Raw genomic sequence first — 57,368 nt, 5'->3', positions numbered from 1 at the left:
CAAACCGGATATCATCACCACGGCCAAGGGCCTGACCAACGGCGTCATTCCGATGGGTGCTGTTTTCGTCACCTCGGAGATCCATGACGCTTTCATGCAGGGCCCCGAGCACATGATCGAGTTCTTCCACGGCTACACCTATTCGGGCAACCCGATCGCATCCGCCGCCGCGCTTGCCACGCTCGACACCTACAAGGAAGAAGGCCTGCTGACGCGCGCAGCCGAGCTCTCCGACTACTGGGCCGACGCGCTGCATTCGCTGAAGGACTGCCCGAACGTCATCGATATCAGAAATACCGGCCTGATCGGCGCGATCGAGCTCGACCCGATCGCCGGCGAGCCCACCAAGCGTGCCTTCACAGCCTTCCTCAAGGCCTATGAAAAGGGCCTGCTGATCCGCACCACCGGCGACATCATCGCGCTCTCGCCGCCGCTGATCATCGAAAAGCATCACATCGACGAGCTGTTCGGCAAGCTTCGCGAGATCTTGCAGAATAATATCTGAGGCATGGGTTCAGTCACTTCTGCGCCCCTCACGCCCCTTTTTGCACAAGCAGAATGGTTGGGTATGAGGGGCGATCCATATGCGAGGAATGAACATGACCACCAAACTCGAACGCTATATCGACCAGGGTGTGGGCCGAGAGCCGGCGGATATCGTGCTGAAGGGCGGGCGGTTTTTCGATCTGGTGACGGGAGAGCTTGTTGCCTCTGATATCGCCATTTGCGGCGACCGCATCGTCGGCACCTGCGGCGATTATCAGGGGCGCGAAGAGATCGACATATCGGGCCGTATCGTCGTCCCTGGTTTCATCGATACGCATCTCCATATCGAATCCTCGCTGGTGACCCCGCATGAATTCGATCGCTGCGTCCTGCCTTATGGCGTGACGACGGTCATTTGCGATCCCCATGAAATCGCCAATGTGCTCGGCACCGAGGGCATCCAGTATTTCCTGGACAGTTCGCTTGAAACCATCATGGATATCCGCGTCCAGCTTTCCTCCTGTGTACCGGCGACGCATCTGGAAACCTCCGGCGCCGATCTGCCGATCGAAAAGCTGCTGCCCTTCCGCGACCACCCGAAGGTGATCGGCCTTGCCGAGTTCATGAATTTCCCCGGCGTGATCCACAAGGATCCCATCTGCATGGCGAAGCTTGAGGCCTTCCAGGGCGGCCATATCGACGGCCATGCGCCGTTGCTGCGCGGCAATGATCTCAACGGCTACCTCGCTGCCGGCATCCGCACGGAGCATGAATCGACCACTGCCGAGGAGGCGCTGGAGAAGATCCGCAAGGGCATGCAGGTGCTTGTGCGCGAAGGTTCGGTCTCCAAGGACCTGCATGCGCTGATGCCTATCATCACCGAGCGCCTGTCGCCCCATCTCGCGCTCTGCACCGACGATCGCAATCCCCTTGATATCGCCGAGCAAGGCCATCTGGATTACATGATCCGCACCGCGATCGCACATGGCGTCGAGCCGCTGGCCATCTATCGCGCCGCTTCGATTTCGGCGGCGCGTGCTTTCGGCCTGCGGGACCGCGGTCTGGTGGCGCCCGGCTGGCGCGCCGATCTCGTCGTTATCGACAGCCTTGAGAATTGCAAGGCTGAGACCGTCTTCTCCGCCGGCCGCCGCGTCGCGGCCGAGCTCTTCGCCGCCCGCAAGCTCATCGCTCCCGTCGGCCTCGACAGTGTCAAGGCCCGCCCGATCAACGCTGCCGACTTCGGTGTGCCGGTCAGCGAGGGCGAAAGCTCCGTCATCGGCGTCACCCCCGGCAAGATCATCACCGAACATCGCCGCTATCGCCTGCCCGCCAAGGGCAACCAGACCGATATCGACCTCGGCAATGATATCATCAAGGTCGCTGTCATCGAACGGCACGGCAAGAACGGCAATCATGCCAACGGCTTCGTTCAGGGCTTTGGGTTGAAGAAGGGCGCGATCGCCTCCACAGTCGGTCATGACAGCCACAATATCTGCGTCGTCGGCGTCGACGAGGATGACATGGCGCTCGCCGCCAATCGCCTCAGCGATATCAACGGCGGCTTCGTGGTCGTCGAGAACGGTGTCGTCACCGGGGAGATCGCCCTGCCCATCGCCGGCCTCATGAGCCTCGAACCCTATGAAAGCGTCCGCGACACGCTCCACCACTTGCGCCAAGCGGCCTACGCCCTCGGCGCGACGCTGGAAGAGCCCTTCCTGCAGCTCGCCTTCCTGCCCCTGCCCGTCATCCCGCACCTGAAGATATCGGATAAAGGTCTGGTCGATGTCGACAAGTTCATGCTGATCGGCTGATCAGGCGAGTTGGCCGCAATAGACGTCAAGCGCTGAGAGCGTCACCGTCGCCCCTGCGTCGGCGGTCTCGAAACCCGGCATGGCAATGGTCTTTGCCAGCTTGATGCCCTCCGGCACGGCGACCTTCACCGGCTTGCGGGACAGATTGAAGACGAAAAGCAGCGTCTCGCCATCCTTCGAGCGCGTGAAGGCGAGAACATCTTCCTCAGTGTCGAGGAAGGTCATATCGCCGTCGCGCAAGGCGGCATATTCCCTCCGGAAGGCCAGTGTCTGCCGATAGTGATGCAGCACGGAATCCTCGTCCGCCTCCTGCTTGTCCACGGCAAGGGACGCATGCTGGTAAGGCACCGGCAGCCAGGATTTCTCGGCGGTCGTAAACCCGGCATGGGCACGGCTCGCTTCCCAGGGCATCGGCGTGCGGCATCCGTCACGCCCCTTGAAGGCCGGCCAGAAGCGAATGCCATAGGGATCGCGCAGATCCTCGAAGGCAAGCTCCGCCTCCGGCAGACCCAACTCTTCCCCCTGATACAGGCAGATCGAGCCGCGCAGCGTCGAGAGCAGCGAAATCGCCAGCTTGGCGACGCGCGGCTGCTCTTCCTCCGTCAGCGCGAAGCGGCTGACATGGCGCTGCACATCGTGATTGGAAAAGGCCCAGCAGACCCAGCCGTCGACGACGTTATCCTGAAAATCGCCGACGCAACGGCGGAAATGCGCGGGGGTAAAATCCGGCCCCAGCAGGTCGAACGTATAGCACATGTGCAGCTTGTCGCCGCCGCTGGTATAGGCGGCCACCGTCTGCAGCGAACGGGCGCCATCGCCCACCTCGCCGACCGTCGCGCGATCCTCATATTGATCGAGCAGCGCACGGAACCGCTTCAGGAAGCCGATATTCTCCGGCCGGGTCTTGTCATAGAGATGGTTCTGCATGCCGTAGGGATTGCTCTCCGGCGCGTCCAGGCCACCCGTTGCAACGAGCGCCGGCGGATTGTCGCGCAGCTCCTTGTCGCAGAAATAGTAATTGACCGTATCCAGGCGGAAGCCGTCGACGCCGCGGTCGAGCCAGAATTTCACGGCCGCCAGCACCGCGTCCTGAACTTCGGGATTATGGAAGTTCAGGTCCGGTTGCGAGGTCAGGAAGTTGTGCTGGTAATATTGCCGGCGCACGCCGTCCCATTCCCAGCCTGGCCCACCGAAGATCGAAAGCCAGTTGTTCGGCGCCGTGCCATCCGGTTTCGGATCGGCCCACACATACCAATCCGCCTTGGGATTGTCGCGGCTTGCCCGGCTTTCCACGAACCAGGGATGCCGGTCCGACGTATGCGAGATGACCTGATCGATGATGACCTTGAGCCCCAGCGCATGCGCTGCCGCCATCATCTCGTCGAAATCGTCAAGCGTGCCGAAAATCGGATCGACGTCGCAATAGTCGGCGACATCGTAGCCCATATCCGCCATCGGCGAGGTGAAGAACGGTGCCAGCCAGATCGCATCGACCCCGAGTGCGGCAATATGAGGCAGGCGGCGGGTGATCCCCTTGATGTCGCCAAGCCCGTTGGCATCCGTATCCTGAAACGATCGCGGGTAGACCTGATAGATCACGGCGCCGCGCCACCAGTCGGCTCCCGCCGCCTTCCTTGTCGATTTCATCCAACCGCCTCGATATCGCACACGGTCTTTCAATTTGCATACTCGGCCGCAGGCGGCAAGCCGCAATCGGGCGGAGGCGCGAACCCGAGGCCGGAAGCATAAATTCGCAGCATCAATTTTAGCGAATTATCAACATGGATGCCCACACGCAAAGCCTGTGCGTCTTTTTGGGGCTTGAATGCGACGCCGCTTTGGATAACTTCCGACATTGACCTGCACGTACGGGTCACCTGCGGGATCAAAAATATCCTTGTAAAACAAGGACAATAACTCCAGAAAGGTGGGAAAACATATGTCTCATTTGGCCAGAAGATTTATCGCGACGGCGTTCGTCAGCACGATATTGAGCCTCTCCGCTCATGCCGCGACCCTCAATATCCACAACGGCGGCGACCCCACGTCGCTCGATCCGCAAAAAATTTCGGGCGACTGGGAAAACCGTATCGACGGCGATATTTTCGAAGGCTTGGTGACCGAAGATCCCAAGGACAACCCCATTCCCGGCCAGGCCGCGAGCTGGACCATTTCCGCCGACCAGAAGGTCTATACCTTCAAGTTACGCGACGGCATCAAGTGGTCCGACGGCACGCCTGTCACCGCTCAGGACTTCGTCTTTGCTTTCCAGCGTCTGATGGACCCGAAGACCGCCGCCCAATACGCCTACCTGCAATACACGATCAAGAACGCGGAAAAGATCAACAAGGGCGAGATCAAGGATCTGACCCAGCTCGGCGTCAAGGCGATCGACGACAAGACGCTGGAAATCACGCTCGAGAACCCGACCCCTTACTTCCTCAACGCCTTGATGCATTACACGGCCTATCCGCTGCCGAAGCATGTCGTCGAAGCGAAGGGCGATAGCTGGGTCAAGGTCGAAAACATTGTCACCAACGGCCCTTACAAACCGGTCGAATGGGTGCCCGGCTCGCATGTCAGCAACGTCAAGAACGACCAGTACTATGACGCCAAGGACGTGAAGATCGACAAGGTGAACTTCTATACGCTGGAAGATCAGTCTGCCGCACTCAAGCGCTATCGCGCCGGCGAATTCGATATTCTGACCTCGTTCCCCGCCGATCAGTATGAGTGGATCCAGAAGAACCTTCCGGGCCAGGCGCATGTGGTTCCGTTCCTCGGCACCTACTATTACGTCCTGAACGCCACCAAGCCGCCCTTCAACGACAAGCGCGTCCGCCAGGCCCTCTCGATGGCCGTCAACCGCGAGGTCATCGGCCCGAAGATTCTGGGCACCGGCGAACTGCCGATGTATTCCTGGGTACCGCCGGGCACGGCCAATTACGGCGAGCCGGCCTATGTCAGCTGGAAGGACGAGCCTTACAAGCAGAAGGTCGAAGAGGCCAAGAAGCTGTTGAAGGAAGCAGGCTTCGGTCCTGACCATCCGCTGAAGGCGCAGCTGCGCTACAACACCAACGACAACCACAAGCGCATCGCCGTGGCGATCGCCGCCATGTGGAAGCCGCTCGGCGTCGATATCGAGCTCTACAACACCGAAACCAAGGTGCATTACGATGAAATGCAGCGTGGCCAGGTGGAAATCGGCCGTGCCGGCTGGCTCGCCGACTACAACGATCCGATCAACTTCCTGAACCTGCTGTCGACCGGCGTCGAAATGAACTATGGCCGCTGGAGCAATCCGGACTACGACGCTCTGATCAAGCAGGGCAACGAAGAGATCGATCTGAAGAAGCGCGCCGAGATCTATAAGAAGGCCGAGCAGCTCGCCCTCGACGATAGCGCCGCGATCCCGATCTACTACTACGTTTCGCAGAACATCGTCGCCCCGAAGGTGCAGGGCTTCGTCGACAATATTCAGGACATTCACCGCACGCGCTGGCTGTCCGTCAAAGAATAGGTCCCAAAGAATAGATAGGAAAAGGCCCTGCCCGCTCTTGCCGGGCGGGGCCTCAACGCACCCATGTTTCGCTACGCTCTCCGTCGTCTGCTGTCGACAATCCCCGTACTGTGGATTGCCGTGACAGTGTGCTTTTTCATTCTGCGCCTCGCTCCCGGCGGCCCCTTCGATGGCGAACGGCCATTGCCGCCGGAAGTCAAAGCCAACCTCGCGGCCCACTACAATCTGGATAAGCCGCTGGTCGAGCAATACCTGATCTATGTCGGCGACGTGATGAAGGGCGACCTCGGCCCCTCCTTCGCCAATCAGGATTTCACCGTTACCCAGCAAATCATGTCGGGCTTTCCCTATACGCTGACGATCGGCGGCTCCGCCTTCGTGCTCGCCACCATCATCGGCGTTTTCATCGGCTGTCTTGGGGCGCTGTATCAGAACCGCAGCGCCGACTACTGGCTGGGCGGAGGCCTGCTTATCGGCTTGGTCATGCCGAGCTTCCTCATTGCCCCGATCCTCCAGCTTGTCTTCGGCAACGAACTCGGCTGGCTGCCCGTCGGCGGCTGGGGCGATGGTTCGGTCCGGTTCCTGGTCCTTCCCATCATCGTTCTGACCCTGCCGCACGCGGCGCGCATCTCCCGCCTGATGCGCGGCTCGATGATCGAGGTGATGAGCCAGAATTTCATCCGCACCGCCAAGGCCAAGGGTATCGGCCCCAGGCTCACCGTGATGCGCCATGCATTGAAACCGGCGATGATGCCCGTCGTCTCCTATCTCGGGCCGGCGGCAAGTTATCTCCTCACCGGTTCGTTGGTCGTGGAAAGCATCTTCGGCCTTCCCGGTGTCGGCCGCTACTTCGTCGGCGCGGCGCTTAATCGTGATTACGGCATGGTCCTCGGCACGGTCATTTTCTACATGGTCCTGATCGTGGTCCTCAATCTGCTGGTCGACATCGCCTATGCCTGGCTCGATCCGAAAGTGAGAATGCGATGATCCTCAATTCAGCCAAGAGAGAACTGTTGGAAGCGGAACTGCTTTCGGCAGAAGGGCTCGCGCCCAAGGGGCGCTCCCTCAGCGGCGATGCGATGCGTCGCCTGCTGCGCAACAAGGCGGCGGCACTGTCGCTGATCGTGCTGGCGCTGCTGGTCCTCATCGCCATTTTCGGCCCGAGCTTCCTTCCCTTCAACTACGAGGATCCGGACTGGACCTCCTTCCGAGGTCCCCCGGATTTCGCCGCCGGCCACTATTTCGGCACGGATGGCAATGGCCGCGACCTGCTGGCGCGCACGCTCTACGGCACGCGCGTTTCGTTGACCGTCGCCCTCGTGGCAACCCTCGTCTCGGTGCTCATCGGCGTGCTTTACGGCGCCGTTTCCGGCTATTTCGGCGGTCGCGTCGATGCCATCATGATGCGATTCGTCGATATCATGTACGCGCTGCCCTATGTCCTCTTCGTCATCCTGCTGATGGTGATCTTCGGCCGCAACGTCTATCTGCTGTTCGCGGCAATCGGCGCGCTCGAATGGCTGACCATGGCCCGCATCGTGCGCGGCCAGACACTATCCATCAAGCAGCGGGAATTCATTGAAGCCGCCCGCGCCTCGGGCCAGCGGTCGTTCAAGATCATCCTCAAGCACATCGTCCCGAACCTCGTCGGTCCGGTCGTCATCTACGCGACGCTCACCATTCCGGAGATCATCGCCACGGAAAGCTTCCTGTCCTATCTCGGCTTCGGCGTGCAGGAACCGCTGACATCGCTCGGCACGCTGATCGCCGAGGGCTCGGCCGGCATGGAAACGACGCCCTGGATACTGTTTTTCCCCGCCGGCTTCCTGGTCGCGCTGCTGATGAGCCTGCTCTTCATCGGCGATGGTCTGCGCGACGCTTTCGATCCGAAAGATCGCTGATATGACAGACACGCTTCTTGAACTCAAAGATTACTCGATCACCTTCCGCACACCGGAAGGCGAGGTCGCCGCCGTCTCGAAACTGAACCTGAAGATCGGCCGCGGCGAACGCGTCGCTGTCGTCGGCGAATCCGGTTCCGGCAAGAGCCAGACCTTTCTCGGCCTGATAGGCCTGCTCGCCAAGAACGGCCGCACCAGCGGTCAGGCGCTGCTCGACGGCAAGGACATCCTGAAACTGAAGCCGCGTGAACTCGATCACGTGCGCGGCAAGGATGTGGCGATGGTCTTCCAGGACCCGATGACGGCCCTCAATCCGTCGTTGCGCATCTCCCGGCAGTTGACTGAGCAGTTGGAAGTCCACGGCGGCTTGTCGGCACGGGCGGCATCGACTACGGCGCTGGACATGCTGAAACGTGTCGGCATTCCCGACCCGACGCGCCGCTTCAACCTTTATCCACACGAGCTTTCGGGCGGCATGCGTCAGCGCATCGTCATCGCCATGGCGCTGCTCACCAAGCCGAAGCTTCTGATCGCCGACGAGCCGACAACCGCGCTCGACGTTACCATCCAGGCGCAGATTCTCGATCTTTTCAATGAGTTGACGGCCGAAATGCACACCGCGCTCGTCATGATTACCCATGACCTCGGCGTCGTGGCCGGCCTGGCCGACCGTGTTGCCGTCATGTATGCCGGCCGCATCGTCGAGGAAGCGCCGGTCGACGAACTGTTCGAAAACCCGGCCCATCCTTACACAGCGGCGCTTCACGCCTCGATCCCGCGGCCTGACCAGGACGTCGACGATCTCGCCGTCATCCCCGGCCGGCCGCCAAACCTGATGCACCTGCCGCGCGGCTGTGCCTTCTCGCCGCGTTGCGCCCATGTGGAGGACGACTGTATCGATGCGCCGCCGCCGCTCGATCAATTGGCGCCGCAGCGCTGTGCGGCCTGCTTCCATCCCCTTTCGGCTAATCAGGAACGGAGCTTCGTCCATGGCTGAGCAAACGCTTCTGAAGGTCGAGCATCTGACCACCGAATTCGAACTGCCGTCGAAATCCTTCTTCAAGCCACCGATGATCCTGACGGCGGTCAACGATGTCAGCTTCGAACTGAAGACTGGGCGCACGCTCGGCATCGTCGGCGAATCGGGCTGCGGCAAGTCGACGCTCGGCCGCTCCATCCTGCGGCTGATCCGGGCGCAGAAGGGCCGCATCATGTGGCAAGGCGGCAATCTTCTCGATCTCACTGACGAGGAGATGCGTGCCGCTCGTCGCGACATGCAGATCATCTTCCAGGACCCGATCGCTTCGCTCGATCCGCGCATGACGGTCGGCGATATCATCGCCGAGCCGCTCACCGTGTTCGAGCCGAAACTGACAAGAGCCCAAAGACAGGATCGCGTCCGCGAGATCATGGCGGCGGTCGGCCTGGTGCCCGAGATGATCAACCGCTATCCGCATGAGTTTTCGGGGGGCCAGGCTCAGCGCATCGGCATTGCCCGCGCCGTCATCACCCGTCCGAAGCTGATCATCTGCGACGAGCCGGTCTCGGCGCTGGACGTTTCGATCCAGGGGCAGGTCATCACGCTCTTGCGCCGTCTGCGCAAGGAGTTCGGCCTGACGCTGATCTTCATCAGCCACGATCTTTCCGTCGTGCGCCTGATCTCGGACGACGTGCTGGTGCTCTATCTCGGAAAGGTGGTGGAAGCCGGCGAAGCCGCTACAGTCTTCGACCATCCGGCCCATCCCTATACACAGGCGCTGTTCTCGGCGGCACCCATCCCGGATCCGAAGCTGGCGCGTCGCCGTGAGCGCATCCGCCTGCAGGGCGATCCGCCCTCGCCGCTCAATCCACCGCCGGGCTGCGTCTTCTCGCCACGCTGCTGGAAAGCGACGGACATATGCCGCACGAAGATGCCGCCGACCGAGCAGGTGCGCCCCGGCCAGACGGCCGCCTGCTATCACATGGACCGGCCGTAAGGCCTCAAAGGTGGACGGCGGCAGCCGCCGTCCACCTTGCCCAAGCGGCTGCTTGCGCGTATTCAGCAGCAAGGCAAAAATGCAGGAGGAAGTCTTGGGCGGGCGTTTTCTATCGATCGGCGAATGCATGGTGGAGTTGTCGCAGGCCGAGGACGGACACTTGCGCAAGGGTTTCGCTGGCGACACCTTCAACACCGCCTGGTATGCTCGCGTCTGCCTGCCTGCCGATTGGTCCGTCGATTATTTCACCACGCTCGGCGATGACGCCATGTCTGACGAAATGGTCGCCTTCATGCGCGGCGCCGGCATCGGCACCGCGGATATCCGCCGCCTGCGCGGCAAGACGCCGGGCCTCTACATGATCAACCTGAAGAATGGCGAACGCTCCTTCAGCTATTGGCGCGACAGTTCGGCAGCCCGCCTTCTCGCGGCAGACGGCGATGCGCTGCGCGCCGCGATAGAAGCGTCGGACGTGCTATATTTTTCGGGCATTACGCTGGCGATCCTGCCGCGCGAGGATGCCTATACGCTGCTGGCTGAGCTCCGCCGCGCCAAGGCCGCCGGCAAGCCGGTGGCCTTCGACCCCAACCTGCGCCCACGCCTGTGGTCCAGCCTGGATGCCATGCACACCATGATCACGGATGGCGCGCGCGCCTCCACCGTCGTGATGCCGAGCTTCGATGACGAAGCCGCGCATTTCGGCGACGACTCGATTGCGGGCACCATCCGTCGATACCGGCAGTACGGAGCCGACATGGTCGTCGTCAAGAACGGCCCCGAAGGCGCCACCGTCGGCACCGACGCCAATGAAACGCTCGTGCCTGCGGTCGAGGTCGACAAGGTCGTCGATACCACCAGCGCCGGCGACAGCTTCAACGGCGCGTTTCTCGCCCATTACCTGCAGCATGGCGATCCGCTCGCCGCTGCCGCCTTCGCCGCCGAAATCGCCGCGAAGGTCATTCAGGAATACGGCGCCCTCGTCTCGCCCAAGAAGCTGAAAACCGCCAGATAACCACTGTAATATTTCCATCATGGACACCCCCCACAATAAGGTGGGCGCGGGAATCATGTTTGAAGCACCGCAATCGGCTTGCACCGTCATCATGAGGATGCGGCGCGGATGGGCAGTTTTGGGCATGTTACAGCGATTGTCAGACATCGATCACACCATATGGGATCAGGCAGCGACGCCGGTCGCTGTGCCGGAGCGGCTGCTCATCGTCAGCGATGCCTGGCATCCGCAGGTAAACGGCGTCGTCCGCTCGATCGAGAATACCAATCGCGAACTGACGCGCATGGGTGTCGAAGTGTCGATGATCACGCCGGACGGCTTTCGCAACATCCCCTGCCCGACCTATCCGGAAATCCGGCTTTCGATTGCCAGCTATCGCAAGATCGCCAGCAGGATCGAAGCGCTCCGACCGACCTATGTGCATATCGCCACGGAAGGTCCGCTCGGGCTCACTGCACGGCGCTGGTGCCTCAGAAACGGCATGCCTTTTTCGACCAGCTATCACACCCGCTTTCCCGAATATGTCTCGGCGCGCCTGCCGATACCGCAAAGCTGGCTCTATGCCTTCGTCAAATGGTTTCACAATGCCGGTTTCGGCTGCATGGTGGCAACGCCGAGCCTCGCCAACGAGCTCAAGCAGCGCGGTATCCATAATCTGCTGCCCTGGAGCCGCGGCATCGATTCGACGCTCTTTCGGCCGCAACCGCTCGAAGACAATCCCTTCGGCCTGCCCCGCCCGATCTTCATGACCGTCGGTCGCGTCGCTCTCGAAAAGAACCTGCCGGCCTTCCTCGATCTTGATCTGCCGGGATCGAAAGTGGTCATCGGCGATGGACCCGCGCGCGCGGAACTGCAGAAGCTCTATCCGGACGTGCATTTTCTGGGCGCGAAGTTCGGCGAGGAGTTGGCGCATGCCTATTCTCAGGCCGACGTCTTCGTCTTCCCGTCGAAAACCGATACGTTCGGCAATGCCATTCTGGAAGCTTTGGCGAGCGGCGTTCCGGTCGCCGCCTACCCTGTCACTGGCCCGGCAGACATTCTCGGCGGCAACGAGCCGGCTGGCGTGGTGGATACAGATCTGGCGAAAGCCTGCCTTGCCGCGCTGTCCTGCTCACGCGAAGCAGCGCGTACCGTGGCGCTAAACTATTCCTGGGAGGCCGCCACCGCCCAATTCATCGGCAACGTCCGCATTGCCAACCATCGTGGCCGGATGAGGATGGGCAGGGATTGAGCCCGCGCCACGGCCAGGCTCGATATTGAATTCTTCAAGCCCATCTCCAGATAATTGGTGGCGGCGCGCATATGCGCGGCAGCGGGCATGAGCGTGTCGGGTCCGAATGGCGGCCGAAGTGCTCAAGAGTTTACCTCTCGCGGGTTGGTTTTCCGAAAAGCACAAGAAATCCATAGCCGTCGCGCGCTTTTAGATGTACGATTATTTATCGCACGATTTAGATGCTATTCCCCAGGGAGTATGAGAGATGGCGCACGACCCGTTGAAACTGGACACCTTCATCTGCTTCGCCCTCTATTCGGCGAACCATGCCATGAACCGGCTCTATAAACCCATGCTCGACGCGCTCAATCTCACCTACCCGCAATATCTCGTCATGGTGACGCTGTGGGAAGAGGATGGCCAGACGGTCGGCCGCATCGGCGAAAAGCTGTTCCTCGAATCGAGCACGCTGACGCCACTGTTGAAGCGCCTGGAAGCGGCGGGCTTCATTCAGCGCATCCGCAGTAAGGAAGACGAACGTCAGGTGCTGATCCATTTGACCAGCGAAGGCGTCGCCTTGGAGAAGAAGGCGGCGAGCATTCCCGCCTGCATTCTCGACGCCTCTGACAAGACGCTGGATGAACTGATGCGATTGAAGGCGGAGATCACCACATTGCGCGAGGCGCTGAACAAGAACGCAGCCTGACTAGGTGTTCAGTCCCTTCACTTGCGCGTAGGCCTCTGGGGGCGCTCTTTTTCCGCCCCCCAGAAAGCGAGTCGGGCGTCTGGCGCTTCCTTGAGAATAGCAATTTGCATATGAGCCCGAAGTTCACTGCGGAAACGTGAGGCGTTGCGTCCGCCCCATACGCCGACGAAGCATTCCCCAGACGCATCGTTCTTGAAGACCGCCGCCCCACCAAAGACAGAAGATAGGCCGCCTTCGCCAACAACACCTCCGTCACCGTAAACTGCGACAACACACTCCAGCGGCGCAACGCAAATCACCGTGTCGCCGGATGGGGCGAACCCTCCACTTCTGAAAAGGTAGACGGGACAAGGAGAAGTCATCATTCCTTGAGGATACCTCGGTCATCCGGGCGGCAGGCTCTTGATGTAACTTCGTCAATACCGCCTAGATGTGCCTCGACCATCACGCGGTCGGGCAAGGCGTGTCAGGACCGCTTCCTCTTACTTTCGTAAGGATTGTTCTTCTTGTTTTCGAAAGGATTTTCCGACGTGCGGAAATGGATGCGGATCGGCACGCCGGGCATGGCGAAATCCGCGCGCAGACCATTGATCAGATAACGCACATAGGATTCCGGCAGCGCATCCGAGCGCGTGCAGGAAATCATGAAGGCTGGCGGGCGCGCCTTCACCTGCGTCATGTACTTCAGCTTGATGCGCCGTCCGGAAACAGCCGGCGGCGGATGCTGAACCTGCTGTGTCTCCAGCCAGCGATTGAGCTTGGCGGTGGCTATGCGCTTGTTCCAGACCTTGTCTGTATCGACGATCGCCTGCATCAACCGATCCAGGCCGTCGCCCGTCTGACCGGCAATCGGTATGGCGCGGATGCCGCGCGCCTGCGGCAGCAGCCGGTCGGTCTTTTCACGCAGATCGGCAAGCACGGCCTGGCGATCCTCGATCATGTCCCATTTGTTGAAGGCGATGACTGCGGCTCGGCCTTCGCGAATGACGAGATCGACGATCTGTAGATCCTGCTTCTCGAAGGGGATGGTCGCATCGAAGACGATAACCACGGTCTCGGCAAAGCGAATGGCGCGCAGCGCGTCGGCAACCGAGAGCTTTTCAAGCTTCTCAGTGACCCTGGCTTTGCGACGCATGCCGGCGGTGTCGAACATCTTTACGGTGCGACCGCGCCAGCTCCAGTCGACGGAGATGGAATCGCGGGTAATGCCGGCTTCCGGACCGGTCAGCAGCCGGTCTTCGCCGAGGAAACGATTGATCAGCGTCGACTTGCCGGCATTCGGGCGACCGACGATCGCAATGCGCAGCGGCCGCGTCTCGTCATAGACGGGTTCCTCTTCGATCTCCTCGCCATCCTCGCCGACAGCCGGGCGGGGAATGCTGACATTCGTTTCCGCTTCGTCGTCCGTCTCCGGAAAGGCGCGCTCATGGCCGATCGCGTCGATGATCGCGTCGCGAAGATCCATCATGCCCTGGCCGTGTTCGGCCGAGATTGGGCAAGGCTCGCCAAGGCCGAGCGTGTAGGCATCGTAGAAGCCGCCGTCGGAACCGCGGGCTTCGGATTTGTTGGCGACGAGCACGACAGGCCGGCCGCGCTTGCGCAGCATTTCGGCCAGCGTCTTGTCGACATGCGTCAAGCCCATCTTGGCGTCGACGACGAACAGCGTCAGGTCGGCCTCATCGATCGCCTGCTCGGTCTGGGCGCGCATGCGGCCTTCGAGCGTCTCTTCGTCGGCTTCTTCGAGACCGGCGGTGTCGACGATGCGGAAGCGAAGATCGATTAGCTTGGCATCGCCGGGACGACGGTCACGCGTGACGCCCGGCGTATCGTCGACGAGCGCCAGCTTCTTGCCAACCAGACGGTTGAAAAGTGTGGACTTGCCGACATTCGGGCGACCGACGATCGCGACCGTGAAACTCATTTAGCGATCCGTCCTTCAGCCGTTGGCGACCGGAGCTTTGCCGGTTGCCGTGATGAGATCGAGCAACATTTGCGCGCGGTTGGCAACGTTGCGCGGGCTCTGCGGATCGTCGACGATCGCCTGGAACCACTGCCGGGCCTTGGCGAGATCGCCGGCCTTGTAGGCGGCAAGACCCAGAACGTCACGCGCCGAATGCCGGAAGGCATCGGCCGGCACGGCCAGCTCCTGCGCTTCGGCCGCAACCTGATCGTAGGTGCCGGTATCGACAAGCAGATAGGCCGCGCGCAGGCGCGCCGCATCGCGGACGACGACCGGAATGTCCGCTTCCTTGCCGATAGCCGAGAAAGCGGCGATTGCGCTTGCCGTGTCACCCTTCTGCGCCTGCAGCGTCGCCGCGCGCAGACGCGCCAGCAACGGATAGGAACCTGGGCCGTTCTTCTCGATGGCCGTCAGCGCGGCAAGGGCTTCGTCCGTCTTGTTCTGGTCGGCCAGGGTCAGCGCCGCTAGGAACTGATCGCCACCGCTGCCGGCCTGATTGCCCGCCCAATAGCGATAGCCGCTATAGGCCGCGGTACCGAGAACGATGAGCACGGCTCCCCCAATGATGAGCCGGCCAAAACGGCGCCATACGAACCGCAATTGGTCCGAACGCAGTTCCTCGTTCACCTCACGGATGAAGCTGTCGTCATTGAATGCCATTCTCGTCTCCGGCCCAGGCCAAATCATTCCAAAGAGCTTAGGGGTTAGAGCATGATGCCGAAAAGTGCGAGCGGTTTTCGGGCGACATCATGCTCTACTTCCATGATGCTGGAGCGGATTCGGATTTTAGGTCTATTCGACCTAAAAATCATCCGGCTCTAGTGGGGCCTTCTACTCCATTTTGCGGCTGATGTAAGGGGGAATGGCAGAAATCGTCACATAACCAGCGGCGAAACCCCGATAATCCACGCATGAAGCTTCCAAATGATCAATGCCCAGACGACGACGCCGATGATGATCGCATAGAGATCGTATTTCGCCGAGACGAACGGGCGCAGCGTGATTTCCCCAGCGCGCTGACGGCGTTTCAGCGAAATACGCAGGATCACGCCCCAGGCGAGAAAGGCGGCAAACAGCAGGATCGCCGCGCCGTCACCGTTGGAGAGCAGATGCGCCAGCGCCCAGATCTTCACCGAAAGCACCATCGGATGCTTTGTCCTGACCGCGATATGCCCCGCCGGCAGCAGCGAGGCGACCAGACAGATCATCGCAAACAGCATCAGTAGGATGGTGATATGGCTCATCCAGAACGGCGGCGACCAGATGGGCGTCATGTCGCGCGCCTGACCAAACCCATAGATGAGCAGGATCAGTGTCAGGATGCTCGCGACCGAATAGGCGATCTTCCAGCCGGATTCGCCGATGCTCGCGATCATTGACGTTCGCAAGCCCGGAGCAACGACGCGGATCAGATGGACGCCTAGAAAAAGAACAATGCCGAGAATAAGCAATGCCATGAATGAAGCCCCTTCGGTTCGGTAGGCACATCCTTATCGGCTGCTGCAAAAAAATGCCAGCGTCACCGCAGCTTCGCCGCATTTGCGCGAAAGGAAGGAACCGACCCCGGAGCATGCCGTCTAAAATCGCCAGATGATCTTTGGCAAGCCATGCTCGATCAAGCAATGTCGGTGCCCATGTTACGCTCAATTTCCTGCCTCTCTCTTGCGCTTTCCCTTGCCCTGCCCGCCGCTGCCCAGGCCGATGGAAAGCCCAAGCAACTCGTCATGATTTCCTTCGATGGCGCCCATGACGTTGCGCTCTGGACCAAGAGCCGCGAAATCGCTTCGCGCAACGGCGCGCATTTCACCTATTTCCTGTCCTGCACCTTTTTGATGAACAAGGCGCAGGCCAAGGCCTATCAGGGACCGATGCAGCGGCCCGGCAAGTCGAATGTCGGCTTTGCCAAGAGCGAGGACGATGTGCGCACGCGCATCGCCAACATCTGGGGAGCCCATCTGGAAGGCCACGATATTTCCAGCCATGCCTGCGGCCATTTCGACGGCAAGGGATGGAGCGCTGCCGACTGGAAGCAGGAGTTCATGAATGCCCGTGTCGCTCTTCGTGATGCCTGGAAGAATGTCGGCGTCGCCGACAAGGAGCCGCAGGGCTGGGAAGATTTCGCCACGCACGACGTCAAGGGATTTCGCGCGCCCTATCTCTCCACCAGCGACGGCCTGGTGCCGGCGGAAAAGGAAATGGGCTTTCAGTATGATGCCAGCCTCGTCACCAAGGGTCCGGCCCTGCCGCAGGTGGTCGACGGTCTCTATCGCTTCGGGCTGCCGCTGATCCCGGAAGGCCCCGAGCATCGCCTGGTCATCGGCATGGATTACAATCTCTACGTCCGCCATTCCAAGGGCGCCGAGGACAAGGCCAATGCGAAGACCTATGAAGACCGCACCTTCGATGCCTTCGAAGCGGCCTTCAACAAGCAATATGATGGCGAGCGCATTCCGCTGCAGCTCGGCTTCCATTTCGTCGAGATGAATGACGGCGCCTATTGGCGCGCGCTCGACCGTTTCGTCAGCGATGTCTGCCACAAGCAGGATGTCGCCTGCGTCAGCTATTCCGAAGCGATCCCGCTGATCGCGGCCCGAGGCAAGCCTCAGCAGGGGTGAGGAGCGGTTGCAGCAAAGCTGGAGCCAAAGCGAAGGGCCGGTGGCCCGCTACTTCCTTACCTATTCCGGTCATAGAAAAAGGCCCCGTTTCCGGGGCCTTGTTTCGTCAGCCGTCGGCGTGGATTACACCCGCTTCACGGTCGAGATAGGTCTGGTCGATCGATGGCAACGGCTCATCATAAATCGCCGCCTCAAAGGTTTTAAGACGCTTGTGGATCGACAAAAGCTCGATGATCGTCGTCCAGGAATTGACGAGATACTGGAATGAATTGCTAACCTGACCGAAGGCGGTCGAGATCTGCTGATATATACCGTAGGTGATCACACCAGCAACGATGGTTGGAACCAGCATGAACGTTACGAACAAGACGTCAGCCTGAAGGTAGAAATAGCGGGCAACGTTGAAATAAAGATAGTGGAAGTAGATGCGGAAATAATTCCGTCGCACGTTCGCAAAAAGCTCGTTGACGGTTGCCGGCTGCGCACGATCAGCATGATCTTCGCCGTAAACAAGCTCTTTACGGTAGGCAGCTTCGACACGCTGGTTCTTAAAGTTTAGACCCGGCAGCTTGATACCGGCAACCGCCAGCAACACCGTGCCGAAGATTGACCAAAAAAGCGCCAGCCAGAAGAGCGAATGGGGAATCTTGCCGATAATCGGCAATTCGGTGACATAGGTCGAAAGCGCCAGCAGAATTGGCAGGAATACGATCAGCGTCATCACCGAGTTGATCAGGCTGATACCCAGGCCCTCGAGCACCGTGGAAAAACGCATTGTGTCTTCTTGCACACGCTGGGACGCCCCCTCGATATGGCGCAGCTTCTCCCATTTCGACATGTAAAAATTGTTCATCGCCGTGCGCCACCGGAAAATATAGTGGCTGGTGAAGAAATCCGTCAGGATCGAGACAAACATGCTGAGAAAGACGATCTGCACGAAGGTCAGCATGAGGCCGTAGAAATCCCCTACTGTCACGTTCGCCTGCTTCGCCAAGGCGTTCTGCAGCGTATCCCCAAATGGCCGACGCCAATTGTTGATTACCACCGATATCTGCACACCGAAAAAGGTGACGAAAATGATGAAGGCGGAGCCCCAGATCGACCAGAGCTTCCACGGATTGTCCCAGGCACGGACATGCCACGTCCCGCAGAAGAGAGCGATGCAGAGAAGGAAGAAAGCATAGAACCAGAGATTTCCCCACAACAGGAAATAGCTGAGATCATAGGGCTGTTGCCCTTCCGGCGGCATGACAAAGCCCAGATGCGTTCCGAGATCAGAGACGACAGAATACCAGGCCGCTATACAGATCAGCGTCCAGACCACCATCGTAGTGAAGAACAATTTCGGCTGAGGGAAAAAGGAATGGAACACGTAAGCGAGCTTTCTTGATCGGGTTCGGAGCGAGACCGCAATGACGTCAATTTGAGGCGAACCTAGGACAGTTCGCCAAGAGCGGCAACCTGCAGGCCCACATTCTTACATAGATGTAATCGCTTATCCCATGATCGTGATGCGACTGTTCAGCTGAGATTTTCCCTCTAGCAGGCATACCGCCCTCTCCTTCTCCGCCGCCGGCTCAACGAAAAAATCATCGGGCATCTTGTATCGCATTATCTTACGATATATATCTTACGACATGACTAACGATACAAACCCTCACACTTCACAAGGAGAAACGATATGAGAGGTTTTAGAGACCGCATGTGCGGCGATGGCTTTGACATGGTCGAGGCATATATCCTACGACATGGTCGAGGCCGTGAATCACACGGCGAGCACAGGAGAGACTTCATGAGAGGCTTCAAGGGCGGCATGTTCGGCGGCGGGTTCCGCACCGGGCGGAAGTTCGATGCAGCCGATCTGCAGCTCATCATCCTTGCCATGCTGTCCGAACAGCCGCGCCACGGCTATGAATTGATCAAGACTTTCGAGGAACGCTCCGGCGGCTTCTATGTGCCGAGCCCGGGCGTCATCTACCCTGCCCTGACCTATCTCGAAGAAACCGGCCAGGCCGAAGTCGAAGCCAGCGGCACGAAGAAACTCTACCGTATCACCGAAAGCGGCCAGAAACGCGTCGATGATAACCGTGATCTGGTGGAAGCCACTTTCGCCAAGCTTTCAGCAATCGGCGAAAAAATGGCGCGTGTCCGGCAGGTTTTCGGCGGCGAAGACGACGAAGGGCGCGACAGCCCGTTCGATCGTGACAGTGCCGGCGACGTCCATCGCGCCCGCCATCTTCTGCGCTCTGCGCTGCGGTCGAAATTTCCGTGGAACAAGGCCGAGGGTGCGCGCATAGCGGCAATCCTCGAGCGGGCCGCCGCCGATATCATCCGCGGCGAAACGAAGTCCGATGACTAAAGCATGTCGCGCAAAACTGTGCGGCGGCTTGCGATAACGACCTGCGAAAAGCCAAGGGCCTAAAGCGCAGCGAGCTGATCTGAAAGATCACGACGCGCTTTGGGCGCGGGCGCTCAATTATCCGGCAATGTCAGGATGACTGGCCCGTTGCGGGTGGCGACGATCGTATGTTCGAACTGAACCGTGGGCGCCTGTGGATCGGCATAAAGCGTCCACGCATCGTCGCCGCCCTCCGCCCAGGTGGCGCCGAGCGACAGGAACGGCTCGACGGTGAAAACCAGGCCGTCCTCCATGATCCGCGTCTCGTCGGGGTCTGCCCAGGTCGAAACCTCGGCGGGCTCCTCGTGCAGCGAGCGCCCGATGCCGTGGCTGGCGAGATTGGCCACCAGCGTGTAGCGGTTCTTTTGCGCGAAGGCGCCGACGGCATGGCCGATCCTCGATAGCGGTGCGCCGCTGCGCACCTGGTTGAGGCCGACCCAAAGCGCCCGCTTGCCGTCCCGGCACAGGCGCTCGATCTTCGGCTTCACCGGCGGCACGGCGAAGGACGCGCCGGTATCGGAAAAGAACCCGTCCTTCTCGGCCGAAACATCGAGATTGACCAGATCACCCGCCCGGATCACACGCGGGCCGGGAATGCCGTGCGCGACCTCCTCATTGATGCTGATGCAGGTCGCACCGGGAAATTTGTAGACCAGTTCCGGTGCGGACTGCGCGCCGGCATCTTCGAGCACCTTGCGACCGATGGCGTCGAGCTCCAGCGTCGTGATGCCGGGTTCCAGCGCGGCCGCCATGGCCTGCAACGCGTTGGCGCAGATGCGGCCAATTTCTTTCAGCTTGGTCAGTTCGTCGTCGTTCGAAATGATCATCCACGGCTTCCGGCGATATCGCGCTTGCGGCAACGGCTTGGCGAGAGGTGCAAGTCGTCGCTTTCGCCTCTTCGCCCCGTTCAGTCAATGCCTTTCTCGCGCCGGCGCGATTTTCGCTCTCCAAGACTTAATGCCGCAAGCAAATTTGAATCCGGATTCAACGACATCCCCATATCATTTGAATCGTCTGCCGAAGCCCTTATCGTTCTGCTTAAAGACGCGGATCGTCGGCGAGCAATGCCCAGCGCTCGTGATCGCACCAGACCCCGCCGATCTTCAGATATTTGGGTGAGAAGCCTTCCTTTCGAAAGCCGAGCCTCTTCACAAGAGCGATCGAGGGATAGTTCGCAGGCTGGATATTGGCTTCCAGCCGATGCAGGCCGACAGTATCGAAGGCATACGCCACGGCCAGCCGCAATGCCTCCGTCATGAAGCCCTGGCCGGCGAAACCCACCATGCCGTGATAGCCGAGAAAGGCGCTGCGGAAGCCGCCCCAAACCATCTGGCTGATATTGATGACGCCAACGATGCCGCCCGAGCCGGCGTCGCGTGCGACCAGCCCTATGTTCGGCCCGGTGACCGTCTGGCCGAACCAGGCATCGAAACCGTCGCGATCCAGAAAGGGATAGGCCCAGGGCGCATGATGGGCGCGGCTGGCGATATTGGCTGCGATCAGCTCGTCTGCATCCGATTGCTTGACCGGTGCGATGATCACTTGCGGCATGGCTCGCTCCACCCTTGTTCGAGGGAGCGAGCCTTAGCAAATCGAATCCGAAATCAAAAGCTTCGGTGAAAGAACGGAATCATTTTCCGAACGGCTTCATTTCGCAGGTAAAGTCCGCCCCAGGCCATTACGCCGAGATAGACACCGAACAGCAGGTGCGAGAATAGCGGGCTGCCGACCCGCAGATGCGTCGCGATCGCCCCGCCGAGAAGGCCGGTGAGGAGAATCGCCCCCAGGACCGAGGTCCTTGGGATGGCATAAAGAATGGCGCAGCCAAGCGTGATGACACCAAGCAGCCGCGCAAGCGCCGGATCGGCGGAATAGCCGAGTCCAGCCATCGTCTCCGTGACCACAGGAAGCGGAATGAGCTTGATCACGCTATCGAACACAAGAAAGGCAACGATCAACCCGCTAAGGGTGACGCCAGCCGCGCGCTGGGCTCGCGTTACCGCGGGCGAAAGTGAATCTGCTGCATAAGACATCGTCATATCCCCCGGAATTGAATCAGAAATTCAGATCTTTACCGCCAGCGCCGCAAGCTGGTCTGCGCACTGGCCCCATCCCGCATGGAAGCCCATCTTCTCATGTGCGTCGCGATCCTCGGCCGACCAATGCAGGACCGTCGCCGTATAGCGGGTCTTGCCGCCGCCGAGATCGTCGAGCTGGATCGTCCCCACCATGAAGGGTTTTGCCGACGGCACCCAGGCGCTGGTGAAGGCATCGGTGAAAACGAGACGTTCGTTGGGAACGACCTCCAGATAGATGCCGCTATTCGGATAATCCTCCCCCTCTGGGCTGCGCATGGTGATGGAGTTCGAGCCGCCTGCACGAACATCGAGGGCAGCAGCAGATGTGGTCCAGGGCAGCGGCGCGAACCATTGCTTCAGAAGTTCGACCTCGGTCCAGCAACGGAAGATCTTCTCGCGCGGCGCGTCGATGATGCGGGTCAGCGAAAGCTCGTGGCGTTGGGTTTGCCCGGTCATGCTCCAGTTCCTTTCTCCAGCTTGAAACGGCCCGATCGGCCTATGCACCAAGGACGTTGACGGTGGCCTCTTGCCGACGCCGGAAAGCAAATTTTTCGATTATTTTGCGGCAGCCGAGGCGCCCGCGCCCAGGCAGTCGAGCTGATGGCGAATATGAGCCGCCTCGGCCGGCGAGCGGGCGAGCGCAATCGCCCTGTCGAAGGCGACCCGCGCCTCCTGTGGACGGGCGAGCTGCGCCAGCAGACCGCCTCTCAGCCCATGAAAATAGAAATAGCTGTCGAGCTGCCCTTCCAGCGGCATAATCAGCGCCAGCGCCTCCTCGGCTCCCTTCAGCTTGGAGACGGCAACCGCACGGTTGAGCGTCACCACCGGAGATGGCGTCAGCTTCTCCAGCACCTGGTAGAGCAGGTCGATCTCCGCCCAGTCCGTGTCTGCAGCGCGTTTCGCTCGGGAGTGCAGGGCGGCGATTGCCGCCTGTACCTGGTAAGGTCCGCGGCGGCGATGACGGATCGCCTTGTCGAGCAGAGCAAGCGCCTCATCGATCGATGTCCGGTCCCAGAGCGAACGGTCTTGCTCCTCCAGCAGAATGATCTGTCCGTCCGCATCGAAGCGCGCCGCCTTTCGCGATTGCTGCAGCAGCATCAGCGCCAACAGCGCCATGGTTTCCGGCTCGCCGGGAAAGATGCGAAGCAACAGCCGGCCGAGCCGGATCGCCTCGTCCGCGAAGGCGGCAGCCTCGCGATGCGTTCCGCCGGCGGAGTAACCTTCGTTGTAGATCAGATAGATCATGGCGCAGACGAGAGCCAGCCGTTCGCTCCGCTCGACGGCATCAGGCGTTTCGAACGGAACGCCGGCGGCCGCAACCCGCGCCTTGGCGCGGGTAATGCGCTGCTCCATCGCGCTTTCGCTGACTAGAAAGGCCCGGGCGATCTGCGGCACCGAAAGACCTGAGACGATGCGCAAGGCCAGGGCGATCTGCTGGGTCGCCGGCAGGTCCGGATGGCAGCAGATGAACAGCAGCCGGAGAATGTCGTCACGGTAACCCGAGCCATCGAGCCGTTCGGCAAGATCGCTCTCGGCGTCGCCAGTATCCGAAATCGTCTCCTCGTCCGGCAGGCTCTGCAGTCTCGCCTGCTTGCGCACCGTATCGATACCGCTGTTGCGGCCGACGAAAATCAACCAGGCGACGGGGTCGCGCGGCGGCCCCTTGTCGGGCCATGTCTTCAAGGCCCTGAGGCAGGCCTCCTGAAAGGCCTCCTCGGCAATATCGAGATTGCGGAAATAGCGCAGCAGTGCGCCCAGCGCCTGCGGCCGCGCATTAGTGAGCGCGATGTCGATCCAGCCAATATCCGTCATGTCGCAACCGTCCCCGGCCTGAACACGTAAAGCGGGCGGATCTCGTAGGAGCCTGCACCCGGATTAGCTTCGGCCAATTGTTTCGAGAATTCAATCGCTTCGTCGAGCGTTTCGAAGTCGATGACATAGAAGCCCAGCAATTGCTCTTTCGTCTCGGCGAAGGGGCCATCGATGACGATCGGCTCGTTCTTGCCCTTGCGCAGCGTCGTTGCCGCTGTCGTCGGCATCAAACGCGCTACGGGGCCAAGCTTGCCTGCCTCGGCGAGCGGCGTCTGCACGGCAATCAACCGCGCCATCGTCGCGTCCTCCTGCTCCTTGGACCAGGCGAATACAGTATCTTCGTCGTTGTAGCATAGGATTGCGTAGAGCATAGGGACCTTCCTCTCCATTAAAGACGAAGAAGTATCACCCGTGCCGACAGGTGACGTCAAAAAATTATCGCGGGAAGAAGCTAGGTATCGCTGCGCTTGATCGTCAAAGTACCCGCTTTTGCGTCAAGCTCCGCAACGGCACCGATCAATGCGCTCACCGGGCTATTCCCATGCCCGAGCGGCAGGCCACCGAGGACCGGCACACCAAGCATATCAAGATGTTCGCGCAGGATATCGATGATCGAGAAATTGCGGTCGAACTCGAAACCGGTGAACTGACCGATGGCGACCCCCGACAGGCCATTCAAATGGCCCGCCTTGCGCAGCATCGTCAACTGCCGGTCAACATGCCCGCGATACACGTTGACCGCTTCAAGAAGCAGGATGGCGCCGCGCAGATCCGGCAATGCCCAGCCGGCCGTCGTAGCGACCATATCGAGATTCCCGCCGATCAATCGCCCGCTAACCGTTCCACTCGTCGTAAGATGGGATGTCGGCTCTTCCAGGCGCGAGTTGATGACGATGTCCTGGGTTGTCATCAGCACCCGGCGCAACGAATGGTTCGTTTCCGCACTGACGGTGTCTTCGTTCGGTCCGGCAAAAAACGCTCCGTGAATGCCGATCTGATGACAATGCTTCAAGAAACTGAGGTGCAATGCGGTAATATCGCTGAAGCCGACAACAAACTTCGGATCGCGCCTGGCGGCCGCAAAATCCAATTGATCAGCGATCCGATAGGAACCCTTGCCACCGCGTGTGGTAAAGATCGCCCGAATATCGGGATCACGAAGCGCGGCATTGAAATCCGCCAGCCGCTCTTCATCGGTTCCGGCAAGATAGTCCCGCTTACAAAAGGCATGCTCGCCAAAATCGACGGTGAGACCCCAGTCTTTCAGCATTTCAGCATGTCTCAAAACCATGTCTCTATCGGGCGGGCTGGCGGGAGAGACAAAACGTATTCTATCGCCCGGCCTGAGTGGTGGCGGCATCAGCATCTGATTGAAATTTGCGTGATCCAATGATTCCATGCCACGATCTTGGCATGAAACGATGACATTCGTCAGCCTCCGACGAACGGCCAGCCCGTCAACCCAACAACGGGTTCAGGGTCGCTGCCTTTTTCGATGCCGGCCGCCTGGCCTTCACGTCAGCTTCGGACATCTTTGCAGCTTGCGCCCTGCCCTTCCATAGCGGCAGGCCGACGGATTGCGACACGGCCGGATCAGCCGTGAAGATTGGATAACCACGCTCCAGCAGCCGCTCGAGAATTTCACGATCCTTGCGGACATGCAGCCGAGCGAGATTTTCCTGATTGTAGACGTGTCCGCCGGAATCGGGATTGATCCCGGTGATGATCACTTCGGTCGCACCGTTATAGAGCGCGAAGAGCACGGCATTGATGCCATTCGAACATTTATCGTCGGCGCCCAGCTCGCTGCATTTCACGCCGCCGACCCGGTCCAGAAGCGCCATGCGCTTGTAGCGATCGACGATCTCAAGCCTGTCGTAACGGTAGTTGAACGCCTTCAGCCCCTCTTCCAACCGCTGGAGCTCCTTCCGCCACAGCAGGACGTAAAGCATTTTCGTGCGCTCCCCGTTCAGAACGCGGCGCACCTCGACGGCGTTGGTGTTCGTTCCCTCGATCTGGTTGAACTGGACGAGGGTGACGTCGGGGGTCTCGATCCCCCAGGCCTTCGTCACCACCTGCGAGCCATTGATGGTGATCACCCGGAAGGTCTCGTCGAAATCCGCAGGCTTATTTGACACCGGCGCGGATCCGACCACAAGAACAGGCCCCCGAAACGGTTCCGGCAGGACGGGCGGCTTTGGCCGGGACAGATGATACTTGATCTGTCTGTAGATATGCTTCTTCAGTTCCGTAAATTGAGCAGCCATTGCGCGCCTTGTCGTCTCCCAGAAGGCGTTGGTCCGATGAAGGATCTATTCCGCGAAGGGTGACTCGAAGCACCCACGGCGCAAGTATCGCTGCTCTCCCTTATATAAGCAAAATAAAGAAATCTTACACGGCATAACCTGCGGTGAGGCATAGCCGGCTAAGATGGCCCTATCGTGTGCTCAAGGTACGCGCCACCGCGTTTTTCCATCCTTTCAGTTTGGCATTTCGCGTCCTGTCGTCCATGTCAGGCTCGAATCTCCGGTCGCGCGCCCAAGCCTTGGCGAAGCCGGCACGGTCCGGCCACACGCCGGCGCGGCTGCCCGCGAGCCACGCAGCACCGAGGGCCGTGGTTTCCAGAATAGTGGGACGGTCGACTGGCGCGTTGAGCAGATCGGCGAGCCGCTGCATCGTCCAATCGGAAGCGACCATGCCACCGTCGACGCGCAGTACCGTGTCCTGGCCGCTGCCGTTGCGCCAATCCTTGTGCATGGCATCCAGCAGGTCGCGCGACTGGTAGCAGACAGCCTCCAGCGCCGCCCGGACGATTTCCTCAGGTCCGGTATTGCGCGTCAGCCCGAAAATGGCGCCGCGGGCATCCGGATCCCAATAGGGCGCGCCGAGGCCGGTGAAGGCCGGCACGAGATAGACCTCCTGCATCGGATCGGCCTTGGCCGCCAGCTCGCCGGAATCCGAAGCGCGCTGGATCGTCTTCAGCCCGTCGCGCAGCCACTGGACGGCAGCACCCGCAATGAAGATCGAGCCTTCCAGCGCATAGGTCGTTTCGCCGTTCAGCCGGTAAGCGATGGTCGTCAGCAGCCGGTTCCTGGAACGAACCATATCCGCGCCGGTGTTGAGCAGCGCGAAGCATCCGGTACCATAGGTGGATTTCATCATGCCGCGCTCGAAGCAGGCCTGTCCTATCGTCGCCGCCTGCTGGTCGCCGGCAACGCCGAGGATCGGGATCGCCGCGCCGAAAAGCGACGGATCGGTGATGCCGAAATCGGCGGCGCAATCCTTCACGTCAGGCAGCATCGCAACCGGGACGCGCAGGATGTCGAGCAATTGCCTATCCCATTCGTTGCTGCCGATATTGTACATCAGCGTCCGCGAGGCATTTGTCGCATCGGTGACGAAGCTCTTACCGCCCGTCAGCCGCCAGATCAGGAAGGTGTCGATCGTGCCGAAACACAGGTCGCCCTTGCTGGCGCACGCACGGGCGCCCTTCACATTGGTGAGCAGCCAAGACAGTTTGGTGCCGGAAAAATAGGGATCGAGCAGCAGGCCGGTGTGGCGGGTGAAGAGCTTTTCAAGATCATGGCGCTTCAGCTTCTCGCAATAGCTCGCGGTGCGGCGGTCCTGCCAGACGATCGCATTGTGGATCGGCTTGCCCGTCTCGCGATCCCAGACCACAACGGTCTCGCGCTGATTGGTGATACCGAGCGCGGCGATGTCCTTGGCCGTGATGCCGGCGGCCTCGATCGCCTTGCGGACGGTGAAGAGGACGGATGACCAGATCTCTTCGGGATCGTGCTCGACCCAGCCCGGCTTCGGATAATGCTGGGTGAATTCCTTCTGTCCGACGCCCGCAACCTTCATCTTGCCGTCGAAAACGATAGCCCGCGTCGACGTCGTTCCCTGGTCGATAGCCAAGATATAGCCGCTCATGCATTCCTCCCGCCTGTTGCGTCCCAAATCAACAGATACGCGAGCAAAACGAATGTGAAAAGAAAGCAAAACGAAATTTTTTATCGAAAAATACGCTCTTCCGTTCACGGCATCGTGGTCCTTGGGGACGCAAAAGAGTCTTGCGACGATGCGATTGCCATATCCGCAGGTTTGGGACTAGGCTCAAACCGCTTTTGCGTTGCAGCAAGAAGCTGCGCTGTCCAAGGAGAAGATCATGGCTAGAACAGTTGTCGTCACCGGTTCCACGAGCGGTATCGGCCTCGCCATCGCGACCGCCTTTGCCGCCAAGGGTGAGAATGTCGTCATCAACGGCTTTGGAAAGCCTGAGGAAATCGACGCGATCAAAAACAAGCTTGAGGCGTCCGGCGGCGGCAAAGTGATCTACCATCCGGCCGACATGACCAAGCCCGCAGAGATCGCCGACCTGATCGCCACAGCCAATTCGACCTTCGGCAGCGTCGATGTTCTCGTCAACAATGCCGGCATCCAGCATGTCGAGAAAATCGAGGATTTCCCGATCGAGAAGTGGGACCAGATCATCGCCATCAACCTGTCGAGTTCCTTCCATACGATCCGCACGGCGATCCCGTTGATGAAGGCCAGGAAATACGGCCGCATCATCAATATCGCGTCCGCCCACGCCCTCGTCGCCTCGCCCTTCAAATCGGCCTATGTCGCGGCAAAACATGGTATAATGGGTCTGACGAAGACGGCGGCGCTTGAGCTTGCCGAGTTTGGCGTGACCGTGAATGCCATCTGCCCCGGCTATGTCCTGACCCCGCTCGTCGAGGCGCAGATCCCAGACACAGCCAAGGCACGCGGGATGACCGAGGAGCAGGTCAAGAACGAGGTCATCCTCAAGGCGCAGCCGACGCATGAATTCGTCAAAGCCGAAGAGATTGCTGCCTTGTCGATCTATCTCGCCAGCGACGAGGCGCGCCAGGTCACTGGAACACACGTCTCGATTGACGGTGGCTGGACCGCGGAATAACGATAAACGGTTAGGGCCGGTTTGGCGCCTGCGCGTCCGGCCCCTGCCAACGAAAGATAATTCGGGAACGACATGAACGACAGCATCCGCTTTATCCTCAACGGCGAGGATATCTCGCTCTCAAATCTGCGCCCCACCGAGACGCTGCTTGATTTCCTGCGCCTCAAGCGGCGCCTGACGGGAACGAAGGAAGGATGCGCGGAAGGTGATTGCGGCGCTTGTACCGTGCTGGTCGGCCGCCTGATCGATGGCGGGCTTCACTACGAATCCGTCAATGCCTGCATCCGCTTCGTCGGCTCGCTGCATGCGACCCACGTCGTCACGGTCGAGCATCTGGCGGCCCAGAACGGCACCCTTCATCCGGTGCAGCAAGCCATGGTCGATTGCCACGGCTCCCAATGCGGCTTCTGCACGCCGGGCTTCGTCATGTCGCTCTACGGCCTCTGGCTGACGACGGAAAAACCGGGCCGGGCGCAGATTGAAAAGTCCCTGCAAGGCAATCTCTGTCGCTGCACCGGTTACGAACCGATCGTCAAGGCGGCCGAGCAGGTCAGCGAGAAGCGACCGAGCGCCCTCTTCGATCCCCTGGAAAAGACAAGGGCCGACATCATCGCCCGCCTTTGGGCCATGCAGAGCGCCGACACCATCACCATAGCCGAGGGCGAGGATCGCCTCATCGTGCCGGGTTCCGTTGCCGCCCTGGCACAGGTGCTTGCCGACGAACCGAAGGCGACCGTCGTCGCCGGATCGACCGATGTCGGCCTCTGGGTGACCAAGCAGATGCGCAGCCTCAACTCTGTCGTTTTCATCAATCATTTGAGCGACCTGCAGAAGATCACCGTTGAAGATACGGGCCTGACCATCGGCGCCGGCGTCACCTACAGCCGCGCCTTTACCGCCATTGCCGAAAAAATCCCCGCGCTTGCAGGCCTCATCAACCGCATCGGCGGCGAGCAGGTGCGCAACATGGGCACGATAGGCGGCAACATCGCCAACGGTTCGCCGATCGGCGATTCACCGCCGCCGCTGATCGCCCTTGGCGCCACCGTCAAGCTGCGCTCGGTGGCCGGCACCCGCAGCCTGCCGCTGGAGGATTTCTTCATCGACTACGGCAAGCAGGATCGCAACCCCGGCGAATTCGTCGAAAGCGTCTTCGTGCCGTACCCGGCTGCTTCAGCGCATTTTGCCGTCTACAAGATCACCAAGCGCCGTGACGAGGACATTACAGCCGTGCTCGGCGCCTTCCACCTGACGCTCGATGATGCCGGTAACGTCGCCGATATCCGCATCGCCTTCGGCGGCATGGCCGGCACGCCGAAGCGCGCCCGCACGGTCGAGGCCGAGTTGATCGGCAAGCCCTGGACGGAAGCGACCGTCACAGCCGTCCGAGCCGCCTTCGACGCCGATTACAAGCCGCTGACCGACTGGCGCGCCACCGCCGAATACCGACAATTGACCGCCAAGAACCTGCTCATCCGCTTCTATCTGGAAACATTAGGTGCATCGCAGGAGCTGAAGCGTTTCGAGGTGCTGGCATGATGAAATGTTTTGTATCCATTCAGCCGCATTTCACACGCTCCGCACCGATGACGCTATCGGATCGCAGCAGATACCTCTTCGCCTTCCTCCCCGCTGGGGAGAAGGGAAACGGCGGAGGCTTGAACCATGGATAAGTCCACTTTCGAAGAACGCAAGGTCGTCATCAACGGCTCGATGCATGACTCGCTGAAGCATGATTCAGCCCATAAGCATGTGACCGGAACCGCCGATTACATCGACGATATTCCCGAACCCGCGGGCCTGCTGCACGGCGCGCTCGGCCTCTCCGACCGCGCGCACGCCGAGATTGCCGCCATCGATCTTTCCGCCGTCAGAGCCTATCCGGGCGTCGTCTGGGTGTTCACCGGCGCCGATGTTCCCGGCGTCAACGACACCAGTTCCAACGGCATGCACGACGAGCCGCTGCTCGCCGAAACCAAGGTCGAGTTCCACGGCCAGCCGATCTTCGCCGTCATTGCGGAAACGCGCGATGCGGCCCGTCGCGCCGCTCGCCTCGCCAAGATCGACTACCGCGACCTGCCCCATTGGAGCGATATCGACGGGGCGCTCGCCAATGGCTCGCCGCTCGTTTACGAGCCGATGACGCTGAAGCGCGGCGAACCGGAAACCGAGATGGCCAATGCCAAGCATCGCATCAAGGCGCAGATGCGCATCGGCGGCCAGGAGCATTTCTATCTCGAAAGCCATATCGCCATGGCAATCCCCGGCGAGGACGATGAAGTCGCCGTCTGGTCGTCCACCCAGCATCCCAGCGAAATCCAGCACATCGTCGGCCATGTCCTGAACATCCCGTCCAATGCCGTCACGGTCAATGTGCGCCGCATGGGCGGCGGCTTCGGCGGCAAGGAAACCCAGGGCAACCAGTTTGCAGCGCTCGCCGCCCTCGCCGCCAAGAAGCTCGGCCGCGCCGTCAAGTTCCGTCCGGACCGGGACGAGGACATGGCTGCCACGGGCAAGCGACACGACTTCCTGCTGGACTACGAGATCGGCTTCGACGATGACGGTCGCATCCACGCCGTCGATGCCACCTATGCCGCCCGCTGCGGCTTTTCCTCCGACCTCTCCGGCCCGGTCACCGACCGCGCGCTGTTCCATGCGGATTCGAGCTATTTCTATCCGCATGTGCATCTGGTCTCGAAACCGCTGAAGACGCATACCGTTTCCAACACCGCCTTCCGCGGCTTCGGCGGCCCGCAGGGCATGGTCGGCGGCGAGCGCTTCATTGAAGAGATCGCCTATGCGCTTGGCAAGGATCCGCTGGAGATCCGCCGCGCGAACTTCTACGGCCAGCCGGGATCCGGCCGGACGCTCACGCCCTATCATCAGGAAGTCACCGACAACATCATCAACCGCATCGTCGACGAGCTGGAAGAGACGGCCGATTATCAGACGCGGCGCAACGCCATTATCGAGTTCAACCGCTCCAGCCGCTTCATCCGCAAGGGGATCGCGCTGACGCCGGTGAAATTCGGCATCTCCTTCACCATGACTGCCTTCAACCAGGCAGGCGCGCTGGTGCATATCTATCAGGATGGCTCCATCCACCTGAACCATGGCGGCACCGAGATGGGCCAGGGTCTCTATACCAAGGTGGCGCAGGTCTTGGCAGACAGCTTCCAGGTCGATATCGACAGGGTAAAGATCACCGCTACCACGACAGGCAAGGTCCCGAACACCTCCGCGACCGCCGCGTCCTCCGGCTCGGACCTGAACGGCATGGCCGCCTATGACGCCGCTCGTCAGATCAAGGAACGGCTCGTCGCCTTCGCCGTCGAAAAATGGGGCGTCGGTGCCGGGGAAGTGCAATTCCTGCCGAACCACGTGCGCGTCGGCGATGTGGAAATCCCCTTCCCGGATTTCGTCAAGCAGGCATACTTCGCCCGCGTGCAGCTTTCCGCCGCCGGCTTCTACAAGACGCCGAAAATCCATTGGGACCGCAAGGCCGGCCGCGGCACGCCATTCTATTATTTCTCCTATGGCGCTGCCTGCTCGGAAGTGTCGATCGATACGCTGACCGGCGAATACCTGATCGACCGAACCGACATCCTCCACGACGTCGGCCGCTCCCTCAATCCGGCGATCGATATCGGCCAGGTCGAAGGCGCCTTCGTGCAGGGCATGGGCTGGCTGACCACCGAAGAACTCTGGTGGGATGCCAAAGGCCGGCTGCGCACCCATGCGCCCTCCACCTACAAGATCCCGCTCGCCTCCGATCGGCCGAAGATCTTCAACGTCCGTCTTGCCGAATGGTCCGAGAATACCGAGGCTACCATCGGCCGCTCGAAAGCCGTCGGCGAACCGCCATTCATGCTCAGTATCTCGGTGCTCGAAGCACTATCCATGGCCGTCGCCAGCGTCGCCGACTATCGCGTCTGCCCGCGTCTCGATGCGCCGGCAACGCCAGAGCGGGTGCTGATGGCGGTAGAACGGCTGAAGGGGATGTGATGCTTTGGGCGGCCGCCTGTTCTCCCTTCTTCGCAGCAAACTCCATTCTATCCTTCGCTCGTGCTCCGGATGTTTGCCACTGAACTTCTGACGGCCTTTGCGGCCTATCGTAGCCGATTGTCCTCGTAACGCGGCTCGCGTCCGTCAAGGAAACCCAGATCGCGCTTCAGCCGGTCCGGTATCTCTTCGAGATCCAGGCGCGGCGACGGCTCGGCATGTCTGGCGAACATCTGCGCCAAAGATTCCAGAACGCGCGCCAAGCCCGTTGGTCTAGCTACCTCCATCTGTTCCACAGCATAGCAATCCATGACGACACCTCAATTCAATCAATGATGTGAATTGCACAGTGCCGCAAAAAATGCTGGAATTCCAATCGAACTATCATCTGCATACATAAAGAGAACTTATCCATGAAGCTGTCGAAACGCTTCCCGCTGAATGCACTCCGCGTCTTCGAAGCGGCAGCAAGGCTCGGCAGCTTCACCCGTGCCGGCGATGAACTCGGCATGACGCAGACGGCCGTCAGCTACCAGATCAAGCTATTGGAAGAGACCGTCGGCGAGCCGCTGTTCCTGCGCCGCCCGAGGCAGATCGTACTGACCGAGACCGGAGAGCAGCTGGCGCCGAAGGTAGCCGAGGCCTTTGCCATGCTGCAGGACGCCATGGCTTCGATCAGCGGCGACGCCGAAACCACGCTCCTCATCCATTCGACACCAACCTTCGCATCGCAATGGCTCGCTCGCCATCTCGGCTCCTTTCAGCTCAAACATCCCAAAATTGCCGTTCGACTGTCCACCTCAGGCTCGATCATCGATTTCGCCCGTGAGCCGTCCGATATCGCCGTCCGTGCCGGATTGGGCACATGGCCGGGCCTGCGTGCGCACCTGCTGATGAAGATGACCTTCACGCCAATGCTGAGTCCGGCACTGGCCGAGACGATCGGAGGCGTGCACGAGCCTGCCGATCTGCTGAAGCTACGCATCATCGATGCCGGCGATCCATGGTGGGTTCAATGGTTCCAGGAAGCCGGTGTTCCCGATCCCGGCCTTCAGGGCAGACCGCGAAGCAGGCTGGGTGCGCAATCCTTCGAGGCAAGCGCTGCCCTGGCCGGCCAGGGCGTCGCAATTCTGACCCCGGAATTCTACGCGGAGGAGCTTGCCTCCGGACGGCTGATACAGCCTTTCGATATCCTATCAACCGACGGCGCCGACTACTGGGTCGCCTACCCGGAAAACAGGCGACATACGCCGCGCATCCGTGCCTTTAGGGACTGGCTCCTCGCCGAATTCGGCCGGCCGCTCGAATAGAGCTCAATAAGCCATATCAGGCGCATAGAAACAGCGCGGCGTGTTTTCGTCCGGAAACAGGCAGAGATGATAGGCGCCGTCGGGTGAGCGCATCGTCTTGCGCTGCGGCAGCGTGAAGATATGTGCGTGCGTCACATAACGATGGTCGCCGGGGTTGAGCGTCACTCGATAGCCGCCCGGAATGACGGTGACGGTGCGCGAAGGGATCATCTCGCAATCACCGCTCTCGCCGTCGCCGTTGCAGCAATAGGGATCGTACCTCCAGCCGGAAGGCGCATCATGCGCCAGGGCGGCAGCTGCAAAAAGAAAAAATACGAACGCCAGAACACCACGCATGGGCAATTCTCCGTCGAAATGGACGGCTGCCGCGGACACGGCCCGCTCCAAGCAGCCGAGGGCGTTAAAAACCGCCATATTCTGATCTAATGCGAACCGGACGCTCGACAAGGCCATGGCTTTTGACCGACGCGTCAAACTCTCCCCTTCCATCCGCCCCCAACATTTTGCAAGGTATCGAGTCGAAAGAGAAAAAGGGGAACTGAATGTATGAATACGCCATAGCGTGGGAATGGCTGGCCTTTGCCGCCCGCTGGTTCCACGTCATAACCGCGATTGCCTGGATCGGCTCGTCCTTCTATTTCATCGCGCTCGATCTCGGGCTGGTGAAGCGCCCGCATCTTCCGCCCGGCGCCTATGGCGAGGAGTGGCAGGTGCATGGCGGCGGATTCTATCATATCCAGAAATATCTCGTGGCTCCCGCACAGATGCCGGAGCATCTGACCTGGTTCAAATACGAGAGTTATTTTACCTGGCTTTCCGGCTTCCTGATGATGTGCATCGTCTATTATGGCGGCGCCAATCTCTTTCTCATCGACCGACATGTGCTTGACGTCAGCGTCCCCGTTGCCATCCTGATCTCGCTCGCCTCGCTTGTCGGCGGCTGGATCGTCTACGACCTGCTCTGCAAATCGCCGCTCGGCAACAATACCTGGGGCCTTATGATCGTGCTCTATGCCGTCCTCGTCTTCATGGCCTGGGGCTATACGCACCTCTTCACCGGCCGCGCCGCCTTCCTGCATCTCGGCGCGTTTACCGCGACGATCATGTCCGCCAACGTCTTCATGATCATCATCCCCAATCAGAAGATCGTCGTCGCCGACTTGATCGCCGGCCGCACACCGGACCCGAAATACGGCCGTATCGCCAAGCAGCGCTCACTGCACAACAACTACCTGACGCTGCCCGTCATCTTCTTCATGCTGTCGAACCACTATCCGCTGGCCTTCGGCACGGCCTATAACTGGATCATCGCGGCGCTGGTGTTCCTGATGGGCGTCACCATCCGCCACTGGTTCAACACGACGCATGCCCGCAAGGGCCGCCCGACCTGGACCTGGATCGTCACGCTCGTCCTCTTCATCGTCATCATGTGGCTTTCGACCGTTCCGAAGGTGCTGACCGGCGAAAAGGATGCCAATGCGGTCGCGCCCGCCTTCCAGCAATTCGCCTCGGACGCGCATTTTCCGGCCGTCAAGCAGATGGTCTCGACGCGTTGTTCCATGTGCCATGCGGCCGAGCCCGTCTATGAGGGAGTTGTCCGGCCGCCGAAAGATGTGAGGCTGGAAAATGACGCGGAAATCGCTATGCATGCCCGGGAGATCTATATCCAGGCCGGCCGCAGCCATGCCATGCCTCCCGGCAACGTCACCGAGGTGACGCCGGAGGAGCGCAAATTGCTGGTCGCCTGGTTCGAAAGCTCCGTCGGAGAAAAAAGCCAATGACCACCCTTCTGCGCGGCCGCCTGCTTTCCTTCAAGCGCGCACCGCAAGGCCTTGATGACACGGACAGCTATACTTACGAAAGCGATGGTGGCCTCCTGATCGAAAACGGCATTATCGCCGCGATCGGCCCTTACGCTACCATCAAGGCGCAGGCACCGGGCGACGTAACCGAGGTCGATCACCGGCCACACCTGATCCTGCCCGGTCTCATCGACATGCACCTGCATTTCCCGCAGATGCAGGTGATCGCCTCCTATGCCGCCAACCTGCTCGAATGGCTGAACACCTACACCTTTCCCGAGGAATGCCGCTTCGTCGAAAGCGCCCATGCAGAGCGCATCGCCACGCATTTCTATAACGAACTGATCCGCCACGGCACGACCACGGCCGTTGCCTATTGCTCCGTGCACAAGACCTCAGCCGACGCCTTCTTCTCCGAAGCCATGCGCCGCGACATGCGCATGGTCGGTGGCAAGGTCATGATGGATCGGCATGCGCCGCAGGGGCTGCTCGACACGCCGGAGACGGGCTATGACGAGACCCGCGAAGTGATTGCAGACTGGCATGGCAAGGGCCGCAACCACGTCGCCATCACGCCGCGCTTCGCCATTACCTCCACACCGGCACAGATGGAGGCGACGGCCGCCCTCGCCCGCGAATTCCCGGACCTGCACATCCAGACGCACCTTTCCGAGAACCACGACGAGATCAAGTTCACGGGTGAACTCTACCCGGAAGCGATCGACTATACCGATATCTATGCCCGTTACGGGCTGCTCGGCCCAAAGAGCCTGTTCGGCCACGCGATCCATCTTTCCGAGCGCGAGGCGGACGCCATGAGCGAGGCCGGCGCGGTCGCCGTGCACTGCCCGACCTCGAACCTCTTCCTCGGCTCCGGTCTCTTCCCGCTGAAGGCACTGGCACGCCGCGAAAAGCCCGTCCGCATCGGCGTCGCTACCGACATCGGTGGCGGCTCCAGCTATTCCATGCTCAGAACCATGGACGAAGCCTACAAGATCCAGCAGCTCCAGGGCGAGCGCTTGAACCCGCTGGAAAGCTATTACTATATGACCCGCGGCAACGCCGAGGCCCTCTCCCTCGTCAACAAGATCGGCACGCTGGACACCGGCACGGAGGCAGACCTCATCATCCTCAACGCCGCCGCCACGCCCGCCATGGCGCTGAAGATGGAAGTGGTGAAGAGCCTGGCCGAAGAACTGTTCCTGCTGCAGACGATGGGCGACGACCGCGCTATCGCCGAAACCTATGTCGCCGGGAAGCCTATGAAGTCAATCCTGCAATAAGGCACTCCGAACCCGCCGCAACACAATCCTCGAGAAGGCAGAGAGCTATGACCGCGCCGCTTACCATTGCCGAACTGAAGAAGCTCGCACAGCGGCGCGTGCCGAAGATGTTCTTCCAATACGCCGATTCCGGTTCTTGGACGGAGTCGACCTATAACGCCAACGAGGCGGACTTCGCCAAGATCAAGCTGCGCCAGCGCGTTCTCGTCGATATGTCCGATCGTTCGCTGGAAACGACCATGGTCGGCCAGAAGGCCGCCATGCCGGTGGCGCTGGCACCGACGGGCCTCACCGGCATGCAGCACGCCGACGGCGAGATGCTGGCGGCGCGCGCGGCAGAGGAATTCGGCATTCCATTCACGCTGTCGACGATGAGCATCTGCTCCATCGAAGACATCGCCTCCGTGACGAAGCAGCCTTTCTGGTTCCAGCTCTACGTCATGAAGGATCGCGACTTCGTCCTGAACCTCATCGGTCGTGCCAAGGCGGCAAAATGCTCGGCGCTGGTGCTGACGGCCGACTTGCAGATCCTCGGCCAGCGCCACAACGATATCCGCAACGGCCTCTCCGCGCCCCCGAAATTCACGGCGAAAAACGTCTGGCAGATGGCGACGCGGCCGGCCTGGTGCATGGAGATGCTGAAAACGAAACGTCATTCCTTCGGCAATATCATCGGTCATGCCAAGGACATCTCCGACATGACGACGCTGTCACATTGGACGCATTCGCAGTTCGATCCCAAGCTCTCCTGGAGCGACGTCGCCTGGATCAAGGAGCAATGGGGCGGCCCGCTGATCATCAAGGGCATTCTGGATGTCGAGGATGCGAAGGCAGCCGTGGATACAGGAGCGGACGCCATCATCGTTTCCAACCATGGCGGCCGCCAGCTCGACGGCGCCCCCTCTTCCATCAGCATGCTGCCGAGGATCGTCGATGCCGTCGGCGACAGGATCGAAGTGCATATGGATGGCGGTATCCGTTCGGGTCAGGACGTGCTCAAAGCCGTCGCCCTCGGCGCCAAGGGCACCTTCATCGGCCGGCCCTTCCTCTACGGCTTGGGCGCCATGGGCAAGGAAGGCGTCTCGCTGGCGCTCGAGATCATCCGCAAGGAGCTGGATATATCCATGGCGCTTTGCGGCAAGCGCGATATCAAGACGGTGGATCGGACTGTTATCGCCGAGGTCTAGCGCAACCAGCCCGTCGCCAAGCCGACCGCCCATTCCTCGCGGCCTCTTTCCGCCGCGAGTTGGGCCATCACCCCGTGATCATAGGCCACCTGCCGGAAGATCGGCAGCCAGGTATCGCCCGTCTTTTCCAGAATGGCGTAGGAGGCAAAGGGATGGCCGGCCTCGACCTTGTGATAATTGGGCAGATCGTCGTCATAGGCCGGGCAGCCGACGCTGCCGGGGTTGACGATCAGGCGCCCATCGAAAAGCCGGACGGCTCGCGGAATGTGGCTGTGACCGCACAGGATCAACGGAAAATCGATGCCGGCAGCCAGCGCTTCGATCTCCTTCAGCGGCTTCAGATAGACGTGACCGTCCGGCGAGACGGATTCCAGCCAATAGACGTTGTCATCGGCGGGGGTGGCATGGCAGAGATAGGCTTCGTTCCGGTAGACCATGCTGAAAGGCAGGTTGCGCAGCCAATCGAGATGATGCTCAGCCAGCTCCGCATGAGCGGCCCGATCCGAAACATGCATCGTTTCCGGCTGCTGTTCGATCAGATACCGATCATGGTTGCCGCGAACCGTCACGGCGCGCAGCTCCAGCAGGATATCGGCCGTCTTTCCCGCCGTCAGTGGCCCGCTGAAGCAATCGCCGAGATTGACGATCTCGGCGATGCCTTGCCTGCGGATATCCTCGAGCACCGCCTCCAGCGCCAGATGATTACCGTGGACATCGGCAATAACAGCAAAACGCAAGTCTTAGCTCCCGCGATAGGTGGAATAGCCGTAAGGCGAGATCAGCAGCGGCACATGATAATGCGCAGTCGTATCGGCAATACCGAAACGGATCGGCACGAGATCAAGGAAAGCCGGATCAGGTAACCTGGCCCCAGTTGCCCGCAAATAGTCCCCAGCCCGGAAAAGTAGTTCGTAAGTCCCGACGACGAAACTATCGCCGATCAGGATAGGCCCGCCGTCCACGCGCCCGTCCGAATTGGTCATCATCATCTTCAGATGCGTGCGGGTATCCCCCTCGATCCTGAAAAGATCGATGATCAAGCCTTCGGCCGGCTTGCCGAGAGCTGTATCGAGCACATGGGTCGTCAGTCCGGTCATAGGGTCGGCGCTCCGATGGTGAAGGGGGTGTCGAAAAAGAATTCGACCAGATTGTTTCCCGGCCCGTCACGGTCGGCCACGAGAAAATCGCTCTGCTCGCCGAGTGCCATCAGGGGATAATGCCAGGTATTGACCCGATAGTTCACACCTTGATCACCCCGCGCCATGAAGACCTGCGGCTTGCCGGGCCTGCCGTCTTCGTCCTGCGCGACGACCACCAGAAATGGCCGGCCGTTGAGCGGCACGAAACATTGACTGCCGAAAGGATGGCGCTCCATCATCTCGATTGTAAAGGGAAAGGCGCGCGGTTGACCGCGAAACAGGTTCAGGATTACCCGAGCGCCGTCACCAATGGCTTCGGCGGTGGACAGCGCGTGGAAACGCTCCGTCGTACCGCCGTTGATGAAGCGCATGGTCGCCGGATCGGCCTCGATCACGTCGCCGAATGGCGCAAATGCCGCCTTCGTCAGAGGAAGAATGTCCAGATGCTGTGTCATTCTATGATTATTCGCCTTCCGCTCGCCAGTGGCGAATGGAGTCCAGTTGTGAGAGCAATTCCGGAACGGATGTTTGCGCCATATTCCACAAGGCCGTCAGCTCGACATCGAAATAGCCCTGCGCAATTCGATTCCGAAGGTCGCCTAGCGCATGCCAAGGTAGATTCGGATGGTCAACGACAAATTCGGGATATTCCTCCGAAATGCGCGCAGCCGCTTCGCCCAGCAACACGAGATTCATACCGACGGCACGTTGCTTCTCAGCATTCGTGAAAAAGCTGTCTCGACCAATGCCTTGAAGAAACCGGCCTATTTCGGATCCGGCCTGCTGCATGCGATCGAGATGCGTAATCAGCCGATCCAAACTCATGTTATGCAGCTCCCTTGGCCAGATACTAAGCCATCAGCGGAATGGGAAAGATAGCAGCGCTTTCCGCACATCAGCTTTCCGGAAGCATGGATTGCAGGCGCAACAGGGCGATCTTCTCAACCTGCGCCGTTGCCGTCGCAAACTCCGCCTCACGGCTATTGTCGACCCGCGTCTCGAAGGCAGCCAGAATATCGTCCTTGCCGAGGCCCTTGACCGCAATAATGAAGGGAAAGCCGAACTTGGTCACATAGGCGTCGTTGAGTTCCGTGAAGCGGGCATGTTCCGCCGGGCTCAGCCGGTCGAGCCCGGCGCCGGCCTGCTCCTTGCGGCTGTCCTCGGTAAGCTCGCCGGCAATTGCCAGCCGGCCGGCCAGATCAGGGTGAGCGCGCAGGACGCCAAGCCGCTCCTCCGCGCTCGCCGCACGGAAAATCTTGGTCAGAGCACTGTGCACGCCACCCGAGGTCAATGGTTCGACAATGAACCCTGCGTCATAGGCGCGCTCGGCGATGAAGGGCGAATGCTCGAAAACACCACCGAAACGGCTCACGAATTCGTCGCGCGATATCATCTCAGCGCTCGCCCCCGGGAAGATGATGCTGGTACCAGTGGTTGGCGATCTCGATACGACGAGGGATCCAGACCTTATCGTGCTTCAGCACATACTCCATGAACCGCCGCAGCGCCGCAGCGCGGCCCGGACGGCCGACGAGGCGGCAATGCAAACCGACGGACATCATCTTCGGGCTGCCCTGCTTGCCCTCCTCGTAAAGCGTGTCGAAGGCATCCTTAAGGTAGGTGAAGAACTGGTCACCCGAGTTGAAGCCTTGCGGCGTGGCAAAGCGCATGTCGTTGGTTTCGAGCGTGTAGGGAATGATCAGGAACGGCTTGCCATTCAAGCCATCGACCCAATAGGGCAGATCGTCGGCATAGGAATCCGAGGAATAAAGGAAGCCGCCCTCCTCCATGATAAGCCGCAGCGTATTGTCTGACGGCTTGCCCTGATACATGCCCAAGGGCCGCTCGCCGGTGATCTCGGTGTGCAGCCGCACCGCCTCGAGAATATGCTTGCGCTCCAGATCCTCCGAAAAATCCTTGTATTCCAGCCAGCGGTAGCCGTGACTGGCAATCTCCCAGCCGGCTTCCTTCATGGCGGCGACCGCTTCGGGATTGCGCGCCATGGCAAGCGTTACGCCATAGACCGTCGCCTGGACCTTGAGTTCGGTGAACATGCGCCACAGCCGCCAAAAGCCGGCGCGCGCGCCATATTCGTAGATCGATTCCATGTTGAGGTTGCGCTGGTTCGGCCAGGCCGCAGCGCCGACAATCTCGGACAACAGGTTTTCCGAAGCCGGATCGCCGTCGAGAATACAGCTCTCTCCGCCCTCTTCGTAATTGATCACGAATTGCACCGCGACGCGAGCATCGCCCGGCCATTTCGGATCCGGCGTGTTGCGGCCGTAGCCGATGAGATTGCGGGAGTAGTTTTCCGACATTGAAGCACCTTCTCGAACAAGCCGAACGGTAGCATCCATGCAGGGAAAGTCGAGACGGAAAGTGCGAAAATCACTTTCCTTTCAATCGCAAGCCGCTAGCAGGTGAACGATGCGCCTTGGAGCCGATACGTCAGTCCAATGCCTGGGCTGCGACAATACCTGGCGTTTCAGGCGATCTTACGGGCGCTGACCTTGCCCATCGGATGCAGGGAATGCACCCGGAAAGGACCGCCGGAACCATCCTCCATCATCAAGGCAATGTTGGATACGGGAAGCGGCGCGGCGAGCGCCGGCTCGAAAAAGTCGCGCAGTACTCGTTCTATGCGTTGGATGTCGCTGGGACTGACGGTGCCGGTCAGCATCATCTGAAAGCGGAACTCATCCATGACATGCGGATGGCCCCAACGGTGCAGGTTGGCAAATTGCGTCGCCGAAAGACCGTCCGGATCGATACGTTCGAACTCGGCTTCGGTCAATGGCGCGCGATAGTGATCGAAAGCCTGAACCAGGGACGCTGCGAGAAAATTCATCTGCTGGCTTGGCGCGGAAGGAACCAGGCCCAGCGCGCCGCCAAGCCGCGCGACCTCGAGCTTCGGGATCTCGAACGGTGCGACCGTGCCGGAAAACCGCATGAGCTCGCGCAGCAACGCCGCTTCGGACATATCGTCCGCCAGGCGGAAAGGCGCCTTCAGGAGACCCATGAAACCATAGCGGCGGGGAACGGCGGTGTAGAAAGCAATCTCGTGGATGCCAAGCCCGCGAATGGCAGGCGGGTCGACCATCTCGCCGGAATAGACGTTACGGCCGAGCCAATTTGCGGCCACGAGCGTCAGCGGATCGCTCGCAGACGGCGTGAAGCAAATGGCGTAGCGCATAAAATCTCCTCCAGGGCGCAATAAGCCGGCTGACCGAGCCGGGTGCTAACGGCCAAGGAGATAGGTGATTTGCGTGACAGATTGACGACCTGAAGGGGCGTATATTCACGTTTTACGTGATACGACGGCAATATGGCTCGCTAACGTGAATGTCTGCGGCAACTTGAAGCAACAGGCCATATCCGCCGCCTCCCGCACAGCAGCCTCGGCCAGCCGGTGTGCCAGTCCGAAGCTGACCTTGAAGCCGCCGGTCAATGCGATCAGGGACGGATGGTCGGGATGCGCGCCCACCATCGGGTCACGATCAACCGCCTTCGGCCGCAGGCCCGCCCAGCGTTCGAGGACCTCCGCATCGGCCAGAATCGGCGCCATGGCGCGGGCCGCGATCAGCAAGTCATCCAATTGGCCGTCCGTCGACAGTGGGTCGTCGAAGCGATTCTCGCTGGTGCTGCCGATCGCCACGAGCCCGCCCTCATGCGGGACGATATAGAGACCGTCGCGAAAGATCACCGGAAGGCTGCCGTCGACATTCGTCTTCAGCAAGGCGGCCTGACCCTTTACTGGCTGGCCCAGAGACGATTGACGGCCATGCGTCAGCCCGTCCAATATCGGGAAGGAATCATGCCCGGCCGAAAGGATGCAGCGTCCGAAGCGGATATCGCCCTCGCTCGTGGTCGCCACACCCCTCTCCGGATCGATGCCATCGATGCGCAAGCCCTCCATCAGCCGCACATGCTTGGCCCCGGCAAGAAAGTTCACCAGGACTTTCAGCAGAGCGCGCGGGGCAACACGCGCTGCGAGCGTATCGAAGACGAAACCGCTTCCGCCAGCCGACGGATCGATCCAGCCCTGAACGGGTGCAGCGCCCAGCACATGCCAGTGAAACTCACGCCCATCCTGATACCAATGCGTTTCGGCATCCCGCGAATGACCGCGCGCGATCTCCAGCAAATGCGGCTTCGGCAACGGGATCAGCCGACCGGCCCTACGGTACCCGGCAGAAAGCCCGGTCGCCGCTTCCAAGGCCGCAATTTCCTTTTCCAGAGATACGAGCGCATCGAATTGAAACTGCTTCTTCTCGGACCATTTGTCCGGCATATGCGGCATCAGCGCGCCGAGCAGGCCGCCGCTTGCCCCCTGCCCGAAGCGGTCGGCATCGACGAGCAGTGTCTGCATACCGAGGCGTTCGGCATGAACAGCCGCCCACAGGCCCATAATGCCGCCGCCGACGACCAGCAGATCGACGGATGATTGACGGGCTGGTCTTGGGGGATTATCGGCTCTTTCCATGACAGATCCAGTTTCCGATCGGACGCAGGCGTCCGAAACCAATGCGGCAAGCCCGGAGCTCGAATGGCGCGACGGCGATATGCCCTATTCGACGGCTTTTGGCGACCATTTTTATTGCCAGACCGATGGCCGGCTGGAATGCGGCCATGTCTTTCTGGCCGGCAACGGCTTGCCGGCCCGCTGGCAGCAGGCACGGAACTTCCTCATCGGCGAATTGGGCTTCGGCACCGGCCTGAACTTCTGCGAGACATGGCGTCAATGGCGCCAGCAGGCGACATCGGGCTCTGAACTGCATTTCATGTCCTTCGAGCTTTACCCGATGCGGGCTGAGGAGATCGATCGCGCCCTGTCGCATTGGCCTGAGATCGACAGCGAACGCCAAGCCCTCGTTGCCGCCTGGCCAAGCGATCCACAAGGCATGGTATCGCTGAGGCTCGACGCCCACACGCGCCTGACCGTCGCTTGCGGCCCGGCGCTCGATGGCGTGCGCAACGCGCAACCAGGCTTCGATGCCTGGTATCTCGACGGGTTCGCGCCCTCGCGAAATGCTGACATGTGGTCGCCGGAACTCATGCAGGAGCTCTATGGCAAGACGGCTGCGAACGGCACTTTCGCCACCTACGCGGCCGCCGGTTTCGTACGCCGCAATCTGCAGGCGGCAGGCTTCGTCGTGGAGCGGCGGCAGGGCTTTGCCGGCAAGCGGGAAATGCTCTGCGGGGTCAAGCCGGCTTAACTGCTGGAGCGATCGGCCTGAAGAGCCGCATCGCCAAGCCAACGCCGCATCTTGGCCTCGAGAAGCTCGGGGCTGATCGGTTTCGACAGGCAGTCGTCCATGCCCGCTTCCATGCACATCACGCGATCCACATCCAGCGCATGCGCCGTGACCCCGATGATGGGCACGTGCCAACCCTGCCCGACTTGCGCCTCGACCTGCCGGATCATTCGCGTCGCCTGATGGCCATTCATGACGGGCATGGTGACGTCCATCAGGATCATCGACGGCCGCAACTGGCGCCATGCATCCACAGCCGCCTGACCGTTCTCTACGACGAGGAAGCGCAGGCCCGTCGCCTGCAGAATTTGCGTGAACACGATCTGATTCACCTCATTGTCCTCGGCGACGAGAACGTCGATGGCATTGCCGGGTTTTGGCGAGGCCATCTGTTCGGTGGTCCCGATCGCGGCAGCGGCTTCAGCCTCCAGCGGCGATGATCTGACACCGGCGCCTGTCTGGCCGTTGGTCTTCCGCCGGCGCGATGTGCGCACGACATCGATAATCGTGCTGCGCAACACATTGGCGCGCACCGGCTTCATCAGATGCGCCTGGCCGTTGACGGCCGTGAACTCCTTGTCGTAGCCGACAACACCCATCGATGTGAGAAACATCATGGGCACTGAGTCGAAGCGCGAATCGGCGCGAACGGCACGCGCGACCTGATAGCCGTTCATACCGGGCATACTGTAATCGATGATCAGGGCATCGACAGGCACGCCCATGTCGAAAGCGGCGTCCAGAATGGCGAGCGCGGTCTTGCCGTCCTCGGCCGCGTAGCCGTCGAACCCCCATTGCGCCAATTGCCCGGTCAATATGCGCCGATGGATCTCATTGTCTTCCACGACCAGGATGCCGACGCCCTTGACGTTGGCCGGCAGATCCGGAGATTTGCCGCGCTCGGCAACCAGCGGCATAGGCAGATCGACGGTGAAGACCGATCCCTTGCCCCATTCGCTTTCGATTGAGAGCGAACCGCCGAAAAGATCGACCAGACCGGCCGTGATAGAGAGACCGAGACCGGAGCCCTCGAGACGGCGCGCGAAGGATGAATCCGCCAGCGAGAACTTCTCGAAAATGGTATCGAGCTTTTCATCGGGAATGCCTATGCCCGTGTCCTCGACGCGCAGCGTCAGCACCGGCTCGCTTCCGGGGGACGACTGGCTATCCAGTTCGACCAATACATGGCCGCGCTCGGTAAATTTGATCGCGTTGCCGACGAGGTTGGTGACGATCTGGCGGAAACGCCCGGCATCCCCAAGCATCGCGGCAGGCACGCCGGGCGCTGTGCGCACCAGCAATTCGATATGCTTCTCCGCCGCGGCAGCCGCCATCAGCGTCGCAACATCCTCGACCGCCTCCACCGGATCGAATGCCACCTTGCGCAGATGCATTTCGCCGGTGTCGATCTTCGAGAAGTCGAGAATATCGTTGATAATGGTCAGAAGGGCGGTACCCGACTTGACGATGATGTCGACAAACGTCTTCTGCCGGGCGTCGAGATCGGTCTTGCCAAGCAATTCCGCCATGCCCAGAACTCCGTTCATCGGCGTGCGGATTTCATGACTCATATTCGTCAGGAATTCGGACTTCGCACGATCCGCCGCATTGCTGCGAGCCAGCAGAAGCTGCAGATCCGCTTCGCGCTCCTTCATTTCGGTGACATCCGTCAGCACCACGATCCAACGGCGATGCTCGCCGACCGCGGCATCGAGCTGCATCCACCGGTCGCCGACGACCTGGAACACGGCAGAGATCGGCTTGCCTGCCGCGATGCTCTCGCCCCAGCACTCGCGCACGGTCTCCGGATCGTCGCCGAAATCGCCCCGTCCGGAGCAATAATCGAACGCGATCGACCAGTTCCTGCCGACCTCCAGGCTTTCCGCCGGCAGCTTCAGCATGTCCTTCAGCGTTTCGTTTGCCACCACGATCACGCCGTCCTGCACGATCAGGAGCCCTTGACACATGGCCTGCATCGCGTCGGCCATCAACCCCCCAAGGCGCTCCAGCGCCAGGCGGGTCTCGGTGATCTCCTGGGATTGCTGTCGCACGGAGGAAATATCCGTGTAGGACACTAAGGTCCGGCCATTCGAAATACGGCGTGCATCGATGATGACGGACTTGCCGTCGGCAAAATTCACTTCCGTCTGCAGATGCGGCCCTGCCTTGCGCAGGGCGGCCAGGCGCGCCTCATAGATGTCGTCGACGCTACGGTAGTCGGAGCCGAAGCGCTCGAGCTCGAAGTGCTTGGCGATGAGATCGCGATAAGGCCGGCCTTCGAAACGCTCGTCCTTGGAGAACCCCCAAATGTCGTAGCAGGCATCGTTGACGTATTCCACGATGTAGTCGCTGTTGTGGATCAAAACCCCGATCGGCATCGAACGGAGAGTATTGTCGAGATCCTGATGCAGCGCCTCGGCGCGGGCTTGCGCCTCCATCAATTGCGTTTCTCGCTGCCTCAGCGCCGATGTATCGGTTATGGAGCCAACGGCATAGTGGCCGCCATCGGATGTTACGGCGCGGTTGACGCGGATCTTGACAGGATGCTTGATCTGCTGCCGATCCACCATTTCGCTTTCGAATTCGTGCCCACGCCCGTCCTTCAGCGCGACCTCGTTTTCGGCAAAGAAGTCATCCGCGCCGACATCGAACATCTCATGCTCGGTCTTGCCAAGCATTTCCTCGCGGTCGAGCCCGGTGATGGCGGCATGAGCCGCGTTGGCATAGATCAGCCGGTGGTTGGCATCGCGCACGAAGGTCGCAACCGGCAGATCCTCCAGAACTGTGCGGAAAAAACTGACCTCATCGAGGCTCCCACCCTCTTTCCCGTCAGTCGAGATATCGTCGGATGCGGCCGGGGCGTCGACAGACATGCCGAACACATAGACGCGGTCTTCCGAAGGTGAAAAGCTTTCGATCTGCATGCGGGCGCGCTGACGACCCGTGGGATCGAAGCAGAGCGCCGTCTCCTCGGAGCCGAAGACGAGCGCACGCCGCTCCCTGTCTTCCCGGTCGGCGCTTTCGACGGCGTCGAGCACATCGTGGCTGCGGTTGCCGATGAAATCGGAGATATCGCGCTGGAAGAAGCGCGCATAGGCCTCGTTGACGGCGACGTAGCGCAGCTCGCTGTTCTTGATATAGGCCGGCCTATCCAGATTGGCGATCCGGCGGCAGGCCATCTCCAGCAGTTCACCGTCCAGATTCAACGGGATCTCTCTTCTCACCGCACACGATAGTTCATGAAACGACGCTCTATCACAAATCGCTTTAACAACGCGTTAACCATGTTTAACCCGGCATGCAACGTCGCGTTCAGGCCATGCACTATCCTATAACGGTCATGCCTTCGTCGCAAACGACGGCGGCACGGCGCTCTAAACTCTGCCAAGAATCCTCCGGCGGACAATTGGGAGCGAGCACTATGAGCGACGAAGATAGCCTGGCCCTGAACGAATCGGAGACCGCGGCGGCTCCAGTCGAACGGCGAAGACGGACAGGCGGGCGCGGCGGCGAACGCAGCCGCAAGCCGAGCGGCGCGAAGTATCTCAATCTCGTCAACAATCTCGCCCGCACGGAGCTTCTGTCGCCCGAAACCCTGGACGACATTCACGAGGCATCGCTGACCATCCTCGAAGAGATCGGCATGGATATCATCCTGCCGGAAGCGCGCGACCGCATGAAGGCAGCCGGTGCCGACGTCACGCCGGGCAAGGAGCGCGTCCGCTTCGACCGCAACCTGATCCTTGAGCTGATCGCCTCCGCGCCCTCGACCTTTACCCTCCATGCCCGCAATCCCCTTAGAAACGTCGAGATCGGCGGCCGCAACCTCGTCTTCGCCCAGGTCGCCTCGGCTCCCTTCGTCGCCGATCGCGAAGGTGGCAGGAGAGCCGGCAATCAGGAAGACTTCCGCAAGCTGATCAAGCTTGCCCAGTCCTTCGACATCATCCACATGACCGGCGGCTATCCGGTCGAGCCCATCGATATCCATCCATCGGTGCGCCATCTCGACTGCCTGTCCGACATCGTGAAGCTCACCGACAAGGCCTTCCACTGCTATTCGCTCGGCAAGCAGCGCAATCTCGACGCGATCGAGATCGCCCGCATCGGACGCGGCATCAGCATGGAGCAGATGGAGCGCGAGCCGTCGCTTTTCACCATCATCAACTCCTCCTCGCCGCTGCGCCTTGACGGGCCGATGCTGCAGGGCATCATCGAAATGTCGTCGCGCGGACAGGTGGTGGTCGTCACGCCGTTTACCTTGGCGGGTGCGATGGCGCCGGTGACGATTGCCGGCGCGCTGGTGCAGCAGAATGCCGAGGCACTGTGCGGCATCGCCTTCACCCAGATGGTACGCAAAGGCGCGCCGGTCATGTACGGCGGCTTCACCTCGAACGTCGACATGAAGACGGGCGCGCCTGCTTTCGGAACGCCGGAATACATGAAGGCTGTCATCTGCGGCGGCCAGCTCGCCCGCCGCTATGGCATCCCCTACCGAACCTCGAACACCAACGCTTCCAACACGCTCGACGCCCAAGCGGCCTACGAATCGGCGCTTTCTCTCTGGGCCCTGACCCAGGGCGGCGGCAATTTCGTGCTGCATGCCGCCGGGTGGAGCGAAGGTGGCCTGACGGCTTCCTTCGAGAAATTCATCCTCGATGTCGATATGCTGCAGATGGTCGCCGAATTCCTGACGCCGCTGGATGTCAGCAGCGATGCCCTGGCGCTCGACGCCGTGCGCGACGTCGGCCCCGGCGGACACTATTTCGGTACAGCGCACACGCTTGCCCGCTATGAGACCGCCTTCTATTCCCCAATCCTCTCGGACTGGCGAAATTATGAAACCTGGACCGAAGCCGGGAGGCCGACAACCTACGATCATGCCAACCGCGTCTTCAAGGAAACGCTCGCCCGCTATGAGCGTCCCCCGCTTGATCCGGCAATCGAGGAAGAGCTCGACGCCTTCGTGGCCAGGCGCAAGCAAGAAGGCGGCGTTCCCACAGATTTCTAAAGGGAAATCAATAGGTTTACCTATTCCATCATGAACAAAATTTAATGTCGCGGCCGTCTTTTTAGCCGCGACTTCGCCCCGTTTCCCGCGCACCGTCAAGCTCGGCTTCGGCTTGGAGGCCTCTTTTTTGGGAAAGGGATTTCGATGTCTTTGCTTCGCACTTTAACCACGGCCGGCATGATCGCGCTGACGCTCGGCAGCGCTGCCGCCGTAACCGCCACCAATGCCAGCGCCTCCGATCGCGGCGCATTCTTCGGCGGCCTTGCCGCCGGTGTCGTCGGCGGCGCTCTGGCGGCCGAAGCGGTACGACCGGCATACCCGGCCTATCCCGCCTACTATTCTCAATATCCCGCCTATTACGAAGGCCCAGCCTATGAACGGGTCTATGTGCGCCCCTATCCGAGCTGCTATTGGGCATGGCGTCACGATGGCTGGGGCCGTGCCTACCGTGTCGAGGTCTGCCGTTGAGGCTTGAAACGCCACCGCGCCAAGAATGCGCCTATCAGAATTCCAGAGCCGAAGATACCGCCGGATTTCCGGCGGTATTTATATGTCCATGAAGGAAAGCTTCCGGCGCCCTCTTGACTTTGGCCGGGAATAAGACCAAATGCCGCTCAGCTTTCACCTTCCGGCCGCCGCGTGAGCGTGCCCTGCGGGACTTAGACGTACGCAAGAGAAGGACAAAAGCGCTTTAGATAACGAGACCGCGCCCAAGGCGGTCAGATGCGCTGGAAAGCTTTTTCCAACTTACAAGTTCCCACTTCACGCGGGGTTCTTGACGCCAGAGACAGACCGGACCGCATGGTGCGATCCGGCCTATTTGCTTTGGCGCCCCGAAAGGTACTGAATTGACCGATTTTAACTCGCTTGGTCTCTCCAAGCAGATCGTCGATACGCTGTCGCAGAACAATTTCACGACGCCGACGCCAATCCAGGCTCAGGCTATCCCGCTTGTTCTCCAGGGCCGCGATCTCATCGGCCTCGCCCAGACTGGCACCGGCAAGACTGCCGCCTTCGGCCTGCCGATCATCGAAATGCTGTTGAAGGACGCCAAGCGCCCCGACAACCGCACCGTCCGCACCCTGATCCTCGCCCCCACCCGCGAACTGGTGAACCAGATCGCCGACAACCTGAAGCTCTTCGTCCGCAAGACGGCGCTCAGGATCAACGTCGTCGTCGGTGGCGCCTCCATCAACAAGCAGCAGCTCCAGCTCGAGCGCGGCACCGATATTCTCGTCGCCACCCCCGGCCGCCTGCTCGACCTCATCAGCCGCCGCGCACTGTCGCTCGGCCAGGTCAGCTACCTCGTCCTTGACGAAGCCGACCAGATGCTCGACCTCGGCTTCATTCACGACCTGCGCAAGATCTCCAAGATGGTCCCGGCCAAGCGCCAGACCATGCTGTTCTCGGCCACCATGCCGAAGGCGATCGCCGATCTCGCTTCCGAATACCTGACCAATCCGGTCACGGTCGCAGTCTCGCCTCCCGGCAAGGCCGCCGACAAGGTGGAGCAGTATGTCCACTTCGTTTCTGGTCAGAACCATAAGACCGAGATCCTCAAGGAAACGATTTCCGCCAATCCGGATGGCCGCGCCATGGTCTTCCTGCGCACCAAGCATGGCGCCGAGAAGCTGATGAAGCATCTCGAACATGTCGGCTTTGCCGCCGCCTCCATCCACGGCAACAAGAGCCAGGGTCAGCGCGAGCGCGCCCTCAAGGGCTTCCGTGACGGCGAAGTCCGCGTTCTCGTCGCCACCGACGTCGCTGCCCGCGGCATCGACATCCCCGGCGTCACGCATGTCTACAACTACGATCTGCCGGAAGTGCCTGACGCCTACGTCCACCGCATCGGCCGCACGGCGCGCGCCGGTCGCGACGGCATCGCCATCGCCTTCTGCGCTCCGGATGAAATCCGCCTGCTGCGCGACATCGAACGCCTGATGGCCATCGATATCGCCGTTGCCAGCGGCGAGGCTCCGGCCGATCGCGGCCGCCCGGTTCGCGCCAACAACCGCGCAGGCGGTCGTGGCGGTCAGGCCCCAGGCCAAGGTCGTGGTGGTGCGGGTCAGGGACGTCCCGAAGGCCGTCCCGCACGTCCGGCTCGCCGTCCTCATCGCGAGGGCGAAGCCGGCGAAGCCCGCGCCCATAACGGCGAGCGTCAGGAACGTCGTCCGCAGCGCGAAAACAATCGCAATGCCGACTTCCGCGGCCAACGTCGCGACGAGCGCACGCCGCGCCCGGAAGTGGACAATGATCTCACGTCGACGTCCGATTTTCGTCCGGCCAAGAAGCCGCAGCACAATGGCCACGCAAATGCCAATGGCGCAGCCCACGAAGCCGGCGCCCATCGCGGTCCCCGCCACGCGCACGGCCGCCCCACGGGTCGCCACGACGATCGTGGCCAGAACGCTCAGGGCGAACAGCGCAAGGACGGCGGCATGAAGCGCCGCGGCCCCGGCAACGGCGGCCAGCGCCGCGAACGCGCTTGAGCGAATACAAAGGGGGTCGATCGGCCCCCTTTTTTATAACCTATGATGCCTATTCCGGCACAACATCCGCTGTACGCCGGTTGGTCAGGTAGACGCCGATCACCACGACGGCCGTACCGATGATGATCGGCAGGGTCAGCGGCTCGCCGAAGGCGATCGCCGCTTCGATGGCGACTGCCGGCGGCATCAGATAGATCAGCGATGCGGCGCGCGAGACCTGGCCTCGGCGGATGAGATAAAGCAGCAGGCCGACCCCGCCCATCGACAGACCGAAGACCGACCAGAGAAGAGACAGGATCGCCGTCTGCGTGCCGTCAAAATGCAGGCCCTCGAATATGAAGGCCAGCGGCACGGTGACGATCAAAGCGCCGACATATTGCAACGTTGCAATGGTGCGAAGATCGCCGGTCTGCAGATAGCGTTTCTGGTAAAGGGTGCCGTAGGTCACCGATGCCATCGCCAGTAGATTGACAGCAAGCGGAATCACTGCCTGCCAGAGATTGGCCGTCTCCGGCGTCAGCAGCTTCGGCGAGATGGCGATCGCAATACCGATAAACCCGAGCAGCAGGCCAAGGCGCTGGACAGGCTGCAGGCGCTCGCCGACGAGAAACGGCGCCGCCATGGCCGTCATCAATGGCTGCAGGGCCGCGATGATGCCGGCCACGCCGGCCGGCACACCCTGGGCGATCGCCCACCAGAGGCCGCCGAGATAGATGCCGTGCAGGAAGATACCGGAATAAACAGCCCGAAACACGCTCGACCAATCGCGCGGCCACCGGGCGCCGGTAACCGAACAGAGCAGCACGAAGGCAAGCGCCGACAGGCTGTAGCGGATCATCAGAAAGGTGAACGGACCTGAATGCAGCGAGGCGTATTTGGCAACGATCCAGCCGGTGGACCAGAGAACGACGAAGATCGCCGGCGCGAATTTATCGAGGGACATGGAAGGCTGACCGATGTGCGTTTGATGCGCTGAAGCCGGAATCGGAGTCGAATTCGGAGTGTCGCGCGGGGAGCTAAAGGCTGATAGACGATGGCGGCGGAACCGTCAAAATCCATCTGCTGAAAGCAGCCATCAATTTTTCTTCACCCCGCGCTCACGATCGCCCAGGCTTAGGAAACCTCATCTGCCACCTAGGCGTTCAGTCTTCGAATGAAGCAGATGCTCAAATTTTGATCTGAGTCCTGCGACAAGGTTCGACGAATAACGGCCGCGCCACCCTTAAATGCCCGCAAATCCGGCATTTTTCCGCGCTGCGAAATTTGTATCGGTAACTGCGCATACTTCTTGCATTGTAAAAACCGTTGTATTCAAATGGGTAAAAACACGGGGACCGCACCTTTGGCATTTGATGAAATGATTACTGCGGATGAAAGTCCGCGCGAACCTTACCAAAAATACTTCGAATGGTACTCCGGCCAGGACAGAGGCCATCTCATTGCCAAATCCCGAGATGCGGAAAACATATTCCGAAAGACGGGAATTACCTTCGCAGTCTACGGACACGCAGACTCCTCGGAAAAGCTCATCCCCTTCGATATCATCCCCCGCATCATCTCCGGTCGCGAATGGCGCAAGCTCGCCCAGGGCATCGAACAGCGGGTCATCGCCCTCAACGCTTTCCTCCATGACATCTATCACAAGCAGGAAATCATCCGCGCCGGGCGCATCCCGCGCGAGCTGATCGAGAAGAACGACGCCTTCCTGCCCGAGATGATCGGCTTTCGCCCGCCGGGCGGCGTCTACACGCATATCGTCGGCACGGACATCGTGCGCACGGGCGAAGACCAGTTCTACGTGCTTGAGGACAATGCCCGCACGCCGTCCGGCGTCAGCTACATGCTGGAAAACCGCGAAACGATGATGCAGATGTTCCCAGAGCTGTTTCACCAGAACAAGGTGCAGCGCGTCGAGGACTATCCGCTGCTGCTGCGCCAGAGCCTCGCCTCGCTCGCTCCTCCCGGCTGCAAGGGCAAGCCCCGCGTCGCCGTGCTGACGCCCGGCATCTACAATTCGGCCTACTACGAGCACTCCTTTTTGGCCGACATGATGGGCGTGGAGCTGGTCGAAGGCTCGGATCTGCGCATCATCGACGGCAAGGTGAAGATGCGCACCACGCGAGGCTATGAAGCCATCGACGTGCTCTACCGCCGCGTCGACGACGATTTCCTCGATCCCCTCACCTTCCGTCCGGAATCCGCCCTCGGCATTCCCGGCATCATGGATGTCTATCGCGCCGGAGGCATCACCATCGCCAATGCGCCTGGCACGGGTATTTCCGACGACAAGGCAATCTATTCCTACATGCCGGAGATCGTCGAATTCTACACCGGCCGCAAGCCGATCCTCGAAAACGTGCCGACCTGGCGCTGTTCGGAGCCCGACAGCCTGCAATACGTGCTGGACAATCTGGCCGACCTCGTCGTCAAGGAAGTGCACGGCTCCGGCGGCTACGGCATGCTTGTGGGACCGACCGCCTCGAAGAAGGAGCGGACGGAATTCGCCGAGAAGCTGAAGAGCAGGCCGAACAATTACATCGCCCAGCCGACCCTTTCCCTGTCGACGGTGCCGATCCTGGTCAATAAAGGCATCGCGCCCCGCCATGTGGATCTGCGCCCCTATGTTCTCGTTTCCGACAAGGTGCGGATCATTCCCGGCGGCCTGACCCGCGTGGCGCTGAAGGAAGGCTCGCTGGTGGTCAATTCCAGCCAGGGCGGCGGCACCAAAGATACCTGGGTTCTGGAGGACTGAAACGGACATGCTTGGAAGAACCGCGAATGGCCTCTACTGGATGTTCCGTTACATCGAGCGAGCCGAAAACATAGCCCGCCTCGTCGATGCCGGCCAGCGCATGTCGCTGACGCGCAGCGGCGCAGTGGAAGACGATTGGGACGGCGTCCTGCAAAGCGCCGGCGTGCGCGAAGCCTATGACGAAGTGCACAGCAAACTCACGGGCGCCGACGCGATCGACTACCTGATGCGCGACCGCTCCAATCCGTCGAGCGTCATGTCCTGTATCGAATATGGCCGCAACAATGCCCGCATGGTGCGCACGGCGCTGACCCGCGACACCTGGGAAGCGACCAACGAATGCTGGATCGAGCTTAAGGCCTTGCTCGGCAAGCGGCTGAAAACAGCCGAACTGCCGGAGACGATCGACGTCATCAAGCGCCGTGCCGGATTGATCCGCGGTGCCTTCCACGGTTCGATGCTGCGCAACGAGCTCTATAACTTCGCCCGCATGGGCACCTTCATCGAACGCGCCGACAATACGGCCCGCATCCTCGACGTAAAATATTACGTCCTGCTGCCGTCGGTCTCCCATGTCGGCTCTTCGCTCGATAACGCGCAGTGGGAATCGATCCTGCGATCCGTCTCGGCGCACCGGGCCTACAAATGGGCCTACGATCCCGAATACAAGCCGGCCAACATCGCCGACTTCCTGATCCTGAACGGTCAGATGCCGCGGTCGCTCGCCTATTGTTATGAGAAGATCGTTGGTAACATCAGCTTTCTCAGTGCCGAATACGAGACGAGGCTGCCTGCAAACGATACTGCCGAAGCCATTCGTCAGTTGCTGCAGAACCTCACGATCAAGAACATCATGGATCAGGGGCTGCATGAATTCCTGGAGGATTTCGTCGCGCGCAACAACAAGCTCGGCGCCGAGATTTCCGACGGCTACCGGTTCTATGAGTAAGCGGGCGACATTATGAAACTGACGATCAGCCACATCACGGAATATCGCTACGACGAACCGTCGCAGTTCTCGCTGCAGCGCCTGCGGCTGACGCCGCTGACCGGCATCGGCCAGACGGTCCATGACTGGAAGCTCACGGTGGAAGGCGCGCGTCCGGAAGTCGAATATGATGACCAGTTCGCCAATCGCGTAACGCTCGTCTCGCTTGACGGTGAGCAGGATTCGACCCGGATCGTCGCTACCGGCGAGATCGAAACGCAGGACGTGAACGGTGTTATCGGCCCGCATAGCGGCTTCGGTCCGCTCTGGCTCTTCCTGCGGGACACGCCGCGCACCAAGGCCGGCAAGCTGACGAAGGAGATGCTGCGTGGCATCTCCGGAGACAATGAACTTGGCAAGATGCACGCGCTGATGAGCGCAATTCATCAGACGGTGGAATACAAGCCCGGCACCAGCGACACGGAAACAACAGCCGAGCAGGCGCTGGAAAGCAAGAGCGGCGTCTGCCAGGACCACGCCCATATCTTCATCGCCGCCGCACGCGCATTGCGCATTCCGGCGCGCTATATTTCCGGCTATCTCATGATGGAAGGCAAGAACGAACAAGCCGCCACCCACGCCTGGGCCGAAGCGCATATTCCCGGCCTTGGCTGGGTCGGCTTCGACCCTGCCAACGACGTCTGCCCGGACGAACGCTACGTCCGCATCGCCACCGGCCTCTGCTACCGCGACGCCGCCCCCGTCTCCGGCATGCGCGTGGGCACGCCGGGCGAAAGCCTCACGGTGAAGGTAACGGTCGCGAGCCAGGGGCAGAGCCAAAGCCAGAGCTGATAGGGCGCGGTTCGGCTTGCGGAGAAAGCCTTGACGTGACTTCCATCCCGGTAGCCAAAGATCGCGCGATTCACCGAAAAATTTAGTTGCAGAATTCTCGATCCAATTGGGAGTTTCGCGGCGACGCTATCTCGGCTCGCAACCCACAGCGGTCGAAGTGGTAGACGACTACATGATGATTGCCTGATATTCGAGCGTCGAGGTCGATCCCATGATTTTCTGGTTGGCGAGTCTGGTTGGATTGGCGATCGCCTATCTCTTCGGTTCCATCCCCACGGGCTATCTGGCAGGGAAATCGCTGAAGGGCATCGATATCCGAGAGCATGGCTCTAAATCCACTGGAGCAACGAACGTATTGCGAACCCTGGGGAAATGGCCTGCGTTGGCGGTGCTCCTGATGGATGTGCTGAAAGGTGCCGGGGCGATCCTCTTTGCCGGCTGGTTTTATCCCTGGCTTTATACGTTGCCTTCCGTCATGCCACCGGCAGCGCTCGATCTGCAAACCTGGGTGTCTTGGACTACCTGTCTGGCAGGACTCGCCGTGTTGTTAGGTCATGGCCGTTCGATTTGGTTGAATTTCACAGGCGGCAAATCCGTTGCGTCGGGGCTCGGCGTACTGCTCGCGATATCTTGGCCAGTGGGCTTAAGTGCTGTGATGGTTTTTGGCATCGCGCTGGCTGCTTTTCGGATTGTTTCTCTTGGTTCGATCCTGGCAGCGCTGACTGCGATCGCCCTCATCTGCGCCTTGGAGCAACCGTTACCCCATCGATTGCTGGTGATCGCAGGCGGCATTTACGTGATAGTCCGCCATCGCGCCAATATTCAGCGACTACTGGCAGGGAGGGAACCACGCCTGGGGCAAAGTAGCCCAGAATCGAAAACGGGATTGCAAATTTAGCGCACATTCTGGAACTGGCGAGATCGTCGG

53 protein-coding genes (1 of these 53 only partly in view) are annotated in these 57,368 nt (G+C 60.6%); 27 read left to right on the top strand and 26 right to left on the bottom strand.

The window, feature by feature from the left end:
- Together FHT29_RS04305 and ade are read left to right on the top strand one after the other, a co-directional pair.
- Positions 1–505 carry the final stretch of an aspartate aminotransferase family protein gene (locus FHT29_RS04305; protein ID WP_037194824.1) on the top strand. It extends 824 nt beyond the left edge of the window, so the window shows 505 of its 1,329 coding nt (coding positions 825–1,329); its start codon lies beyond the left edge, outside the window; it ends in the stop codon at positions 503–505.
- Positions 506–599: 94 nt separating this feature from the next.
- A complete protein-coding gene (ade, locus tag FHT29_RS04300; protein ID WP_168599234.1) occupies positions 600–2,297 on the top strand; it encodes an adenine deaminase in 1,698 nt (565 codons plus the stop codon).
- Here ade and FHT29_RS04295 read toward each other — a convergent pair whose 3' ends face one another.
- On the bottom strand, positions 2,298–3,944 hold the full coding sequence (locus tag FHT29_RS04295) for an alpha-glucosidase family protein (RefSeq protein WP_168599233.1): 1,647 nt from the start codon (positions 3,942–3,944) through the stop codon (positions 2,298–2,300).
- 292 nt (positions 3,945–4,236) lie between these two features.
- On the opposite strand from FHT29_RS04295, the gene FHT29_RS04290 reads away from it, so the two are divergent.
- From FHT29_RS04290 to FHT29_RS04255, 8 genes are all read left to right on the top strand, one after another.
- Positions 4,237–5,817 carry a peptide ABC transporter substrate-binding protein gene (locus tag FHT29_RS04290; RefSeq protein ID WP_092575785.1) on the top strand — a complete coding sequence of 527 codons (1,581 nt, stop codon included), beginning with the start codon at positions 4,237–4,239 and terminating at the stop codon, positions 5,815–5,817.
- Positions 5,818–5,880: 63 nt separating this feature from the next.
- The gene (locus FHT29_RS04285) at positions 5,881–6,804 is read left to right on the top strand and encodes an ABC transporter permease subunit (RefSeq protein WP_047562602.1); all 924 of its coding nucleotides are present in this window, start codon (positions 5,881–5,883) and stop codon (positions 6,802–6,804) included.
- Positions 6,801–7,718 carry an ABC transporter permease subunit gene (locus FHT29_RS04280; RefSeq protein ID WP_034504004.1) on the top strand — a complete coding sequence of 306 codons (918 nt, stop codon included), beginning with the start codon at positions 6,801–6,803 and terminating at the stop codon, positions 7,716–7,718. Before FHT29_RS04285 ends, FHT29_RS04280 begins: the two co-directional genes overlap by 4 nt.
- A 1-nt stretch (position 7,719) precedes the next feature.
- Positions 7,720–8,715 (top strand): ABC transporter ATP-binding protein, encoded by a 996-nt coding sequence (locus FHT29_RS04275; protein ID WP_047562598.1) that lies wholly within the window; start codon positions 7,720–7,722, stop codon positions 8,713–8,715.
- Positions 8,708–9,694, top strand: a complete 987-nt coding sequence (locus FHT29_RS04270) for an oligopeptide/dipeptide ABC transporter ATP-binding protein (protein ID WP_037194837.1) — start codon at positions 8,708–8,710, stop codon at positions 9,692–9,694. The genes FHT29_RS04275 and FHT29_RS04270 overlap by 8 nt, the downstream gene beginning before the upstream one ends.
- A 94-nt stretch (positions 9,695–9,788) precedes the next feature.
- Positions 9,789–10,706, top strand: a complete 918-nt coding sequence (locus FHT29_RS04265; RefSeq protein WP_131512298.1) for a sugar kinase — start codon at positions 9,789–9,791, stop codon at positions 10,704–10,706.
- 124 nt (positions 10,707–10,830) lie between these two features.
- On the top strand, positions 10,831–11,937 hold the full coding sequence (locus FHT29_RS04260) for a glycosyltransferase family 1 protein (RefSeq protein ID WP_047562950.1): 1,107 nt from the start codon (positions 10,831–10,833) through the stop codon (positions 11,935–11,937).
- A gap of 247 nt (positions 11,938–12,184) precedes the next feature.
- Entirely contained in the window at positions 12,185–12,625 is a 441-nt protein-coding gene (locus FHT29_RS04255) for a MarR family transcriptional regulator (protein ID WP_037194841.1), read from the top strand.
- A gap of 466 nt (positions 12,626–13,091) precedes the next feature.
- Here the strand turns inward: FHT29_RS04255 and der are convergent, their stop codons facing one another.
- The 3 genes from der to FHT29_RS04240 form a co-directional block, all read right to left on the bottom strand.
- Positions 13,092–14,546: a ribosome biogenesis GTPase Der gene (der, locus tag FHT29_RS04250; RefSeq protein ID WP_051963373.1), complete on the bottom strand. Its 1,455-nt coding sequence runs from the start codon at positions 14,544–14,546 to the stop codon at positions 13,092–13,094.
- Positions 14,547–14,561: 15 nt separating this feature from the next.
- The gene (locus FHT29_RS04245) at positions 14,562–15,245 is read right to left on the bottom strand and encodes a tetratricopeptide repeat protein (RefSeq protein ID WP_037194843.1); all 684 of its coding nucleotides are present in this window, start codon (positions 15,243–15,245) and stop codon (positions 14,562–14,564) included.
- A 215-nt stretch (positions 15,246–15,460) separates the two neighbouring features.
- Complete coding sequence (locus tag FHT29_RS04240; RefSeq protein ID WP_047562594.1) at positions 15,461–16,042, bottom strand: NnrU family protein; 582 nt, start codon at positions 16,040–16,042, stop codon at positions 15,461–15,463.
- A 177-nt stretch (positions 16,043–16,219) separates the two neighbouring features.
- On the opposite strand from FHT29_RS04240, the gene FHT29_RS04235 reads away from it, so the two are divergent.
- Positions 16,220–17,200 (top strand): polysaccharide deacetylase, encoded by a 981-nt coding sequence (locus FHT29_RS04235; RefSeq protein WP_037195405.1) that lies wholly within the window; start codon positions 16,220–16,222, stop codon positions 17,198–17,200.
- Between the two features lie 106 nt (positions 17,201–17,306).
- Here FHT29_RS04235 and sbmA read toward each other — a convergent pair whose 3' ends face one another.
- Positions 17,307–18,572, bottom strand: a complete 1,266-nt coding sequence (gene sbmA / locus FHT29_RS04230) for a peptide antibiotic transporter SbmA (protein WP_037194856.1) — start codon at positions 18,570–18,572, stop codon at positions 17,307–17,309.
- A 420-nt stretch (positions 18,573–18,992) separates the two neighbouring features.
- Here sbmA and FHT29_RS04225 point away from each other — a divergent pair, with 420 nt between their 5' ends.
- Positions 18,993–19,559, top strand: a complete 567-nt coding sequence (locus FHT29_RS04225; RefSeq protein ID WP_037194859.1) for a PadR family transcriptional regulator — start codon at positions 18,993–18,995, stop codon at positions 19,557–19,559.
- A 113-nt stretch (positions 19,560–19,672) separates the two neighbouring features.
- On the opposite strand, the gene map is transcribed toward FHT29_RS04225, so the two are convergent.
- The 9 genes from map to glpK all read right to left on the bottom strand — a co-directional run bounded on the left by map (position 19,673) and on the right by glpK (position 27,421).
- A complete protein-coding gene (map, locus tag FHT29_RS04220) occupies positions 19,673–20,425 on the bottom strand; it encodes a type I methionyl aminopeptidase (protein WP_047562592.1) in 753 nt (250 codons plus the stop codon).
- A gap of 211 nt (positions 20,426–20,636) precedes the next feature.
- Positions 20,637–21,149: a GNAT family protein gene (locus tag FHT29_RS04215; protein WP_037194864.1), complete on the bottom strand. Its 513-nt coding sequence runs from the start codon at positions 21,147–21,149 to the stop codon at positions 20,637–20,639.
- A gap of 53 nt (positions 21,150–21,202) precedes the next feature.
- Positions 21,203–21,631, bottom strand: a complete 429-nt coding sequence (locus FHT29_RS04210) for a DoxX family protein (protein ID WP_037194865.1) — start codon at positions 21,629–21,631, stop codon at positions 21,203–21,205.
- A 30-nt stretch (positions 21,632–21,661) separates the two neighbouring features.
- A complete protein-coding gene (locus FHT29_RS04205) occupies positions 21,662–22,132 on the bottom strand; it encodes an SRPBCC family protein (RefSeq protein WP_047562588.1) in 471 nt (156 codons plus the stop codon).
- Positions 22,133–22,231: 99 nt separating this feature from the next.
- Positions 22,232–23,488 (bottom strand): RNA polymerase sigma factor, encoded by a 1,257-nt coding sequence (locus tag FHT29_RS04200; protein ID WP_047562586.1) that lies wholly within the window; start codon positions 23,486–23,488, stop codon positions 22,232–22,234.
- On the bottom strand, positions 23,485–23,859 hold the full coding sequence (locus FHT29_RS04195; protein ID WP_037194880.1) for a YciI family protein: 375 nt from the start codon (positions 23,857–23,859) through the stop codon (positions 23,485–23,487). Before FHT29_RS04195 ends, FHT29_RS04200 begins: the two co-directional genes overlap by 4 nt.
- 80 nt (positions 23,860–23,939) lie before the next feature.
- Positions 23,940–24,848 (bottom strand): LD-carboxypeptidase, encoded by a 909-nt coding sequence (locus tag FHT29_RS04190; RefSeq protein WP_047562948.1) that lies wholly within the window; start codon positions 24,846–24,848, stop codon positions 23,940–23,942.
- Between the two features lie 97 nt (positions 24,849–24,945).
- On the bottom strand, positions 24,946–25,755 hold the full coding sequence (locus tag FHT29_RS04185) for a hypothetical protein (RefSeq protein ID WP_047562583.1): 810 nt from the start codon (positions 25,753–25,755) through the stop codon (positions 24,946–24,948).
- 169 nt (positions 25,756–25,924) lie between these two features.
- Positions 25,925–27,421, bottom strand: coding sequence for a glycerol kinase GlpK (glpK, locus tag FHT29_RS04180; protein ID WP_168599232.1), 1,497 nt, complete (start codon positions 27,419–27,421; stop codon positions 25,925–25,927).
- A gap of 235 nt (positions 27,422–27,656) precedes the next feature.
- On the opposite strand from glpK, the gene FHT29_RS04175 reads away from it, so the two are divergent.
- From FHT29_RS04175 to xdhB, 3 genes are all read left to right on the top strand, one after another.
- On the top strand, positions 27,657–28,433 hold the full coding sequence (locus tag FHT29_RS04175) for a 3-hydroxybutyrate dehydrogenase (RefSeq protein ID WP_037194889.1): 777 nt from the start codon (positions 27,657–27,659) through the stop codon (positions 28,431–28,433).
- 72 nt (positions 28,434–28,505) lie between these two features.
- Entirely contained in the window at positions 28,506–29,972 is a 1,467-nt protein-coding gene (gene xdhA / locus FHT29_RS04170; protein ID WP_168599231.1) for a xanthine dehydrogenase small subunit, read from the top strand.
- Between the two features lie 126 nt (positions 29,973–30,098).
- Positions 30,099–32,438, top strand: coding sequence for a xanthine dehydrogenase molybdopterin binding subunit (gene xdhB / locus FHT29_RS04165; RefSeq protein WP_168599230.1), 2,340 nt, complete (start codon positions 30,099–30,101; stop codon positions 32,436–32,438).
- Positions 32,439–32,542: 104 nt separating this feature from the next.
- Here the strand turns inward: xdhB and FHT29_RS04160 are convergent, their stop codons facing one another.
- Positions 32,543–32,746 carry a hypothetical protein gene (locus tag FHT29_RS04160; protein ID WP_047638688.1) on the bottom strand — a complete coding sequence of 68 codons (204 nt, stop codon included), beginning with the start codon at positions 32,744–32,746 and terminating at the stop codon, positions 32,543–32,545.
- Between the two features lie 102 nt (positions 32,747–32,848).
- On the opposite strand from FHT29_RS04160, the gene FHT29_RS04155 reads away from it, so the two are divergent.
- A complete protein-coding gene (locus tag FHT29_RS04155; protein WP_080760683.1) occupies positions 32,849–33,745 on the top strand; it encodes a LysR substrate-binding domain-containing protein in 897 nt (298 codons plus the stop codon).
- A 3-nt stretch (positions 33,746–33,748) separates the two neighbouring features.
- Here FHT29_RS04155 and FHT29_RS04150 read toward each other — a convergent pair whose 3' ends face one another.
- Positions 33,749–34,081: a hypothetical protein gene (locus FHT29_RS04150; protein WP_047562946.1), complete on the bottom strand. Its 333-nt coding sequence runs from the start codon at positions 34,079–34,081 to the stop codon at positions 33,749–33,751.
- Positions 34,082–34,287: 206 nt separating this feature from the next.
- On the opposite strand from FHT29_RS04150, the gene puuD reads away from it, so the two are divergent.
- The 3 genes from puuD to FHT29_RS04135 are packed head-to-tail and all read left to right on the top strand — an operon-like array spanning position 34,288 to position 38,017.
- Complete coding sequence (puuD, locus tag FHT29_RS04145; protein WP_047562574.1) at positions 34,288–35,526, top strand: urate hydroxylase PuuD; 1,239 nt, start codon at positions 34,288–34,290, stop codon at positions 35,524–35,526.
- Positions 35,523–36,830 carry a guanine deaminase gene (gene guaD / locus FHT29_RS04140; RefSeq protein WP_168599229.1) on the top strand — a complete coding sequence of 436 codons (1,308 nt, stop codon included), beginning with the start codon at positions 35,523–35,525 and terminating at the stop codon, positions 36,828–36,830. Before puuD ends, guaD begins: the two co-directional genes overlap by 4 nt.
- A 47-nt stretch (positions 36,831–36,877) precedes the next feature.
- Positions 36,878–38,017, top strand: coding sequence for an alpha-hydroxy acid oxidase (locus FHT29_RS04135; protein ID WP_047562571.1), 1,140 nt, complete (start codon positions 36,878–36,880; stop codon positions 38,015–38,017).
- Here FHT29_RS04135 and FHT29_RS04130 read toward each other — a convergent pair.
- The 8 genes from FHT29_RS04130 to FHT29_RS04095 all read right to left on the bottom strand — a co-directional run bounded on the left by FHT29_RS04130 (position 38,014) and on the right by FHT29_RS04095 (position 43,639).
- Positions 38,014–38,754, bottom strand: a complete 741-nt coding sequence (locus FHT29_RS04130) for a metallophosphoesterase family protein (RefSeq protein WP_047562569.1) — start codon at positions 38,752–38,754, stop codon at positions 38,014–38,016. The genes FHT29_RS04135 and FHT29_RS04130 overlap by 4 nt on opposite strands.
- A 3-nt stretch (positions 38,755–38,757) precedes the next feature.
- Complete coding sequence (uraH, locus tag FHT29_RS04125) at positions 38,758–39,114, bottom strand: hydroxyisourate hydrolase (protein WP_168599228.1); 357 nt, start codon at positions 39,112–39,114, stop codon at positions 38,758–38,760.
- The gene (locus FHT29_RS04120; protein WP_037194928.1) at positions 39,111–39,611 is read right to left on the bottom strand and encodes an ureidoglycolate lyase; all 501 of its coding nucleotides are present in this window, start codon (positions 39,609–39,611) and stop codon (positions 39,111–39,113) included. Before FHT29_RS04120 ends, uraH begins: the two co-directional genes overlap by 4 nt.
- A gap of 7 nt (positions 39,612–39,618) precedes the next feature.
- Positions 39,619–39,981 carry a HepT-like ribonuclease domain-containing protein gene (locus FHT29_RS04115; RefSeq protein WP_037194929.1) on the bottom strand — a complete coding sequence of 121 codons (363 nt, stop codon included), beginning with the start codon at positions 39,979–39,981 and terminating at the stop codon, positions 39,619–39,621.
- A 70-nt stretch (positions 39,982–40,051) separates the two neighbouring features.
- Entirely contained in the window at positions 40,052–40,549 is a 498-nt protein-coding gene (gene uraD / locus FHT29_RS04110) for a 2-oxo-4-hydroxy-4-carboxy-5-ureidoimidazoline decarboxylase (protein ID WP_037194930.1), read from the bottom strand.
- Between the two features lies 1 nt (position 40,550).
- Positions 40,551–41,474 carry an allantoinase PuuE gene (gene puuE / locus FHT29_RS04105; RefSeq protein ID WP_037194931.1) on the bottom strand — a complete coding sequence of 308 codons (924 nt, stop codon included), beginning with the start codon at positions 41,472–41,474 and terminating at the stop codon, positions 40,551–40,553.
- Positions 41,475–41,641: 167 nt separating this feature from the next.
- Positions 41,642–42,349, bottom strand: a complete 708-nt coding sequence (locus FHT29_RS04100; protein WP_037194932.1) for a DUF1045 domain-containing protein — start codon at positions 42,347–42,349, stop codon at positions 41,642–41,644.
- Between the two features lie 105 nt (positions 42,350–42,454).
- A complete protein-coding gene (locus tag FHT29_RS04095) occupies positions 42,455–43,639 on the bottom strand; it encodes an FAD-binding oxidoreductase (RefSeq protein ID WP_168599227.1) in 1,185 nt (394 codons plus the stop codon).
- Here FHT29_RS04095 and mnmD point away from each other — a divergent pair.
- Positions 43,638–44,372: a tRNA (5-methylaminomethyl-2-thiouridine)(34)-methyltransferase MnmD gene (gene mnmD, locus FHT29_RS04090; protein ID WP_168599226.1), complete on the top strand. Its 735-nt coding sequence runs from the start codon at positions 43,638–43,640 to the stop codon at positions 44,370–44,372. The genes FHT29_RS04095 and mnmD overlap by 2 nt on opposite strands.
- Here the strand turns inward: mnmD and FHT29_RS04085 are convergent.
- Positions 44,369–47,617, bottom strand: a complete 3,249-nt coding sequence (locus tag FHT29_RS04085) for a response regulator (protein WP_168599225.1) — start codon at positions 47,615–47,617, stop codon at positions 44,369–44,371. The two genes, mnmD and FHT29_RS04085, sit on opposite strands and share 4 nt — an antisense overlap.
- A gap of 215 nt (positions 47,618–47,832) precedes the next feature.
- Between FHT29_RS04085 and FHT29_RS04080 the strand changes: the two genes are divergently transcribed.
- From FHT29_RS04080 to FHT29_RS04070, 3 genes are all read left to right on the top strand, one after another.
- Positions 47,833–49,419 (top strand): trimethylamine methyltransferase family protein, encoded by a 1,587-nt coding sequence (locus FHT29_RS04080; protein ID WP_168599224.1) that lies wholly within the window; start codon positions 47,833–47,835, stop codon positions 49,417–49,419.
- Between the two features lie 144 nt (positions 49,420–49,563).
- On the top strand, positions 49,564–49,887 hold the full coding sequence (locus tag FHT29_RS04075; RefSeq protein ID WP_168599223.1) for a hypothetical protein: 324 nt from the start codon (positions 49,564–49,566) through the stop codon (positions 49,885–49,887).
- Between the two features lie 380 nt (positions 49,888–50,267).
- On the top strand, positions 50,268–51,908 hold the full coding sequence (locus FHT29_RS04070; protein ID WP_047562555.1) for a DEAD/DEAH box helicase: 1,641 nt from the start codon (positions 50,268–50,270) through the stop codon (positions 51,906–51,908).
- Between the two features lie 49 nt (positions 51,909–51,957).
- On the opposite strand, the gene FHT29_RS04065 is transcribed toward FHT29_RS04070, so the two are convergent.
- Positions 51,958–52,851 (bottom strand): DMT family transporter, encoded by an 894-nt coding sequence (locus FHT29_RS04065; protein WP_168599222.1) that lies wholly within the window; start codon positions 52,849–52,851, stop codon positions 51,958–51,960.
- A gap of 399 nt (positions 52,852–53,250) precedes the next feature.
- Here FHT29_RS04065 and FHT29_RS04060 point away from each other — a divergent pair, with 399 nt between their 5' ends.
- From FHT29_RS04060 to plsY, 4 genes are all read left to right on the top strand, one after another.
- Entirely contained in the window at positions 53,251–54,660 is a 1,410-nt protein-coding gene (locus FHT29_RS04060; protein WP_047562550.1) for a circularly permuted type 2 ATP-grasp protein, read from the top strand.
- 7 nt (positions 54,661–54,667) lie between these two features.
- Entirely contained in the window at positions 54,668–55,609 is a 942-nt protein-coding gene (locus FHT29_RS04055; protein ID WP_037194965.1) for an alpha-E domain-containing protein, read from the top strand.
- Between the two features lie 12 nt (positions 55,610–55,621).
- The gene (locus tag FHT29_RS04050; RefSeq protein WP_037194967.1) at positions 55,622–56,440 is read left to right on the top strand and encodes a transglutaminase family protein; all 819 of its coding nucleotides are present in this window, start codon (positions 55,622–55,624) and stop codon (positions 56,438–56,440) included.
- Positions 56,441–56,651: 211 nt separating this feature from the next.
- Positions 56,652–57,338 carry a glycerol-3-phosphate 1-O-acyltransferase PlsY gene (plsY, locus tag FHT29_RS04045; RefSeq protein WP_168599221.1) on the top strand — a complete coding sequence of 229 codons (687 nt, stop codon included), beginning with the start codon at positions 56,652–56,654 and terminating at the stop codon, positions 57,336–57,338.
- Positions 57,339–57,368 lie beyond the last annotated feature (30 nt).

Source organism: Rhizobium sp. SG741 (assembly GCF_012275435.1).
Lineage (GTDB): Bacteria > Pseudomonadota > Alphaproteobacteria > Rhizobiales > Rhizobiaceae > Rhizobium > Rhizobium lusitanum.
This window is presented reverse-complemented; position numbering and strand designations above follow the sequence as displayed.

Excerpts from the sequence above, each read along its gene's own strand:
- FHT29_RS04255 (WP_037194841.1), top strand. The coding sequence starts at position 12,185 with ATGGCGCACGACCCGTTGAAACTGGACACCTTCATCTGCTTCGCCCTC.
- guaD (WP_168599229.1), top strand. The coding sequence starts at position 35,523 with ATGACCACCCTTCTGCGCGGCCGCCTGCTTTCCTTCAAGCGCGCACCG.
- FHT29_RS04295 (WP_168599233.1), bottom strand. The coding sequence starts at position 3,944 with ATGAAATCGACAAGGAAGGCGGCGGGAGCCGACTGGTGGCGCGGCGCC.
- FHT29_RS04150 (WP_047562946.1), bottom strand. The coding sequence starts at position 34,081 with ATGCGTGGTGTTCTGGCGTTCGTATTTTTTCTTTTTGCAGCTGCCGCC.
- FHT29_RS04235 (WP_037195405.1), top strand. The coding sequence starts at position 16,220 with ATGTTACGCTCAATTTCCTGCCTCTCTCTTGCGCTTTCCCTTGCCCTG.
- FHT29_RS04240 (WP_047562594.1), bottom strand. The coding sequence starts at position 16,042 with ATGGCATTGCTTATTCTCGGCATTGTTCTTTTTCTAGGCGTCCATCTG.
- FHT29_RS04210 (WP_037194865.1), bottom strand. The coding sequence starts at position 21,631 with ATGTCTTATGCAGCAGATTCACTTTCGCCCGCGGTAACGCGAGCCCAG.
- FHT29_RS04200 (WP_047562586.1), bottom strand. The coding sequence starts at position 23,488 with ATGACGGATATTGGCTGGATCGACATCGCGCTCACTAATGCGCGGCCG.
- puuE (WP_037194931.1), bottom strand. The coding sequence starts at position 41,474 with ATGTCGGAAAACTACTCCCGCAATCTCATCGGCTACGGCCGCAACACG.
- xdhA (WP_168599231.1), top strand. The coding sequence starts at position 28,506 with ATGAACGACAGCATCCGCTTTATCCTCAACGGCGAGGATATCTCGCTC.
- FHT29_RS04290 (WP_092575785.1), top strand. The coding sequence starts at position 4,237 with ATGTCTCATTTGGCCAGAAGATTTATCGCGACGGCGTTCGTCAGCACG.
- FHT29_RS04095 (WP_168599227.1), bottom strand. The coding sequence starts at position 43,639 with ATGGAAAGAGCCGATAATCCCCCAAGACCAGCCCGTCAATCATCCGTC.
- plsY (WP_168599221.1), top strand. The coding sequence starts at position 56,652 with ATGATTTTCTGGTTGGCGAGTCTGGTTGGATTGGCGATCGCCTATCTC.
- FHT29_RS04100 (WP_037194932.1), bottom strand. The coding sequence starts at position 42,349 with ATGCGCTACGCCATTTGCTTCACGCCGTCTGCGAGCGATCCGCTGACG.
- FHT29_RS04080 (WP_168599224.1), top strand. The coding sequence starts at position 47,833 with ATGAGCGACGAAGATAGCCTGGCCCTGAACGAATCGGAGACCGCGGCG.
- glpK (WP_168599232.1), bottom strand. The coding sequence starts at position 27,421 with ATGAGCGGCTATATCTTGGCTATCGACCAGGGAACGACGTCGACGCGG.
- FHT29_RS04260 (WP_047562950.1), top strand. The coding sequence starts at position 10,831 with ATGTTACAGCGATTGTCAGACATCGATCACACCATATGGGATCAGGCA.
- FHT29_RS04245 (WP_037194843.1), bottom strand. The coding sequence starts at position 15,245 with ATGGCATTCAATGACGACAGCTTCATCCGTGAGGTGAACGAGGAACTG.
- uraD (WP_037194930.1), bottom strand. The coding sequence starts at position 40,549 with ATGATATCGCGCGACGAATTCGTGAGCCGTTTCGGTGGTGTTTTCGAG.
- FHT29_RS04160 (WP_047638688.1), bottom strand. The coding sequence starts at position 32,746 with ATGGATTGCTATGCTGTGGAACAGATGGAGGTAGCTAGACCAACGGGC.
- FHT29_RS04065 (WP_168599222.1), bottom strand. The coding sequence starts at position 52,851 with ATGTCCCTCGATAAATTCGCGCCGGCGATCTTCGTCGTTCTCTGGTCC.
- FHT29_RS04185 (WP_047562583.1), bottom strand. The coding sequence starts at position 25,755 with ATGGCTGCTCAATTTACGGAACTGAAGAAGCATATCTACAGACAGATC.
- FHT29_RS04055 (WP_037194965.1), top strand. The coding sequence starts at position 54,668 with ATGCTTGGAAGAACCGCGAATGGCCTCTACTGGATGTTCCGTTACATC.
- FHT29_RS04195 (WP_037194880.1), bottom strand. The coding sequence starts at position 23,859 with ATGCTCTACGCAATCCTATGCTACAACGACGAAGATACTGTATTCGCC.
- FHT29_RS04280 (WP_034504004.1), top strand. The coding sequence starts at position 6,801 with ATGATCCTCAATTCAGCCAAGAGAGAACTGTTGGAAGCGGAACTGCTT.
- FHT29_RS04075 (WP_168599223.1), top strand. The coding sequence starts at position 49,564 with ATGTCTTTGCTTCGCACTTTAACCACGGCCGGCATGATCGCGCTGACG.
- FHT29_RS04155 (WP_080760683.1), top strand. The coding sequence starts at position 32,849 with ATGAAGCTGTCGAAACGCTTCCCGCTGAATGCACTCCGCGTCTTCGAA.
- puuD (WP_047562574.1), top strand. The coding sequence starts at position 34,288 with ATGTATGAATACGCCATAGCGTGGGAATGGCTGGCCTTTGCCGCCCGC.
- map (WP_047562592.1), bottom strand. The coding sequence starts at position 20,425 with ATGATCATTTCGAACGACGACGAACTGACCAAGCTGAAAGAAATTGGC.
- FHT29_RS04270 (WP_037194837.1), top strand. The coding sequence starts at position 8,708 with ATGGCTGAGCAAACGCTTCTGAAGGTCGAGCATCTGACCACCGAATTC.
- FHT29_RS04205 (WP_047562588.1), bottom strand. The coding sequence starts at position 22,132 with ATGACCGGGCAAACCCAACGCCACGAGCTTTCGCTGACCCGCATCATC.
- FHT29_RS04225 (WP_037194859.1), top strand. The coding sequence starts at position 18,993 with ATGAGAGGCTTCAAGGGCGGCATGTTCGGCGGCGGGTTCCGCACCGGG.
- FHT29_RS04215 (WP_037194864.1), bottom strand. The coding sequence starts at position 21,149 with ATGCCGCAAGTGATCATCGCACCGGTCAAGCAATCGGATGCAGACGAG.
- FHT29_RS04285 (WP_047562602.1), top strand. The coding sequence starts at position 5,881 with ATGTTTCGCTACGCTCTCCGTCGTCTGCTGTCGACAATCCCCGTACTG.
- FHT29_RS04175 (WP_037194889.1), top strand. The coding sequence starts at position 27,657 with ATGGCTAGAACAGTTGTCGTCACCGGTTCCACGAGCGGTATCGGCCTC.
- mnmD (WP_168599226.1), top strand. The coding sequence starts at position 43,638 with ATGACAGATCCAGTTTCCGATCGGACGCAGGCGTCCGAAACCAATGCG.
- der (WP_051963373.1), bottom strand. The coding sequence starts at position 14,546 with ATGAGTTTCACGGTCGCGATCGTCGGTCGCCCGAATGTCGGCAAGTCC.
- FHT29_RS04050 (WP_037194967.1), top strand. The coding sequence starts at position 55,622 with ATGAAACTGACGATCAGCCACATCACGGAATATCGCTACGACGAACCG.
- FHT29_RS04120 (WP_037194928.1), bottom strand. The coding sequence starts at position 39,611 with ATGACACAGCATCTGGACATTCTTCCTCTGACGAAGGCGGCATTTGCG.
- ade (WP_168599234.1), top strand. The coding sequence starts at position 600 with ATGACCACCAAACTCGAACGCTATATCGACCAGGGTGTGGGCCGAGAG.
- FHT29_RS04115 (WP_037194929.1), bottom strand. The coding sequence starts at position 39,981 with ATGAGTTTGGATCGGCTGATTACGCATCTCGATCGCATGCAGCAGGCC.
- FHT29_RS04190 (WP_047562948.1), bottom strand. The coding sequence starts at position 24,848 with ATGCCGCCACCACTCAGGCCGGGCGATAGAATACGTTTTGTCTCTCCC.
- uraH (WP_168599228.1), bottom strand. The coding sequence starts at position 39,114 with ATGACCGGACTGACGACCCATGTGCTCGATACAGCTCTCGGCAAGCCG.
- xdhB (WP_168599230.1), top strand. The coding sequence starts at position 30,099 with ATGGATAAGTCCACTTTCGAAGAACGCAAGGTCGTCATCAACGGCTCG.
- FHT29_RS04275 (WP_047562598.1), top strand. The coding sequence starts at position 7,720 with ATGACAGACACGCTTCTTGAACTCAAAGATTACTCGATCACCTTCCGC.
- FHT29_RS04135 (WP_047562571.1), top strand. The coding sequence starts at position 36,878 with ATGACCGCGCCGCTTACCATTGCCGAACTGAAGAAGCTCGCACAGCGG.